Genomic DNA, 57,671 nt, shown 5'->3' with positions numbered 1-57,671 from the left:
CGGTTTTAATTGAAAGGAATATCCACCGTTTTTCACATTGGTTTTGGCTACAAGCGAATCATTGACAGATTTCCGTACCGATACTTCCGCATTTTCGACAGCGGAGAGATTTTTTCCTTCAAAAACTTTTCCGGATACACGAACCAGTCTGGTATCTAATACAGGCGTTTTTTCTTCTTCTGGTTTCGGTTCCTCTTTTACTTTTTCGATTTCCGCAACCAATTCTTTTGGAGCGCGGCTGATCGTCTGATAACTTCGACGGATGAAAACAGGCGTCATTACCCGGTCATATACACGTATTAACGCAACGGAGCCAGCACTAGCCTCATGGTTCGCGACCAAGTCGTCCTGAAATAAATTCAGAACCTGCTCATTATCAAGGATTCCTTCCGTACCCGGATCTTTAAATTCCACCTTGGACAAACCGTTGACATACATTTTTATCACCTTGGTTTCAAAATCTCTCGAATAAACGTAGTGAATGTATTGATTGGCGCGCACCGGTGCTTTTTCACCAATTGCAAAATCGTAGAAATTTAATTTCCCGTCGTAAATGTAACTGCCATAATCACTTTTCCGGTTTTTAAAGTCGAGCACGCGTTTCCAGCTGTCCAGCTCATTTAGTTTAAAATAAATTTCGACGGTAAAAGATTTATTCAAAAAACCGTTTGCTTCCTTATTATTAAATTGTAGTCCTGAATTTTTTTCAAATTGATATACCGTCCGGATGATCTCCGGGACGCCATTTTCTCCGCTTCCGGGGACTTTTTCTTTTACGAACTGTCCCGCTTGTCCTAAATGATGTAAAGCCGGGCCGCCTTTTTCAATGGGCAGCAAGCCATTATTGAAATCATAGGTCCACTGGCTTTGTGAAAAAACTGAAAAACAGGAGTGGCTCAGAAGAAGAACAAGAAGCCACTTTGCATTTTTTTTACTAATCATCTTCAAAAATATAAAAAAGACAGGTTGAAGCCGAAATGGTTCTTGTATTTTTGAAACATAATTACTCTTTACGGTGAAAAATATTTTAATAGGTCTCGTTTTTTCCATTCTATGGGCCTCTGCTTCTGTTGCGACAAAATTTGGTGTCCAGTCCGCATCTCCTTTGATATTAGCAAACGTTCGTTTTTTTATCGCAGGTATATTGCTGTTAGGTTTTTCTTACATTTTTAGCAAAGGTGAGGCTTATAAATTTCCGAACCGAAAGGAATTTTTGCAGCTTGGTTTGTTCGGATTTTTAAACACAACGCTGTATCTCGGTTTATATGTAATGGCCATGAAATATACAGCTGCCGGTATCGGCAGCCTGGCTGTTTCAATAAATCCCTTGATTATCGTTTTATTATCGGCCTGGTGGCTTAGCCGTCGTCCTCGGCTGGGTGAGTGGCTGGGGATTATTCTAGGCATGTTAGGCGTAGCCATTGCAACTTATCCGCTGCTGGACGGTGCAACTACCAAAATAGAAGGTATATTGATACTACTTGTAAGCATGATCGCCGTTTCGGCGGCTAGTGTATACTATGCTACGGTTGAATGGAAATTGCCGAATCTGCTGATCAACGGCTGGCAGGTTATGCTTGGCGGAATATTTCTGCTTCCGTTCACATTCATTTTCGGCAATTTTTCTGTAACAGCCTGGGATTTTCGATTTTGGGGATCTGTATTGTGGCTGAGTCTTGCAGTATCAATAGCCGGACTAATTTGCTGGTTTTACCTCTTACGAATCGATACGGTCCGGGCTTCGTTGTGGCTTTTCCTTTGTCCATTATTTGGCTTCTTTTTTGCCTGGTGGCTCATGGACGAGCCGGTAACCATTTACACAGTCGCCGGATCATTGTTTGTTATTGTCGGCTTGTACTTTGGACAAAAAGCGAAAATCACCGGAAGGGTAGCTATAAAAAAGTAGTCATTCTCAGGTTATTAGTTCTGAGAATGACTACTTTTTTTATGAAGTATCAATAATTAATCAGTTTCAATTTGCCCGCTGAGATATAGTCGAGCCTGACCTCCGATGTTAACGCGGTCTCCATCAAGATCACATTTCAGAAAACCGCCGCGTTTCGAAAGCTGTTTTGCTGTAAGATCAGTTTTTTCCAGTTTTTCAGACCAGTACGGAATCAGCGTTGTGTGTGCAGAACCTGTTACGGGATCCTCATCAACGCCCGACTGCGGGGCGAAAAAGCGAGATACAAAATCCACATCGTCGCCAGGTGCAGTGACGATAATGCCTCTTGCCGGGATAGTAGAAAGCACAATAATGTCAAAATCAAGGTCTCGAACTTCTGCTTCTGTATCTAAAACGACCATGTAATCTGTTTTTCCCTTATACACTTCCAGAATTACGGCATCACGTAGTCCTTCCATTAAGGCAGGAGGTGGAACCGCGATGTGGTACTGGTCGACCGGGAAATTTAATGTTAACCAGTTGTCCTTGCAAAGTACCGTCAGTTCACCACTCAGAGATTCAAATTTGATAAGATCTCCTTCATAACCCTGAATGTTAAAAATAACGTATGCAGAAGCGAGCGTAGCGTGCCCGCAAAGTTCTACTTCCAGAAAAGGCGTAAACCAACGAATGTGGTAACCATTTTCAGTAGGAACGTAAAATGCAGTTTCTGCGAGATTATTTTCCGAAGCAATATTTTGCAAGGTTTCGTCGGGTAGCCAGTTTTCTAAGGGAACAACCGCAGCCGGATTTCCAGAAAAAAGTTGATCGGTAAATGCGTCTATTTGATATATATTCAGTTTCATCTATTTTGGGCCAGGTGTTAATTTAATCCAAGGTATTAATTTTTTTTTCTATAAAACGTAGTCGTGAATGGAATTTTTCAAGAAATTTATTAAAATCTGATAAGGCTCGAATATGACAGACTTTGAAATGATTGCCTTAAAACTCCCGATCGGGTATACGTTTTAGAATATCTTCATAAGCCAGCCCACAATTAAACGAAGCTTTTCTCTCTAATTGTTCAACAACAAAATAAACTTTAACGTCTCCTGTTTTTCATTCGTAGATAAACGCCATTTGTCCAGCCAAAGCCCTCCTGAATATCGTATTCTCCGCCGCCGGCTTCCAGGTTAGTATCAGAAACGTTATATTTTTCCATCATTTTCCCCGTCCTTTTAAATTCTTTTTCATTGAGAGACAGCCATTCATCGCTCAATTCATTGGCTGTTTTGTGGAAATTATAATTCCTAAGGCCCTTATAAGTGATCCACTGTAAAGGTGCCCAGCCGTTTGGTGCATCCCACTGCTGTCCGGATTTGACGGCAGTAGTAAGCAGTCCGCCCGAGCGCATGAATTGCAACCTTATATATTTTCTGACATAATGAGACTGTTGTTTTCTGGCCAGTTTAAAAAACAAAGGAAAGGTTCCGGCCAGTGTAACAGCTTTTGTAAAATCTTTTTTTACAAAATTGTAGTCCATGTAATAGTTGCGACTTTCGTCCCAAAAATATTTTTCGACTGCCTCGCACCTCATGTTCGCTTTATTTTCATAAAGCTTAAAATTTTCATAATCTTCATTCAAAAGGTATGCTTCCGCCAGCGTTTTTTCCAGATGATGCATCAGGCAGTTCAGATCAATTGGGAGGATATCGGTTGTCTGGATCGATGAAAAATCATTTTCATCTTCAAACCACCGACTGCTAAAATCCCATCCCGATTCTGCGGCAGCGCGTAGATGGCGATAGACAGATTCCGGAGAAACCTGATGATGCTCTACAGCTTCCTCTGCCAATTCAATATCTTCCTTATAGGCTTCAGGGCGAGGTGTGGATTTGTCGTCCCAATAGCGATTCAATAAAAAGCCATTCGGCAATCGGACCACGCGCCGGTATGCGGTGTAATCCTCCTTTGAAGAATTTCCTTCATCCATCCAGTAATCATACTCCCGCTGCATCTGAGGAAGATACTTTTTTAAAATCTTCTTGCCGTCCATCTCGCTATATAGTCGCACCATCAGTGAAAAAAATGGCGGCTGAGAGCGGCTTAAATAATAAGTCCGATTTCCTGTTGGAACGTGGCCGAACTCATTGATCAGATATGAAAAATTGTTGACCATATTTTCGATCAGATCAACACGGCCGCATTCTTTAAGCCCAAGCATAGTAAAATAGCTATCCCAGTAATATATTTCCCGGAATCTTCCACCCGGGACAACGTACGGATGTGGCAAGGGAATCAGCGATCCGCCTCGTTCCTGACTCTCAGGCTGACGGGTAAGGTAGGGCCAAAGTTTCCTGATATGCTGTTCGGTTGTCAGGTCTTTATCGGGCGTGTACTCAACCTTTATTTCAGCAGGAATTTTGAAATGATCATGCACAAATTTTTCCAGATCAAATTCCGAATTATTTTTTTCGTGGTGATACTTTTCTATAATTAGGACCGGATCTTCCAAAGGGATACAATCCGCGAAGGTTTTCGAATCTTTGAAAATATGACTATTTTGAACGTCACTAAAAAAGTTGCCAAACAACTCTTCCGGAGATGTGAGAGATTGACCAAATGTAACTGATGAGGCAATGAATCCGAACAAATCTTATGGCGTTTTAAAGTTCACATTTTATTTTAATCAACGGATGACCGCATAGGATAAAGGTACCACTTTAGGGTCAAAATAATCGGATCGTATTCATTTCTAAACTTTTTATAATCAGTTTTTTACTTCGGTGAAGTTTAATTTTGGCAACCTCATCGCGCTTTCGATGATTTGAATTTCGATACTTAAAATTCCGGCTTCTGCCTTAAAATTAATCTTCTCAGCGTCGTCTGTCGGTTTATGGTAGTCATCGTGCCCTCCGGTGTGAAAAAATAAGACCGGAATTTGTTTGGCATAAAACGAACCATGATCTGAGCCTCCGCTGCCGGCCGCATCTGTGAAAAATTTAATATCACTTTTGACAGGTTTAAAAATTTCCGGCCATTGATCGCTCGTACCAAAGCCACCGATACCAACGCCGCGTTCAGGGTTATATCTCCCGATCATATCCATGTTACACATAAAGCTGATTTTGCTTAATGGCAAGGTAGGATTGTTTACAAAATGTTTCGATCCTAAAAGTCCTAACTCTTCCGCGCCGAATGCTATGAAGAGAAAATTGTAGGCTTCCTTTGTTTCGTTACCCGAAAAATAACGTGCCAGTTCAAGTAAACCCGCGACACCAGAGGCATTGTCATCTGCGCCATTGTGTATTTTTCCCTCAGGATGGTCATCTTTTGAACTCCCCTGATTTCCTAACCCTAAATGATCAAAATGCGCACCGACGACGATCGTGAATGCTGCTCCGTTATCAAGAAAGCCGATTATATTATGAGTTTTACGTAAACTATCCGGAACAACAACACGCCGGACTTTTGCAATAAACTCCTGCTTGAATCCATCCGTGCCCAAAGGCTTTAATTGATATTTTTTGAATTCTTTTTCGACATAAGATGCCGCTTTTGCATTTTCCTTACTTCCTGTTCCGCGGCCCTTCATTTTGTCGGAAGCAAGTTTGTATATGTGTTTTGATATAATTTCAGGCGAGGGAGAAATCGTTTGCGCCGGGACTTTGGTAATTAAAAATAAAAAGAGCGTTGAAAAAAGGTATTTCATTTGCATTGGAAATTGATTGATGATCTCGCAATAGTAAAATAGAGAGGGAGGCCCCGCAGAACCTCCCTGATTATTTGATAATAGAAAAGTTTCTACTTGATTTTTCTCAATTCCTCGTAAATAACATCCATAATGGCTGTACGAGTATTAAGCGTGGAGACCTTTGGATTATCTCTAGTTGGATAAACTCTGTTGGAAAGGAACACATAATTAAGGTTCACTGAGGGGTCAGCCCACACCATAATACCCGTGAAACCGGTATGTCCGAAACTAACCGGATGGGCATACTTTGGGGCGTTACCTGTGAATTTAAAAGAAGGCTTATCAAATCCTAATCCACGGCGACTTCCCATTTCCGGATACTGATAACGGGTGAATTCGAACAGGGCATCTTTGCTTAACAATTGTTTTCCTCCATAAAAACCCTTCTGCAAATACATCTGCCAAACTTTCATCACGTCATTAGCATCTCCGAAAAGTCCTGCATGACCACTTAATCCACCAAGCAAAGCTGCTGCTTCATCATGAACTTGTCCGTGAATTAAGGTTTGACGGAAGAAGGTATCACGCTCAGTAGGAACGATCTGATCCAGATTATAAAAACGTCTCGGGTTGAAAGTAAGCGAAGTCGCCCCCAGTTTTTTGTAAAAATTATTTTTAAGATAATCCTCAAATTCTACACCGGTCAGATTTTTTACGATTTGCGGATATAGAATGAAGGACAAATCGCTGTAAACATATCCTTCCTCAGGATTTAATGGTGAATCAGCAATTTCCTTATATAATTTCTTGCCATAATTTTTACGAAGAAAAAGACTGTCGCCCACTACCGAAGTCGGATATTTTGCTGACTGCCTGGTGCTAAAAAGTTTCTTTTTTAAAGTTCCATCCGGATTTTTAGCTTCTTTCCAGAACATGATATAAGATTTCAAACGCGCACTATGGGTCAGAACACGGCGCCAAGTTAAATCTGCTTTGTTTGATTTTTTGAAATCAGGCAGGTAATCCTTCATCGTAGCATCGAGGTCAAACTTCTTTTGATCGTACAAACTCATCAGGGCAAGTGTTGAAGCTGTAATTTTAGTGACGGACGCCAGGTCATACAAATCGGTCAGTTTCACCGTCGCAGCACCTTCATACGTATGTTTTCCATAAGCTTTTCTGAAAAATACTTTTCCATCTTTCGCAAGTTGTACAACACAGCCAGGCGTTGCTTTGGCCGTAATGGCCAGATTTGCAATGGAATCAATCTTGAAAGTGATCAATTTTGAATCCAACCCAAGCTCCTCAGGAATGGTATATTTCAAGCGTTCCAGCGCAGGCGTATCTATACCCAGTGCATACGGAAATTTCGCATTGACTGTTACGGGGAGTTTCCCTCTTGCAGGTATGGCTCCAAATATTAATTGCGCAGAAAGATCCTGTGTGAAAGGTGTTAGCTGATAAGCCATAACCAGTGCTTTTGCAGCTTCCGGTGTTGTGATTTTGTTTAAAACGTATGGATTTCCAAAAACAGAAACAACTGCCTTTTTCGTGGCCATCAGTTCCTGTAACATGGCACTCATTTGCTCCGTCAATCCATAATTAACCCGTGGCGAAATACTGCTTAAATGGAGGCCGACCAGTAATAGGTTATAGTCTTTAAGTTTTGCACGAACAGCTTCAATTTGTTGGGGAGTCGCTTTTGCGGGAACAACAAAGTGGTCTACCTTGGTATATAACCCAAGTGTGTTTTGGAAAGTGGTTATTGAATCAGCACCAAGTGATATGGATGCAATTTTTAATGTATCGAGTTCACGCAGCGGAAGTATGTTACCCTCATTTTTCAAAACGGTCAACGCTTTTTCAGTCAGCAGCCGGTTTGTTAATTCTGCGGATTTTGGGTTCAAATCTTCGTAAAGATTTGTCAGATCGACAGGTTTGTAATGATTCAGTCCAACCCAGGCCTTCGCTTCCAGTACTTTCTTGCAACGAAAGTCTATTTCAGCTTGCGAAATTTTTCCTTCCGCGATACTTTTTTTGATTTCGGCAACGGCTTTGGAAACGTCTTCGGTAAATTCCAGAATATCCATTCCAGCTTCCAGTCCCATCGCATCCGCCTTTCCATCAGCAAAATATTTTGTCACGCCCTTCATATTCATCGCATCCGAGTAAATCAGACCCTGATAGCCTAATTTGTGACGAAGGAGATCTGTAACAATCGGCTTAGATAATGTAGATGGTAAATTTGGTGTGTTATCTAGTGCAGGGATGCTCAAATGCGCGATCATCATCCCCGATAATCCATTGTTCATAAGCACTTTGAATGGATATAATTCCAAAGTATCCAGCCTGGTAATATTGTGATTGATCAGTGGAAGATCGTAATGAGAATCAACACCTGTATCTCCATGTCCCGGAAAATGTTTTGCGCTGGTTAACAAGCCGTTATCCTGCATCCCTTTCATGTAAGCGAGGGCCTTTTCAGCAACTTTATACTTGTTTTCTCCAAAGGAACGGAAGCTGATCACCGGATTGTTGGGGTTGTTATTGATATCTGCGACGGGAGCAAAATTGATATGCATCCCAAGCCGTTTGGCTTGCTGCGCCAATTGTTTCCCCATTTGATAAATCAAGTCATCATTTCCCTGAATGGCACCCAAAGTCATTTGATATGGATAACGAACCGTGCTGTCAATGCGCATCGCGAGACCGAATTCAGCGTCCATTGCCACTAATAAAGGTACTTTTGAAATTGACTGGTAATAATTTGTAAGTTTTGCCTGAGGCACAGGTCCGCCCTGAAAAAATACCACCCCGCCAATTTTATTCTCTCTGATCAGTTTTTCAATCGCGGCAGGATTGCTCGTTTTAGGATCAATTACGGCACGTTTTACATCTGAAACCGCTGCAACCATAATTAATTGAGAAATCCGTTCGTCGGGCGTCAATGTTGCGAAGACAGAGTCAACCCATTGTCGATTTTTGTTTAAAAATTGTGGAGGCGTAGTAGTTTGTGCCTGAACGGTGTGAATCGCAAACAGTAAAAATTGAAATACGAAGAAAATTATAGCTTTTTTCATGAATCGGAATAGAAATAGTATCAAGTTTCCAAAGTTTGGAAAAAAACGGACTTAAACAAAGCTTACTCATTTTAGATGTCGTTCTTACGCAGCTCTTCAGGCAAAAGCGAGACCCAGGAGGAGACCAGCAAGAATTATAATATAAGAGGGGATTTTTGTGAAGAAAAGTATAATCAGCGTACCTGCAACGGTTAATACAGGTTGCCAGCTGATAGCCATTGGTTCAAACATCGATGCGGCAGCAGCAATCGTGAGTCCGCAGCTTGTGGCATGAACTCCGTTAAGAGAAGCACGTATCCCGCGAAATTTTTTAAGTTGGTCCCAGATTGGGTAGGCAAAAAATATGAAGAATGTACCTGGCAGGAAAATTCCGGCTGTGGCAACAAAACCACCGATAATTTGGCCAGTGATACCAAATTCCTGCATGGATAAACTGCCCACATAGGTCGCGATAGAAAACACGGGGCCTGGAACCACTTGTGTCAGAGCCATCCCGGAAAGAAATTCCTGGTTTGTCAGATAGTGTTTAAATTCTACAAATTCGTTATAAAGAATTGGAATTAGAACTTGTCCTCCTCCAAAAACCAAACTTCCGTTACGATAAAAATTTTCAAACAAACGAACCGGTAATGATTTTGTGACTGTACCAATTCCAGCGGCTACAATTAAAACAGAAATCCAGAAAATAATTGGTCGCCAGGTAATCCGTATAGGCCCACGCTCCATTTTTTCATGTTTTCTGAAATTCAGCGAAGCTGCAACTCCACCGGAAATAATCAGCAGTGGCGTCATATAGGGTGAGGGAAATAAATAGGCAAGGATTGTAGAAAGGATCAAAAAAGACCAGCCTTGAAAATTATGAATTACTTTACGGGCAATTGCATAACCACCATGCATCAGAAATGCAACGGCCATTGGCCCTACGAATTTGGTAAAAGACAGGGATATTTGCTTTTGTTCAAGCATATGAATACCAATGGCCGCCAGCGTCATCAGTATCATGGCTGGTAAAGACCAAACCAGCAACGTCAGATAGGCGAGTGGCTGTCCGCCGATTTTCAGACCTATTGCGGTAACTGTTTGTGTTGAACTTGGTCCGGGCAGTACCTGGCAAAGTGCTTGTAATTCCAGTAATTCTTCTTCTGTGATATACCGTCTCATTTTGACAAGCCGCTCAATCATCATCATAAGATGAACCTGTGGACCTCCAAATGCTGTGAAAGACAGCAAAAGGATGTCCAGAAGATAAATGATGTATCGAAATCGCCGGATGGGATGGTTCAAGAGCGTGGGTGATTATTTTTTTAATCCCAATTCACGTAAACGCTCGTCCAGAAATTCTCCGGCAGTCATATTGACGTACATTTTTGGAAATTCACGGCTCACACAACTTTCCAGGCTCGTCAGATTCATGTCTGCGCGGGGATGCATAAAAAAGGGGATTGAAAAACGTGAAGTGCCCATTTTTTCACGCGGGGGATTTACAACCCGATGAATAGTAGATTTTAATTTATGGTTTGTAAGGCGGTCAAGCATATCGCCAACATTAACGACGATCTGGTCAGGAAGCGCTGTAATGGCAATCCACTTTCCATCACGACGCAAAACTTCCAGACCTTCCGCGCTTGCACCCATCAGCAGAGTAATCAGATTGATGTCGCCGTGGGCGGCAGCTCTTACAGCACCATCAGGTACTAAATCAGGATTTTCGATGGGGAAATAATGCAGTGCACGAAGGATACTGTCGCCACTTTTTACTTTATCTTCAAAATAATCTTCGGAAAGATCGAGGTAAACAGCAATGGCGCGAAGCAGCGTTTTGCCGGCATTTTCAAAAGTTTTATAAACTTCAACAGTATAGTGCTCAAATTCGGGAAGCTCTGTTGGAAATACGTTTTTCGCCATTTCACCGATCGGCTCCGGCTGGCCCACATGATAGAATTCCTTTAAATCTGCTACTTTGAAACCTTTCGCAGTTTCCTTGCCCTTTCCAATGTAACCGCGTTGTCCAAACAATTCCGGGAACTCGTACTTCTTTTTCTCTGGCTCAGGCAAAGAGAAAAAACGCTGTACGATGTCGTAGAGTTTTATTCTTAATGCATCGCTAAGTCCATGATTTTTAATTGCAACAAATCCTATATTGGTAAATGCAGCCCCAAGGTCTGCCACAAATTTTGCTTTTTTTTGCGCATCTCCTGAGGTAAAATCTGCCAGGTCAAGCGAGGGTACTTCATCTAATAATGCAGGTTCCATAATTCTTTTTTATGCAAAGTATAAAACAATCTGTTGTTCATGCAACTAATTTCAGCGAACATTCAACTGCTGTACGCAGTGAGCCATTAGTTTGTTAATTTTTATGTACTAAAAGCATCAAGATTTTTGGATGATTGATAGAGTTTTTTCTATCTTTAAATAGACGAAATTCGATTATTTGAGAGATAACTCTATATTTACGTCCTGATTTAACACCGATTTGAGGCTTGATAGTCAAATCCGGATTGAATATCAACGTATACTTCAAAAGCAAATGCTCTTTAATTCACTACATTTTTTACTGTTTTTTATTTTTGTAACAACCTTTTATTATACCCTTCCATACAGATTCCGGTGGGTGCTTTTGCTTGCAGCGAGTGCCTATTTTTATGCCTCATTTATTCCGGTTTATCTTATTATTCTGGGCGTTGTAATCGTCATAGATTATTTCGCGGGAATCTGGATTGAAAATGCCCAAGGTCGAAAGCGGCTTTTGATATTGATTCTGAGTCTTGTCGCCAACGTTGGATTTCTTGCTTTTTTCAAATATTTCGATTTCCTGAACAACAATATCACTTACGCGCTGCAACTTATCGGCCAGAAAAATGAAATGCCGCCTTTAAGAGAAATGTTTCCTGCACTTATACTGCCTATCGGACTGTCGTTTCATACATTTCAGTCCATGAGTTATACAATTGAAGTATACCGGGGAAATCAAAAAGCAGAATATAACTTCGGGATTTATTCGTTGTATGTACTTTTTTACCCGCAACTGGTAGCAGGTCCCATCGAAAGACCTCAAAATGTGTTATGGCAGTTTCGGGAAAAATTCGCTTATGACTGGGAAAATGTCAGGACCGGGCTCACGCTGATCGCCTGGGGAATGTTTAAAAAAGTGGTGATCGCAGACCGACTTGCACTCGTGACGGATCCAGCGTATGCCGATGTTCAAAGTCAAAGTCCGGCAACTTTGTTGATCGCAACATTTTTCTACTGTTTTCAGATCTACTGCGATTTCTCAGGTTACTCCGACATCGCAATCGGAACAGCGAGAGTAATGGGTTTTAAACTGATGACAAACTTCAACGCACCGTATTTCGCAGAATCCATATCAGAATTCTGGAAACGTTGGCATATCTCGCTCTCGACCTGGTTTCGTGATTACGTTTACATTCCGCTCGGCGGCAACAGAAGATCCAAAAGCAGAGTTTATTTTAACACGATGACTATCTTTCTGCTGAGCGGTTTGTGGCATGGGGCCGACTGGAAATTTATAATCTGGGGTTGTATTCACGGAGTCTATCTGATCCTCGCGCAGATTTTCAACACCCATGCAATTTTTCGTCCTGATCATGCCGGAAAGGGTGGGACCCTGCCGGTCCGGATATTTCATATCATCTGGACATTTTTGCTTGTTGCCCTGGCATGGATATTTTTTCGGGCAAACAGTGTTTCAGAGGCCTTTCAGATCATAGAAAAAATATTCACTTTCTCCGATTATCAAATCCCTGAACTTGCAATGAATAGCGGCGAATTTATTTTCTCGCTGGCTCTTTTGATTCTGCTGATGGTCAAGGATAAATATTTTGCCAGGTATGTTCCGGATACGAAAATGTTCTGGATTCTGTTTACGCTGACTTGCCTCTGCTGTTATCTGTTTGGGGTTTTTACAAGTAATCAATTTATCTATTTCCAATTTTAGGCTATGGGATATATGAATAGTTTAATTCGGTATTTCGCGCTGTTCGTGTCTGGAGTTATTTTCGTAGTCAGTTTGTCTCCGGTTTTACAAAGAAAAATCGCTGCGAAAGGCTGGATTCCTGATCAATATCGATTCGGGGATCTGTACAATACTTCGAATCTGAGAAAGTTCAAGGAGCTTGATTATAAACAAAATGCAACGCTTTTACCTTCTGATAAACCAACAGTAAAATCTCAGAATGTTGATTTGTACACGATTGGTGATAGTTTCACACCGATGGATACAAGCTTTTATGCAGGCCGTAAAAACTTTCACATCTGGCTGGGTGCTTATATCGATACGGTAAAACTCGACACGACAAAAAGGTCAATCTTGGTTATTGAGGTGATTGAGAGAACAATTCAGGAGCGTTTGCGCAGTGACTACAAAGCGTTATATTTTGACAAAGGATTTCAGATTGAGGGACAAATGAAGCCCAAAGCTCCTGAGGAAGCAGCACAGGAACCATCATTTTGGTGGGATAAATTTGGCGATCAGATCAATCAGCGAATCGAATTTTTATTATTTAATTATGACCCGTTCCTGAAATTAAAAGAAGTTAAATCCAATATTATGTTATCCTGGTTTGACCGGACACATTCCGGAGCCATCATTTCCAGAAATCATGAATTTTTGTTTTATAACATCGAAGCTGACAGGAAAATTGGTCTGTCTCCTTTTTACAATATTTCAACCGGATCGGTAGATACGATAGTAAATAATATGAACAATATTCGTGATTATTATAAAGGAGCTGGATTTGATGAGGTTTATTTTTGTTTCGTTCCAAACAAAGTAACGGTTTGCGAAAATGACCGTTTTCCATATAACAACCAAATTTCGAGGATAGAAAAACATCCTGAACTTCAAACGCCAATTCTTTCGATACAGGATACAATCCGAAGCCACCCGGAATGGTATCATCTGGGAGACGGGCACTGGACCGTAAAAGGGCAGCGTTACTGGCTGAAAACTGTTAACCAATTGGTAAGGGAGTGGGAAGATAAAAAAACGTCGAAAGATTTCTAGAAAAAACTGGAACCAGTTACCATAGTAACTGCCGCAAGTCTAAACCATTTAAAATTTTACTTGTCTTAAATGGTAGCGAATATGATAACGAAAAAATATCTGGATGATCTGGAATATCAAATCACAGGTGCCTGCATCGATGTACACAAACATCTTGGTCCAGGGCTTCTGGAAAGTGTATATCAAAAATGTCTCGCGCATGAGCTACGTTTAAGACAAATCCTTTTCTCGTCAGAACATACCATTGACGTAGTCTACAAAGGCTTTCATCTGGACACAGCTCTGCGTGTTGATTTTTTAATTGATAATTGTCTGGTAATGGAAATTAAAGCAGTAGATTCGATCCTGCCGATACATGAAGCACAATTGCTGACCTATATGAAATTACTAAAAACGCCTAAAGGACTTTTAATAAATTTCAACTGCACCAACATCATCCAAACTGGTAAAAAACCATACGTAAACGAATTCTATCGCAACCTGCTTTGAATATTTTAGCTTATCTACCACCTAAGACATTTAAGGAAAGCTAAGAAAAATTAAGAAAAAAACTTAGATGAAACCTTATATGTCTCAGGTGGTAGTCAAAATGTATGGTAACTTATTCTTTTAAACTTTTGATGTAAGCGATGGTTTGGGGCACTTGTTTCATAAATGATGGGCTTTCGTCTTCTATGAAGTAATGTTTAATTCCGGCTTTTTTGGCGGCTTTCAGCACACCCGGAATATCAATTTGTCCTGTTCCTAAGGCAACATCATTTTCAACCGGAGTTCCGCCGGATAAATCTCCTTTGACGCCTTTTCGTAAATCTTTTAGGTGCATTAACTTCCAGCGACTTCCATATTTATTAAGCAGTTTAACCGGGTCCTGGCCGGGAAAGGCAGTCCACAATACATCCATTTCGAAAGAAACATTTTCAGGATTAGTGTTTTTTACGATGTAATCGAAAAGAGTTCCGTCTTCATAAGGGACGAATTCATAACCATGATTATGGTAACAAAGTGTTATACCATTTTCTTTCAGAATCTTTCCTGCTTTGTTAAAATCTGCGACAGCTTTTTTTGCTGTTTCCAGGTTAAAATTTCCTTTTTCATGAGGAATCCAGGCCACCATCACAAAGTTTGCCCCAAGGATTTTCGCGTTGTCGATAGTCTCCTGAGGATTGCTCACCAGCGATTCATATCCAGCGCCAATGGATGGCATTTTTATATTTCTTTTATCCAGTTGCTTTCTCAATTCAGCCGTAGTCATACCCTTCTGCGGTCCGCCTTCAAGTTCTGTTATACCAAGAGTTTGAATTGAATCAAGTGTTGCTTCGATTCCTTTTGGGAAACTTGAACGGAAAGTGTACGCCTGAGCACCTATTGGTTTGGTATATAATGGTTTTCCCGACTGTGCGTAGCTGCTGCTTTGAAAGAGTACGAAGGCAATCAGGATATTAGAAAAATTTACGATTTTACTCATATGTTTAAAGTAAGTAGATTAAAATATGACATGTTTTTTGTGCCAGAATGAAAAGATGCTTTGGCAACAGAAATACTGTATGAAATTGACATTCCTGGTATCGAAACAATTTAATACCCGTCCGCCTTAATTTCCTTTTCTGTTATTTCACCATATTTTTTCACCTGTTCCTTTATTTCGGAAGCTTTACCAACCATTACAAATTGCAGGTTGTCTTTCGGGAAATATTGCTGGATAATACTTTTGGCCTGGGCTGTTGTCAAACCATCCACTTTTGCCTGAAAAGTATTGATAAAGTTTTCATCGAAATTGTAAATGAACATATCCGTCAATAACCCTGCAAGTGCTCCGGCAGATTCGTAATTTGGCGGAAAATCTCCTTTCACGTACGCTTTTGCCGAGGCCAGTACCTGGCCATCAATACCGGTTTTATGCAGGCTGTCGAGAACGCTCAGTGCCATATCAATCGCCGGAACAGTGGATGCATTTTTTGTAAATGTGCTGACTACAAATGTTCCTGCCATTTTATACCGGCTGAAACGGCTGCTTGCGCCATAAGTGAGTCCTGAATTGACACGAAGCGCATCGTTAAGCCAGGAAGTAAATCGTCCGCCCAAAACGGTGTTTACAACCAATACCGGAATATAATCGGGCGAGCTATATGGAATTCCTTTTCCTCCGATATAAAATGTGGTCTCTCGGGCATCGTCCTTATTCACCAGAAGTACACGGCTCTTTTCAAAATTCATGTCTGGTACGGCGCGTTTGATCATTCTCGCTTCTGCCGTTTTCCATCCGCCAAAAAGGGCGGTGATACGCTTCTTCATATCAGCCGTTTTAAAATCACCAACGACTGCAATGGCGCCTTTTCCTGTTGTATAATTGGTTTCGTAAAATTTCTTTACATCCTGGACAGAAGTTTTTTCAACTGTCGACTTTGTGCCGGTCGTTGGATTTGCGTAAGGATGTTTAGCAAAAACAAAACCATTGAAATAATTCCCAATCACGCTGCGAGGACTTTCCTTTACCTGAGATAATTCCAGTAATGTACGTTGTTTATGCTTGTCAAATTCTGTCGGATCAAAAACAGGATGCATGATTACCTCTTGTAATACATCGAACAATTTGTCCTGATCTTTTACTGCAAAAGACGAATAAACGCTGGCACCTTCCTTACCCGCAGCCGTCGATAAATTTGCCCCGACAAAATCTGTTATTTCTTCAATCTGAGACTTTGTATATTTTTTAGTACCAAACACCAAAGCATCAGCAGTCAGACTGGCAAGACCATATTGATCGCCATCATTGATGGACCCGGCATCAAAAACCGCAGAGAAATTAACCATCGGAACTTCATGTTGTTCCATGAGATAGACAGTAAGTCCATTTTTAAGTTGAAATTTCTCGTATTTCGGCACTTTAAAACTACCCTGCGCAGACGCGAAAAGGGATGTCAGTGCCAGAAGTAAGGACAGTATATTTTTCATGCTTAATTTTTAAATTCGTAGTGTATAAAAAGAAATTTCAGGCTTTCTTGTCTGGTAAGAGATATCCAACCGTCCTGTTCCTTTCCGTAAAATATTTTGCCGCAACCCTCTTGATATCCTCAATGGTCACTTTCTCGTATAATTTTGGCGCGTCATACATTTTTTTAAAATCGCCAAAGAAAACTTCATAAGTTCCCATACTGTTTGCCTTGCCGTTAATCGTTTCCATGCTCCGGTAAAATTCCATCAGCTTTTGGTTTTTTACTTTTTGCAGCTCATTTTCAGTAACGCCATTTTTAATCACATCGTCAATCTGTGCTAAAATCGATTTTTCCAGATCGCCTGCTGAGATACTATCGCCGGCAATCGCATACACATTGAATAATCCAGGATCGAAATTTTCACTCATAAATGTATAAACCTGCGAGGCGATCGTGGTATCCATGACCAGCGATTTTACCAAACGCGAAGAATTGCCCGACGTCAGCAAACTGCTGAAAAGGTCCAGTGCATAATAATCCTCGTGACCGGTCTGCGGTGTATGGTAAGACAACAGCACGTTTGGGGTCGTAATATCCTTATACGTCGTTACGCGACGCTCGCCATTTTGTTCTGGTTCAACAGTGCGGATTTTAGGAGGCAAACCTCTCGCGGCAATGGGTGCCATATACTGATCGGCCAACTTACGGACCTGATCGACTGTAATATCGCCGACCACTACCACCGTCGCATTGTTAGGTGAATAATAGGTTTTGAAATAATTTTCAAGATCGTTTTGCGTCCAGCTTTTGATATCTGATTCAAATCCAATAACCGGAAACATGTAGGGATGCTCCTGGAATGCGACTGATTGAACAAGTTCACCCAGTAACCGATAATTACTGTTTTCCAAACCCGTACTTCTTTCCGATAACACAACGCCGCGCTCGCTTTCCACCATTTTCGGATCGATTGTCAGGTCCGATATCCTGTCTGATTCCAGTTTGAAAATTGTCTCCAAAGCATCTTTCTGAAACCAGTCGGTATATACTGTCACGTTCTCGCTCGTGTAAGCATTGTTGGATCCACCGCTGGCTTCCATGACGCGGTCAAATTGTTTGGGCCCATAGTTTTTGGAGCCGTTGAACATCATGTGTTCAAAGAAATGAGATAAACCCGTTATCCCATGCACCTCATTTCTAGAACCAACTTTCCAAAACAAATACATATTGGCGTTTGGTATGGAATGGTCTTCCAAAACCAGGAATTTCATGCCGTTGGCAAGTGTGAATGTTTTTACATCCTCAGATTTGCTTTGGGCATTGGCCATACCGATACCAGCCATCATCGCTGCTCCGAGCAATAGTTTACGTAGCCTCATATATAAATTTCAAGATTTGTTTTTGTAATAATAATCAAAAAACGCAAACGGAAAACAGCGAATTGATGAATGGTAAAGTTTTACTGTATCTGACCTGAAGTTTGAAGAGTGACTTGCAAGTTACTCACAGTTAGTTTTTTATGTAGTTTAATACGTTAAATAAGTTGCAAAAAATAAACTTCAACAATATTGTTACTATCACTGTATTTTGACGTCATTACTGTTAATATACTGACCGACAACAAATAATACTTCCACTTACTCTTTAATTATTGCTTTATGAAAAAACTATTTTTACTTAAACTGCTTCCCTTCGTGGTGTGCATCCTCATGCATTCTCTGGCTATCGGTCAAAATAATGCGAATGTTAACTGTCCGAATCCTGCCGGTGGATGCGATACGATTGCGATCGAGCAAAAAATAAGTCCTTGGCGTGTTGGTGGATTTATTGGGCCTGCCGTAGCATTTTGCGGCAAATGGTCGAGTACCTTTAATTCGGATAAATACAGAGATAAATCTTTGTTTAACGGAATTGGTTTTCATGCAGGTTTGAATGCGGATTATTTCTTTAATGTAAAAGAGAAGAAACAATTGAAATTTGGCGTAGGTGCGGTTGCCGGTTTGCAAACGTTTTTTTTAAGAAACGACCTGGATGACTTCCTGGATCGGATCATTGCTGAATCAGGCTCCAATAAAGCAGTCATCAGAAAGGGTGCTTCAGAGGATCATTATCTGGCAGTCGGCCCCGTCCTGAGTTATGCATTTAGTAAAAAGCCTAGATCTCCTTTCATTGAAGCATCCGTCCGTGGCGGTCTTTTCAGAACAACGCCTGCGGCGATTTTCGTTTATGACGAGGCAACATCTAATAATATTTATTCTGTTACTGCAACGGATAAGCGCTACCATGCCGGACTTCTGGCAACTCTGGGTCTGTTTTTCCCAAGTAAAAAAGGGCTTTGGTCCTGGGGTGTGGAAGCAGCCGGATTTAGAACGAAAGTTAACTACATATTCCCTGGGGCGACGATTTACAGTTACCAGCGTAAGCATGGCGGTTTCACTGCCGGACTTGCTTTTCGTCGTAATTTTGTACGTGATATTCCAGTACCGAAGGAGCCGACACCGCCATTGATTTGCGAAGCACCTGATCTTGAATTGATGATTAATGGAAAATCAATCAAAGGGATGATTTTCAGTACACTTGATTCTACAAAAGCGGACAGTATCAATATCAGTTGGAAAAGTCGTACGATTTTGGATAGTACAAAAAGTGAAACTTTTACGGCGCGTCTGCATCAGCTAAATGGAGGAATGGATACTGTCATCGCGCAGGTTGTTTGCCAGAAAGAAACAAAAATGGCCTGGCCGGCAGCTTACGTAAATCCGGTTACAGGCCGTCCGGTTGAAGGGCAGTATTATGTTACCGTGCAAAGTCAGCAGATTTCTACCTGCGCATCTTGTATCAGCGAACCAAGTACAACAGGTTTTGCAGTTCAAAGTCCCGACACGGTTAAAATCAAAGTTCCAGGTTGCTTCAAACAGTGCTTCCTGGAAGTTTATGCCTACAAAAAGGTGAAAGTTAAACGCGTTAAGTATGGTAAATCGCCAACATCCTGCGTAGGCTGTATCTGTCCGGTTGACACGGTTTCAAAAACAATTTCGCAATACCATTTATTAGGAACTGTTAAAAGAGATGACTGCGATGCATCAAAACTTGATTTGAACAGCGAAATCTCAAACATCAAAATACCAAGCTGGGCGACTACAGTTTATACCTCGGTGGAAACTGTCGTAGCGGGTGATTGTGAGGGATTGGTACAAGGCAAAAATAAAATCAATTATTCAGCTCCGGTGAAGAAAGGGAAAGTAGGGATATTCAAAAGAGCATATCAAAAGAAGTAAGGTTTCGGGATTAATAAACAATAAAGGGTTTCGCATGATTTTGCGAAACCCTTTATTGTTTACTCTTCCTTAATCCATTTCACACGAACTACCCTACTTTTTATATCATGATTGGCAAAAAAATGCAGCCAGTGGAGTTGCCTGGAAGATAAATGATCGGTTGGGGATTTTATTTCGATAAAAGAATATTCGTTTTCGTCCCATACGAGTAAATCCGGGAATCCCCGGGTGTTTTCACGAAGATTGTATGCAATTTCCAGCATGACAGCATGAATTTGTTCAGGTGTTAAAAGCGAAACTAACCGAAGCACAGTTTCAAGCATATCCGGATACCAGCTGACCAGCACATTCGTTATCCCGAATTTTTCCTGAAATGTTTTTTCCACAATATCTGAAATGTCTTCCCTCGAATCAGCATCTTTCATTCTCGCCAAAAGCTGCTCCGATCTCTTGAAATAGAAATCTGGCAGGAAAAAATCTGATGGTACCCGTTGCAAAGGATTATGAATCGCCTTTACGTTTGTGTCGTAAATAATATCCCAGAACAAAAGTCCAAAAAGAGCCCGCCAGGGTTCGTTTTCACTAAAAACTGCTTCTGAACCAAGTTCTTTGTAATAATCAATTGCGCCTCGTTCAACTCTGAAACGATAAGAAATTGGAACGTCAATGCTGCTTGCGTCTTTCAAAGCTTGTGTTGTTCGTTTGACGGCACGCTTCTTCTTATTCACTATTTTTTCGTGAAAATCCTGCGAAAAATAACGTTCATCCGCATTCTGCGGACTCTCGGCAATTTCCTCACAAAGCGCCAGAGCTTCTTCAATTTCTCCAAGATTGTACAAAAGCCGGACACGTCTTTCGCGCGCCGGTGCATCGTTTGTCAATTGATAGATCGTCAGCGCTTGTGAAAGCATTTTTTTTCGTTCGAGCCAGGCGCTGACACGGAGGATAAAAAGATGGTAGGAGGGGAGTGCTTTCTTGCTCAGGTTTCCTGAAACACCTGTTTGCCAATTCATGAACCAATCAAAAATTTCTTCCGGAGGCACTGCATTTTTCAATACATCGAAGGTTTCTTTCATCAAAGAAATCATCAGCGTATCGTCGACATCTTTCCGCGTATCAAATTGAATTGCTAAATGCGCTTCATCAAAAGATTGGAAGCGGACATGTCCCAGATCGCGCACAACAAATTCCGTCATGTCGGCATACCGGTTGCCAAAAAACAGAAATTTCATCATCATCACTTCCGCCTCAAAACTAACCTTAACGATTAGCTCCGTTTCCTGGATGATTTCACAGATTATATTAAACTCGTATTCATGCAAAAGCCATCGGATCAGATCTGCCTTACGAATTGATTTCGATGGCATGATTTCCGGTTCCAGAATTTTTGTAAATGCCAGATGTTCCGGTTTTGTAAAAAGATCCATTACCTCCTCAAACCGGTCTTCGTGAAGTTCGCAGAGTGCCTGAATAAATTCCTTGTCATGCAACTCAGTTAGTGCCGCTGAAATATCTGTAATTTCCGAATATTTGAGATTGTTAACCCGGAAGAAAGACTTACTCCTGTTGCTGAACCGAATAAACAGACATTGGGCGTCTTCGGAAAGAGAACTGTAATTATTTAAAAATGCGAGCTCGTTCTCGTTTAATATGGATTCGTACATTTTCCGTACAAAGTCCAGTACATAACCAAAGTAATCGTGGTAATATTTTGGTGGAAGATCCTTTGGGAATTCGTTAATCTGCACAGTTGTCAATGAAGTATGTTAAGGCGGATTGCCATTAAACTTTATCCAAATATAACGAGACTACCAATCAAATATTTGTCTGGTCCGATCTTTTATATGGTGGATTCAAATTAATGATCATATTTGATAAGATACAGTAGCGGAAGGCATAGTTTTTATGGTTTTTATCTCATTTTATGGAAACATAAATAGTATAAATAGGATTTTGACAATACAAACATTGCCCAATTTCGATTAACGTAGTATTTTATATAGATTTGAATTACATTTGTTTCCAATGGAAAATAACTTTTATACCCCATGACAACATTAGATTCGTACAATTTTTCCGGCAAAAAAGCCTTGGTTCGTGTTGATTTTAACGTACCGCTTAATGACAAGTTTGAGATCACGGATGATACCCGTATCCGTGCGACCATACCTACCATCAACAAGATTCTTAGTGAAGGAGGATCTGTGATTTTGATGTCCCACCTGGGGCGTCCGAAAGATGGGCCAACGGAAAAATATTCTTTGAAACATTTGGTTAACCCTCTGTCGTTAATTTTAGGAAAAACTGTAAAGTTTGCTGACGATTGTATCGGGGCAAGCGCAACCGAGCTGGCGAAGGATTTGCAGCCAGGCGAAGTTCTGCTTTTAGAAAACCTTCGTTTTTACAAAGAAGAAGAAAAAGGAAATGAAGAATTTGCTGAGAAATTGTCTAAACTAGGAGATGTTTGGGTAATGGATGCCTTCGGAACAGCTCACCGGGCCCACGCTTCTACAGCGGTTATCGGTAAGTTTTTCACTGATAAAGTTTGTGGATATGTAATGCAGGCTGAACTGGATAACGCTGAGCGTTTGCTTGAACATTCCGAGCGTCCTTTCACAGCGATCATGGGTGGAGCGAAAATTTCTGATAAGATTTTGATCATCGAGCGTTTGTTGGATAAGGTTGATAATCTGATAATCGGTGGCGGAATGTCATATACATTTACAAAAGCATTAGGTGGAAATATAGGAAAATCACTACTTGAAGCAGATAAGATGGATTTAACACTCGAATTGCTTGAAAAAGCAAAACAGAAAGGTGTTAATATATTGTTGCCGATCGATACGGTTATTGCGGATAAATTCAGTAACGATGCAGAGCGTCAGACAGTACCAGCTGCTGAAATTCCGGCAGAATGGGAAGGTTTGGATATCGGTCCGGAAACAATAGAATTATTTAAAGGAATTATCGCGTCCTCCAAAACGGTACTTTGGAACGGCCCAATGGGTGTTTTTGAATTCCCTAATTTTGCAATCGGTACCAATGCAATCGCTGAGGCGGTAGTGGCTGCAACAGAAGAAAATGATGCTTTTTCGTTGATCGGTGGTGGTGATTCGGCTTCTGCTGTGAACAACGCAGGTTATGGAGATCGGGTTAGTTACGTTTCAACTGGTGGTGGTGCTTTGCTTGAATATATGGAAGGTAAAGTTTTACCTGGCGTTGCTGCTTTGGAAAAATAAAATATAATGGTTAATTGTTAAGGATTAATTGTTAATGATAAAAAAATTGAGAATCAGGTGCTTGTCGTCTGGTTCTCAATTTTTTTGTGTAGGATGTATGGTTTTAGTTTGCATGGAATCATCCGCAGTCTGAAAGCCGATAGCCAACTGCCGAAAGCTTAATAAAAAGAAATCCATCCCTCAAATGAAGAATGGATTGTCCGAATTATTAACCTAACTAATTTATAAATAAAGTCACAACCTGACCTGTATTTTTCTTCTCAACTTCCGCTTTTCACACGCGACTGGATATCATCAGAACCAGTATTACGTTGTCTTGTTTTCACGTTTTGGTTTCCGAACCGATAAGTGAATGTAATGCGTGCCTGACGACTTGGCCAGGTGCTTTTTACTCTCAAATCAATATCTTCAAACTTCGTTGTACCTCTGAATTTATTGGTCCAAAATGGATCCTGAACACTTAGCCGAATCGTCGCTTTTTTATCCATCAAAGATTTTTGTAACCCAAGACTAATGGCTCCCTGAGATTTCGACGACAGAAGTCCGTAAATAGCCGGGCTGTTATACCAACCTGAAAGTTCTGCTGTCCAGTTTTTAGGTAGCGTAAACGTGTTATTCACGAATGCGTTGTAAGTGAAAATTTTCATATCAAATGGCGCATTCCGGTAAAATGTTTGATAATGATTATAGGCCGCCGTTACGTTCGTCTGAATATTCCACCATTTTTTGACCGGGATCGGTGCGGATATTGTCAGACTTACGTAGTTCTGGTTATCAAGATTTTCTGAGGTTACATAAGTCTGGTTTTTTTCGGGAACCAGCATCGGGACTTCGTCAGCGATCATGTCTTTCACCCGGCTGTAGGCCAAGGTTGTATTCAAGAAACTTTTGTAAACATGAACCAACTGAAACGAATGTGTATACTGCGGACGAAGGTTCGGATTCCCTTTCTGGAAAGTGTACGGATCCAGGTAATATTCAAACGGGTTAAGCGATTGGTAATTAGGACGATCGATCCGGTAGCTGTATGACAAGTTTAAGACGTTGCTGCTGTCGAGATTTCTTGATACGAAAACACTTGGGAATATGTTCAGATAATTGCGGTCTCTGATACTGTTCAGCGTAACCGAATTCCCGATAGCATGCGTGTGTTCTGCACGCAGACCAAGTTGAAATTTCGTTTTTGAATTAAACTGTCCGTTATAGTTCGCATATCCTGCGTTGATATTTTCAGTATATTTAAACTGGTTGGTGCGCGACGGATCCAATTGCCATACATCTCCAAAAGTCTCAAAAATCATATTGTTGTCAGATTTTACATAACTCGATTTCAAGCCTGCCTCGAATTTTCCTTTGCCAATCGGCTGCATATAGTCGAGCTTGGCGACGCCGATATTTATCAAAGCGGGCATGTTGTTGCGGACGATATCCGTTTCTCCTGTTGGCGTTCCGTTCGGATTGAAATACCTGGTATCCAGAAAATTGTATCCCTTGCTATCGTATTGTACATAATCCACATCAAATGTCAGCTCTTTGCCTTTGTCGTTAAACTGATGTTTAAGGTTAACATTGGCGCTGATATTATTCATGTGATTGTTTGCGGTCATATCGGTATGATACGTTTGCTGAAGACTGAGGTCATCATTTAATATTTCAGCGTCGGTCGCACGGATTGGGTTTTTCCATGCATTATAAAATCCCGAAAACAATACGCCGATCGTCGTTTTATCCGTTGCGAAATAGTCCATTCCAACGCGGTAGTTATAATTTCTCGAACGCCAGTCACTTTTTGAGTCCATATTGAATGTCGTCGTTTTTCCTTCATAAGGAATGGCACGATAAATTACCTGTCTGTTAAAACCTTCTCCTTCAAAACCGCTGGCCGTTCCAAATAGACTTACTTTTCCCTTTCTGTTGTTTAATGCAAGCGACCCATTGCCGCGTCCGTAACCAGGTGAAGCGATACCGCCTCCGATTGAAAAATTACCGTTTGTTCCGAAATTTTTATTTTTCTTAAACTTGATATTAATGATTCCTGAATTTCCGGCAGCGTCATACTTTGCAGATGGATTGGTGATCAGTTCGATTTTTTCAATGTTGTCGCTGGGCGTATTTCTTAACAAATTCACCAATTCTGCTTGGGTCAGATAGGTTTGTTTGCCATCTATTTGCACAATGACACCATCTTTTCCGCGAAGTTGCAATCTGTCATTTTGTTGATCCACTGTTACACCAGGCGAACGTTCCAAAACTTCGAGCGCAGTGGCACCGGCGGACACAATGCTATTTTCAACGTTGATGATCGTTCTGTCGATTTCCTGTTCAATAAAGGGCTTTTTGGCTGTGACAGTGACTTCATTAAGTGCCTGCGATTCGGGTTGCAGCGTGAATGAGGGAAGGTTTACGGATTTGTCAGAAACGGAAAACTTTTTACTGTAAGATTTTTGATATCCGACCATCGATATCAAGGTTAAATATTCTCCTGAATCAACCTCATCGAAAAGAAATTTTCCATTTTCGTCAGCAGCAAGTCCCTTGGCCAGGGTTGAGTCTTTTGCTTTGAGCAGCAAAACATTTACAAAAGGAAAGGGCTGGGATTTTTCGTCCAGAATAGCACCAGACACTTTTCCTTTTGTTGCAGGGGTTTGAGCGAGCGCAAAGCTACCGCTCAGTAGCAAAGCTACCGTCAGATTAATAAAGAATTTCATGGCTAATAGATGTTATATTTTCAGCGATATCGATCTGGTCTTTCGGACAATTTTATCCTGATTCTCCATTCTGATGATCGACTACATTGCAAAGATAAGTACTTGGTATAACATAGAACCTTAGATTACATAAATGGTTGTTTTGTTATGTGAACGGAAACCAAGTGACCTGCTTACTTTTCATAGATACAAATAGAAGCAAGAATGTTGCACGAGTAAAGAAAAAAAGTTTAAGTGGTAAAAATGGTGGTATGAAATGGGCGGGGAAAGCTGTAAAATCTGAGCTGCAATAAAAAAGCAGGAAGCTTTCCTACCGGAAAATCTCCTGCTTTTTGCAATACCAACCACATATCTCAAATGATCAATTCTTAATCAACTCTCTGTTTGAACTGGAAGAGGTATTTAGTTTTAAAAGGTCTTCGCTTGTACTGTTTATGAGTGTTATTACATCGATCTCTAAAATAACAGCAATTTGGATTAGTCTTTCCAGCGTAATTCTGGTGTAAGCGAGTTCGATTTTGCTATATGCATTTTGAGAAATTCCAAGTTTCAAAGCCATAAATTCCTGGGTGTAATCTCTGTATTCTCTTACTTTCCTAATATTTGCTGCCACCGTTTTTATTTTCGTTTCCACCGCAACATCCATAAAGTATCAAAGGTTAATTAAACATCATCAAGTATTCTATTCATATACGGTTTTTAGATGCTGTTCAGATTTATTTTTTAATAATATTTAGAAATTATTATGTGATTTGTGTCAGGGAAAAAATGGGGCTTTGAAAATTTTTTAGTCTGGATAAGATTTCAGAGTTACGTATCGTGCTTTTAAGGTGTATACTCTGTATATGTGAATATTTTTCGAATTGTTGATGGAGGCGTAATCACATTATAAGGTCCTCCGTTTTTTAACACAATTGAAGTGCCGGTATATTCTGGAACTACAATGTGGGTAGTTCTTGATAGCCGCCCATTTGCCAGAAATGTTAAGATTGGGTCATATTAACTATTTCCATAATTTTTTAGTAAATAGTCTTTTCTTAGAATAATAAAAATGAAAAGAAATGATTAATCGTTTATATGACACTTCGTTAAGTTTACTAACTGACCTATACCAGCTGACCATGGCCTATGGTTATTGGAAATCCGGGAAAGCGGAACAGGAAGCAGTTTTTAATTTATATTTCAGAAAACATCCTTTTCACGGAGGTTTTACTATTGCCTGCGGATTGAGCAGTGTGATCGATTATTTGAATGAATACCGGATTGACGAAGAAGATCTTGATTATATTGGATCTCTGTTGGGAAGTGATGGGAAGCCACTTTTTGAAAAGGGGTTTCTGGATTATCTACGCGACATGGAATTCAAATGCAGTGTTGATGCCATTCCCGAAGGGACAGTTGTCTTTCCAAATGAGCCATTGTTGCGCATTCAGGGACCTGTTCTGCAATGTCAGTTATTGGAGACGCCTCTACTAAACCTAATCAATTTTCAATCACTGATTGCCACAAAAGCGGCCAGAATGCGGCTGGTGGCAAATGAAGATGCTCTTCTGGAATTTGGATTAAGGCGTGCACAAGGTCCGGATGGAGGAATGACAGCAAGTCGTGCTGCCTATATTGGTGGGTTTGATGCGACCTCTAATGTTCTTGCCGGTAAACTTTACGGAATTCCGGTGAAAGGTACGCATGCGCATAGTTGGGTGATGTCTTTTGAAAGTGAGCTTGAATCTTTTGAGACTTATGCCCTATGTATGCCAAATAACGTCACCTTATTGGTCGATACTTACGATTCGATTGAGGGCGTAAAAAATGCAATTACAGTTGGAAAACAGCTTCGGGAAAGGGGGTATGAGCTTGGAGGAATACGACTGGATTCTGGTGATTTGGCGTATTTGAGTATCGAAGCAAGAAAACTTCTTGACGATGCCGGCTTTGAAAAAACCAATATCGTTGCCAGTAACGATCTGGATGAGTATATTATGGATAGTTTAAAAATCCAGGGAGCGAAAATCAACGTCTGGGGAATTGGTACAAAACTGGTAACTGCATTTGATCAGCCTGCACTTGGAGGAGTTTTTAAACTGGCAGCGATCAAAAATGATTTGGGTGCGTGGGACTATAAATTGAAACTTTCCGAACAGGCCATTAAAGTTTCAACTCCGGGAATTCAGCAGGTTCGGCGTTTTAGAGACGCCAAAGGATTTATCTCGGATATGATTTTTAATATTGAAACGCCGCTTATGGGAAAATCTACGATGGTTGATCCTTATGATTTCACCAAAACGAGATCTTTTTCCGAAACAATCCAATTCGAAGATCTGCTGGTTCCAATTTTTGCCAAAGGTATTTTAATATATCACCTACCATCGATTCACGAGACGAAAAAGCGCGTGGAACAACAACTGGAACATTTTCATAGTGGGATTAAACGCTTTGTAAATCCACATACCTATCCCGTTGGTCTGGAAAAAGAATTATTTGATATGAAAACGGAATTGATCGTGAAGTTAAGAGCAGCGAAGTGATATTAAATTCAGAAAAATGAGTGATGAAATCCCACAACCCAATACTGAAATTTTAAAAGAATTGATCGTATACCGTATGCCTTTCGGGAAATATAAAAACTGGCTGATTACGGATCTGCCAGTTTCGTACCTCGAATGGTTTGAAAGGGAAGGGTTTCCGGCAGGAAAACTTGGTATGCTACTCAGCACGATGTATGAGATCCGGCTGAATGATCTGATGTTTTTGATTGATGGTTTGAAGAAAATGTATCGGCATTAGAGGTAGGGATTGACTGAAGAGAGGGTATATTCCAAGGCCTCATAGTCATGGATTCGGAATTTTGCTCGTAAAAGTTTATTTTCGAGATCGGCAGGTATACCCAGGGCTTCAGCGTTGGGATCCAAAACTCGTTTTTCAAAAGGTTTTCTTTTATGTTAGGAAGCTCGCTTAACCCAAGGCTTTAGCCTTGGGGGGAGGCTCCACAGATTCTCCGGCTTTAGCCGAAGTCCTCGTCAGAGTATCCCAAGCTATTCACGAAAATCCGAAATTCATCCGCAAAAGTCTGTTTTTGATGATGCAATTGTTGATTGTCAATATATTTTCTGACGATACCAACTTTATCATTACTTACCGAAGCTGCGAAGTATTTGTCTGCCCAATACAGCCTATCCTTGGTTAACCGTATTTTATTAGCCCAATTGGAGCTTTCCCCTTTTAGAAACTGCATTTGTTTTGAAATGCCAAGGTCAGAATTTAGCAACATCAAAACATGAATATGGTCATCGTGTCCATTGATCCTGTCAATGAAAATGCCCTTTTCTTTGGCGTTAGAGGTGATATGAGCACAAATGCTTTTCAAAACAGCAGGTTTTAAAATAGCCTCTCTGTTTTTTGTTCCCCAAACAGCATGAATCCAGATTTTGATGTAAGACATATCTGAGCAGTTTTGATGATGACTTCAATACCACTTAGACGGGATTGATCTCTCGAAGTTTCTCTTTCAAAAAGAAATATCTAATAGTCGAAATGGCTAAAGCCGTAGAGATGCGGCAACGCCTTCACCCCAAGGTTGAAACCTTGGGTTAGGGACAGTTTGCTATTGAGAAAAGAGAACTTTCTTCGGGTGAAAGCTGATTGATTCTCCAAGACAGATGCTCTGGGTTAGGTAAACCTAACAATATAAAAGAACATGCTTTGAACGCAACGCCTTCACTACCAGATAGATGTATCAATTAAGTGACCCTTGTCGATTTCGGCACAAATGTTCTTTTTATTAAAGAGTGCTGAATTGCGGCACCAAGCCTCAACTATTATTTCTAACGGTACTTTTTCAGCCAGGAAATACCTTAAAATTAAAAGAGACCAGACAAAAGGATCAATCCTTCTTTCCGGTCTCTTTACTCCAAGAGTTTGGGCTGGTCCAACACTAACCCAAGGCTTCAGCCTTGCGTGCAAGAGTCAGCTTACAAACTCTAACCGGGCTTTAGCCCGGCGATCCATTATTTCTTCTCAGGCATTAAAACCACCTTGATGAAGTTTTCATCATTAAAATACTTACCCGCAGCCGCCTTTGTACTGGCAACTGTGATGGATTTCAAGAGCTTATCCTCCTGAAGAATTTCTTCCAGATCATCATCCTGAAAAGTATTTTCGTCAATATAGTTAACCCAGAAGTTATTTGTTTTCAGAGCCACTTCCGTTTTACGTTTGGTTTCGGCCACAAACTTTTCGATATCTTTTTGATCTGCGCCGTTTTCTTTGATTTTCTTCATTTCGGCAATACTCCGTGAAACCAGTTTGTCAACATTTTCCGGCGCGCAGCCAAAACTTATTACGAAACTGTAGTGTCCCGATGGATATTTATCGACGTCCTCGGAAACTCTCACGCCATAAACTCCACTTTCTTCTTCCCGAAGCGCTTCGATCAACTTGATCTGTAACACTTCTTGCAAAGCTTCAATCTGGATATTGTTTTCAGGACTGTAATCATATTCGCCGCTCGTTACCAAAGTGACCTTGCTTTTAGGTTCAAGACCCTTGTAAATGGTTTTTTCAATACGTCCTTTTGGAGGGAAAATATTGGGGTGTTTGTAGGTATCATCCCGGTCCGTAGACGGTAATCCGCCAATATATTTTTCAAGTAGCGGTTTGATTGCATCAACTTTAAATGCTCCTACAAAGGTGAAAACAAAATCCGATGCATCAGCAAAACGATTTTTATAAATTTCCACCGCCCGATCCAGGCTGACTTTATCAATACTTTCAGGTGTCAATGGTCTGCGATCAGGATTGTTGCTGGTTAAAACCGCGTTTAACGAATCAGAATACACTTTATCAGGGGTCAATGTTTTACGCATATTTTCCAGATAGGATTTCTGATTACTCAACATTCCGCTTACGACTTCCTTATCCTTGCGAGGCTCGGTGAAATAAGCATACATAAGCTGCAAAGTTGTTTCCAGATCTTTAGGGCTGGTACTGCCTTCGACACCTTCCTTCAACTCTGTCACATAAGGGCCGCCGCTTACTGTCTTTCCAGCTAAAAACTTCTGAAGTTGCGTCTGGTTATATGGCCCAACGCCACCCGACTGAATCATATAACTCGTAAAAACGCCTGATTCTCTTTCGCCGGGAAACAATGAAAATCCACCTTTACCTGTTGCCTGAATTAATATTTCGTCGTTTTTAAAGTCAGTGGGTTTGAGTAAAACTTTTACACCATTGGATAATGTCAATTCCGTGATACCCAATTTTTCATTTGTTTTTTCAGCGGTGATTTTTCCAGCTTTCGGTTCCGTAGCAAGAAGAGGAGAGTCAAGCACGTCATCTACATAAGCAGTCACATTTTTACCTGTTTCTGCAAGCATTGTCCGGATTCTGGCTTCTGTTGGTAATGCATCTTTGGCTTTTTCGGGACCCATGATTACCACTGCCCTATTTTTATCTGTAATGTATTTTTTTGCCAGTCCGTTTACTTCTTCCAACTTTACACCGTCAATATGTTTTTGTAAAAAGGCATAGTATGCCTCAATGCCCATGTAAGGTTTTTGGTGTAAAAAGTGATCCACATACTCACCAACATGGTTTGCCGACTTGGTTTTGTCTTTTTCTTTAAATGCCTGCTCAATCGAATTCATAAAATCCTTCTTCGCGCGATCAAGTTCAGGAGCTGTGAAACCAAACTTTTGAACCCGCGCGTTTTCTTCAAGTAAAGCCGTTAGTGCAGTTTCAATTGAAGACGGATCTTTCGCAAGGGCAATTGAAGTATAGGCATCCAGATTTCCCAGGAAATCACCATAATTACTTGATCCAAAAAGAAATGGAGGGTTCGCCTTTTGTGTAAGCTCTTGCATACGCTGACCCATCATCGCATTGTATAAAGCCTGTGCTATATTATTACGAACGTCCTGTAACGATTTCTCTTTTGAATTTGGCTGTTTGTAAATCAGCTGAATTACGTTTTGCGGATATTCCGGATCGGTCACAATTGCAACATTCGTATTGCCATCCAGAGGAATGTTATATTCCACTCGTTTTTTAGGATTTGGGGTAACCGGAATTCCTCCAAATTTTTGGGCGATCATAGCCTCCACTTTTGCAACATCAAAATCTCCGACAGCAACAACTGCCATCAGATCCGGACGATACCAATCTTTATAAAATGATTTAATTGTCTCCGGTTTGAATGATTTTAGGACACTGTCTTTTCCAATCGGCAAACGTTCCGCATAACGGGAGTTGTTCAGGATCATTTTCAGATATTTGTCGCGCATACGTTGCTGAGCGCCACGACCCATCCTTGATTCTTCCAAAACAACACCTCTTTCCTTCTCAATTTCAGCCGGATCCAAAAGTGCTCCGTGTGCCCAGTCATCCAGAACCTGAATCCCTTTTTCCAGTAATCCTGCCGAATCCGTCGGGATCGGAAGCATGTATACGGTCTCGTCGAAACCTGTGTAAGCGTTCAAATCTGCGCCGAAGCGTACACCCGTTTTTTGTAGAAAATTAACAAGTTCATTTTTAGGGAAATTTGTCGTGCCGTTAAAATTCATGTGCTCCATGAAATGTGCCAATCCTTGCTGGGCATCTGTTTCTAACACAGAACCGGCTTTCACAATCAGTCTAAGCTCAGCACGATTTTTCGGCTCAGCATTTTTTTTGATATAATACGTAATGCCATTTTTAAGTTTTCCGGTCTTCACGGAGGGATCTAACGGAACTTTCTGTGTGCTTAAACCTTGTGCAGAAGCTGATATAGAAGTCATGGACAGCATACCAAATGTGCACAAAATCACGAGGGATTTTTTCATTTTACTTGTATCAAGTTGATAAAATGTATGAGGAACGAAAGATATCGTTATTACCTGCGATTGCAAAGTGCCGCTGGTAAAATATTTTATTCGCAAAAGTGCTCTGGAAAAGAGCAAGGATTGAGAATGAATAACGATGTAGCGAACAATGGCACCGCTCTCTACATTGTAAATTATTGTTGCTGGTTATACTTCTCAACCATTTTTTTCATAAAAGCTAAACTTCCCTTCGCCAGATCTTCTGAATTGTATTTCGAAGGTCTCCACAATGAAGTCGGGCCGATTAGTTCTTTAATTTCCGAAGAGAAATTTTCCAGAACCAGCGCGCCTGAATAGTTGATTTCGGTCAAACCTTTAAAAAGTTCATCCCAATGCACATTGCCCTCACCTAACATTCCCCGATCGCTTTCTGTCATGTGCACATGAAAAAGTTTCTGTCCTGCCTGAACAACCGGATCGTAAAAATTTGCTTCCTCAATATTCATGTGAAAGGTATCCAGGTGCAGACCTATATTTTCGGAGCTGGTTTTTTTAATCAGTGTCAGTGTTTCGCTGGCCGCTGTGCAAATATAACTTTCATACCGGTTAACTGGCTCAATTCCGATTTTTATCCCAAGCGTTTTTGCATAAGCAGCTACTTCAGTCCAAACCTGGCACATGATCACTTCCTCTTCCTTCGTTCTTGGCAGACCTGTAAAAACGCCAATTCCGGAATGCAAAACACCACCTAAAAATTTTACGTCAAGTTCAGCAGTTTTGTCCAGCGCGGCCTTTATAAGCGTCGTTGCTTCAAGGGGATGGAAAGGGATATGGCAGTTTTTAGGTAAATTAATGGAGCAAAGTGCTTCAATGTTATGGTCCTTCAAATGTTTTTTTACAGTCGGAGCATCGAAGTCCATGGAAACGGGAAGTAGAATCTCAAGTATATCAAATCCTGTTTCTGCGGTTTTTTTTATAGCGTAGAGCCCGGAATCCGGTGTCCAGACAGGTGGGATCCAGGATAAAATTGAAGCTCCGAATTTTGGATTTAACATAATATGTCAAGATTTGTTTTTTTGTTTTTGGAAATTACCGTACCCGGTAATTGTCATGGGCAATTTACTTTTTTAAAAGTTAGTCCTTTCTTGAAATTAAGTTTTGACCGATTTACAAATCTCATTTTTCCATCGGCCTCCTCCACGTCACCAAATCCCTCAATCAGGTCATTTCCTTTTTTAATCATGATAATTTCACGCACTGAATTTTGACCTTCGGAAGCAAAACTATAATCCGCAATTAGCGTGTCACCGATCATTTTACCTTTTATCATTCCTTTATTTCGGTCTTTCTCAAAAAGTTGATATTCAAGATTGCCGGTTACAATACTATTTGCGGTGTTGATATGAAGAAAAGCTGTATCTTTTTTTCCGGCGTAAGAATAACAATCGAAATTTTCAAAATCACTGACCAGTTTGTCGGGCGTAATAGTCTTTTTGTATGTGATTTCTTTGCCATTTGTTGCTTTCAAAACCATCAAACTGTCATTTACAGATACAATTTTTAAGGTGTCCGTGAATTTATCTGTATTCTCAGCGTTACGGTTTTTCCCGAAGAGAATCAGCCGGTCACCAAATTTCTCCCACTTTTCATAAACTTTGTCAGTCAGATTAATAGACGTCGCTGTTCCTTCATCTTTCAGTGTAAAACCGTTTTGATGTTGTGGATGACCTTCAATTGGTGTCGTCCAGCTACCAGAAATTGAGCCGGATTCTTTGTTGCATGAAATGAACAGGACGTTTAGGACAAGTAAACCTGAAAATATCTTTTTCATGAAAATTTGTTGATGCGTTGGTTTCGGAAAACTGTTTTGAGTTAACCTTTAACGTACCAAGTTATAATTCCATTTCGAAGAAGTGTTATTTATATTAAATTTTATTTTAAAAAATTTATATCTGTTGTTTAATCCAGATATGGCACGTTTTGAAATATAAATCGTTTTGCCCTCTGTGGAATTTTTGAATTCAGTTTTCCGGGACGACACGTTTGTCCCCCGTACTGTTTTTAATTGATCTTGAAATTAGGATAAGTCCGAACAGTATAAACGGAATACTTAATATCTGTCCCATATTGATCGGAAGTGTACTCTCAAATGTTTCCTGATCAATTTTTAAAAACTCATCGAAAAAACGGAAACAAAAAAGTGATACCAGGAAAATTCCAAGTAACAATCCATCGGGAATATTTCCTGACTTTCGTTTCCATATTGAAAACAGCAGGGTGAAAAGTAACAGACAAAATATTGATTCGTAAAGTTGTGCCGGATGTCTCGGAATCTTGTCTACGGAGGAAAATATAAATGCCCACGGAACTTCGGTCGGGATACCGATCATTTCCGAATTCATCAGGTTGCCAAATCGTATAAATGCGCCAGCAAGTGTAGCAATGATCGCCATTCGATCGAGAATGTGCAGGTAGTTTTCGTTGTATTTTTTAGCATAAAGATAGATCGAAAGAAAAATCCCTATTCCGCCTCCGTGGCTTGCCAAACCGGCCAATCCGGTAAATTCAAAATGAGGTGACAAACGAATGGGAAGGATTTCGATCGGATGATGGAAATAATATATCGGGTCGTAAAAAATGATATGCCCAAGCCTGGCCCCAACCAATGTTCCGATGATGACGTAGGTAGCCAGCTTGTCGAGTTGGATTAGAGTTTTGCCTTCTTTCTTGTATATGTAAAACATAACCTGATATCCGAGAAATACTCCGGCGGCCCAGCACAGCCCATACCATTTTGGGATTTCCAGACCAGGAAAAACATTAGATCTAACATTCCAAAATATAAACAATAACATTTATATAGAGCAATTTTGGCAAAACGCGATGATGAACGAAAAGATTGCAGCGTTACGCATGATGCGGTCAGCCATGAAAGACTTAGACTTCTGGCTATGGACTTCTATAATATCAAGTATCTCCTTTTCAAAGATTTGGTCTGTGTCGTTCTGCGCTTTATATTTTTCCCAGGCAGACTGAAAGTTATCTGATTTCATTATAAAAGACTTTGAAGGTTTCTTTAAGTTTAGATTTAATCCGACTCATTCGTGTGCTGATATTCGTCGGAGTAAGCTTTAATGTTTCAGCGATTTCTTTATTGTTATACCCTTCGAAATGAAGAATCATAATTCCTCTGTCAGTGACTTCGAGTTGATTGACCAGAAATAATAATTGTTGAATGTCATCACGCTCTTCACTGTGAAGCGTTGCATTATCGTTTAAGTGAAAGTCGGAGAGGGGTTCATTGGCGGCGTTTTTTCTTTCCCTTTTAACCTTTGCTATAATGGTATTCAGAGCAACTCTGTAAATCCATGTACTTAATTTAGAGTCACCTCTGAACGTTGGGAATGATTTCCAGAGCTCTAAAATGATATCCTGACGGGCATCTTTTACGTCTTCATCATCAACATAGTAGAATCTGCAAATGCTATTGATAATTCCCTGATGCTGCTGGATGACTTGCACAAAGTCGGATTTATTCATAGATCCCATCGCTGCTGATTTATTTACAAAAACATTAGTTGAAATTTTAAGCATGAATGTCACAAACATTATGAAAAAATTTTCTTTTATCTTAAAGCCAGTTCCATTCTCACAATTTGAGTTACTTCGACGCTAAGAAAACCAAACTCGTCAATCACCTTTCCATATATTTTATAAACACCTTTGTTTGAGAAATTGTATTTCGCTGCAACGTCCGGAAAATGTACGGTGTCAATAAATTGCCCTTCCTGATCCAGGAAAGTGCCGAATTGCATCCGTTCACCTTTTGAGGTTCTTGTATTTTTTACTGAAACGAGGTATCCATATTGAATGATATCCTGATTGATATATTGATGCAGATCCTTTGACATGACACTTCTTGCCATCGGATTCTTCACAAGGTCAAACGGACTGCAAAGTGGAAAGCCTAATAGTTCAATCTGATCATAAGCATCGTCGGTAGGAGAAGTCTCAAATAGGGGCAGATCAAAATCCTTTATTTCGATCTGAAACAATTGTTTTTGCGGCACTTTATTGGTCGCCTTATTCATACGAAAGTGTGCTTTCCACAAAAGTGTTTTCTTGTCAATTTTTGTAAAACGAAAAGCATTGATACGGATCAGGATCGTTAGCTGTTCGATGGAAATAGCAACGCGGTCAAGAAAATTATTTAACGAAGTGAAAGGTCCTTCTGCCTGCCGCGCGTCCAGAACTTTAACAATTGTTTTTTCTTCAATTTCATTTAAAGACTGCATACCCAGATAAATATCTTTTCCCTCGATCACCGCCTGCGCATAACTGTGATTCACACAGGGTGCCAGTACCGTTGCACCCATCATTCTCGCCTCATGTACATACAATTCCGGTGCGTAAAACCCTCCGCCATTATTCAAAACCGCAACCATAAATTCCAACGGATAGTACGCTTTCAGAAATAATGTCTGATAACTTTCCACTGCGTACGAAGCCGAATGTCCTTTTGCAAAAGCATATCCGGCGAAACTTGCAATCTGCGCCCAGATTTCCTCGGTGATTTTCGGATTATATTTTTTGTCTTTACAATTTTTAAAAAATTTCGATTTGACCTGTTCAAACTCATCCCGGCCGCGAAATTTTCCGCTCATACCTCTGCGTATGACATCGGCCTCGCCAAGCGTCAAACCTGCAAAATAGTGCGCAACTTTAATCACATCTTCCTGATAAACCATGATTCCGTAAGTTTCCGGCATCAGGTCGAGCAAAACCGGATGGGCATCTTTGGTCCGATCGTTGTCTTTATGCCGTAAAATATATTCGCGCATCATCCCACTTTTGGCAACGCCTGGCCGGATAATCGAACTTGCGGCTACAAGTCCCAGATAATTATCTACTTCGAGCTTTTTTAAAAGCATTCTCATCGCAGGCGACTCCACATAAAAGCAGCCGATGCATTGCGCCTGTTTGATCAGGTCATTGATTTTAGGGTCCTGTTTGAATTTCTTAACATCGTCAATATCAATTTCCGGGGCCTCAGGACGGTTATATTTAATGATTTCCAGCGTTTCCTTGATCTTCGCCAGCCCGCGCTGGCTGAGAATGTCATATTTATTCAGGCCAACATCTTCCGCGATGACCATATCAAATTGCGTCGTCGGGAAACCTTTTGGAGGCAGATCCGTTGCTGAAAAATAATTTATAGGTCGCTGAGAAATCAGGATTCCTCCGGCATGGATACTCAGGTGATTTGGCTGATTATTCTCCTGGAAATATCGGGCGTACTTAATGACAAGCGCAGAAAGCTGATCCAGCTTTTTCGGGTCATACTTTCCATCGCTAAGCGCGTCAATTTCGTAAGTTGGTAAGCCAAAAACTTTGCCTAACTCCCGCACCGCGGCACTATGCTGAAAAGTACTGTAAGTGCCCAGCAGTGCAGCTTGTCCTTTGGAGCCAAATTTCTTAAAAATATAATCGGTAATATCCTCCCGGTCTTTCCAGGAAAAGTCAAGGTCAAAATCAGGAGGATTTTTTCTATGAATGTTGATGAAGCGTTCAAAATAAAGATCAAGTTCGATCGGATCGACGTTGGTTATGCTCAACAAATAGGCGACAATGCTGTTTGCCCCACTTCCCCGGCCGACGTAATAATATCCTTTCTGTTTTGCATAACGCACGATATCATGGTTGACAAGAAAGAAAGGGATGAAATTCTGTTTCTGGATTAAGTCCAGCTCCATAGAAATCCGGTCAAAAATGGGATCAGTAACATCGGTCCCATAGCGATAGCCAAGTGCGTTGTATGTCAGGGAACGTAATTTATTGTAATCATCCGCTTCGCTTTCGCCGTAAACTTTCAGATTTTGATGCTGTCTGTCATCACCGAAAGTAAAATGGATATGACATTGGTCCATTAATTTTTCAGTGTTGTAAACGATCGAGTCAAAATTCTTATAGTGGTATTTAAGTGTGGCCGCGGGCAGAAATTGTTCCGTTTCGTCAGCTGTTCCAAAAGTTGAGATTTTACTCAAAAGTGTATTTTCATCAATCGATCTCAGCAGCCGGTGCGCACTGAAATCCTTTTTGTGCCGAAAACTTACCGGATGCAGGATGACAAATTTATCTTCCAGGTTTGCCAGATGGGAAAACCTGACGCGATTTAAATCTTTGATATTTATACCAATATATTCGTCAGCCGAAAATTCTGATTTATTCGTTTTAACCAATTGCTCAAAAGGATAAATAAAAGCCACATTTTCAAGTGGTGGAGCCTGATCCGGGAAGTCCAGCTTTTCATGCGAATGTTTGGACAAATACGCATTCAGGTTTTGGAACCCGGCGTTATTTTTTGCCAGACCGATAAATTGCTGCTGTATTCCATTTCTGAAATCAATTCCAACGATTGGTTTGACATCAAACTTCGCAGCAGTCCGGATAAAGTTCAGACAGCCGGAAGTGTTATTAATATCCGTCAGGGCAATCGAATTATAATTATTTAGCACACACAGTTTGAGCAATTCCTCTTCCGGAATCATTCCGTAGCGAAGGCTGAAATAGGAGTGACAGTTGAGTAACATGGTGTTTTGGGAAATTAAACTTTATACTTACTTTTAACGTTACTAACGGGAAGCGATATGATAATTAGTTTTTCTTCAAAAGACACTGAAAAAATATGGTTTGGGGAAAGGGTTGGTAAGCCGCCTCCTGAAATCCAATCAATAGGGAGAAGAAAACTTAGGATGTTAAACAACGCACAAAATTTAAACGATCTCCGCATCCCGCCTTCCAATCGCTTTGAAAAATTATCAGGCAATCTAAAAGATTTTTACAGTATCAGGATAAATGATCAATGGCGAATTATTTTTAAATGGCTGGGTGGCAATGCATCTGACGTAAGTATTCTGGATTATCATAAATAAAAACTTGTATGGAAAAATTAAATAACATTCACCCGGGTGAAATTCTAATGGAAGAATTTCTAAGTCCTATGGGAATCACTGCCTACAAACTGGCCAAAGACACGGCAATTCCTCAGACCCGGGTTAGTGAAATCATCCATGGACGCAGGAGAATTACGGCTGATACGGCGTTAAGGTTTAGTAAATATTTTGGTACGACGGCTAAGTTCTGGCTTGGTTTACAAGATGATTTCGATTTAGAAGAGGAGCAACATTTAATTTTCAGCGAGCTAGATAGTATAAAAACTTTGCAGATCAGTGAGATTTAGTGCTGTTGAAAACTAGGCATTCCTATGCGCCGGAATAATTGGCGGCTCGCCATTGAATGGATTTCCCATACTTGATATATTCGCGATGCCCAGGGTTGTTCCCCAACTGATGATCGAATTTCCTCGTTTATCAGTTCCATACCGGTTTCTCAAAGAATCCATCGCCTGATAGAGATTTATTTTTTCTTCTGAATCATCAAATATATTGATCTGGTAATTACCTCCTGCAAGATCACTGAACGTAACACCAACAAGCCTGACCATCATCCGTCGATTATACAGCTGATCAAACAGTTTTTCAACGTTTGGTATCAGCAGATGATCGGCAGAAGTGTATGGAATTTTTAGTTGTTTGGAAAATGTATTAAAATCGGAATAACGTATTTTGACAGACACACAAGAAGTTAACTTGTCGCCATTTCTGAGCTGATAAGCAAGGTTTTCAGCCATTGCCCTGATCATCTCCCTCATTCTTTTCACATCGCCGGTATCTTTTCCAAAGGTTCGTTCGTTGGAAATAGATTTACGCTCATGGAATGGAATAATTGGAGTCTCATCGATCCCATTGGCACGGTTCCACAGTACTACACCATTTTTCCCCAGCACTTTGCTCATCATTTCCATCGGCATTTCCTGAATTGTTTTTACATGTTTGATACCCAGGTTATAAAGTATCTGATTAGTCTTTTCACCTACCATCGGAATTTTTTTGACAAGCATGGGTGCCAGAAAGCTTTTCTCTGTCCCGAATTCAATTTTTCTCTCATTATCTGGTTTGGCAGTACCGGTGGCTACTTTTGAAACCAGTTTATTGGCAGAAAGCCCAAATGAAATTGGAAGTCCTGCCTCTTTTTTTATTCGCAATCGAAGTTCCTGGGCCATTTTATAGGATGATCCGTAAAACTTGTTCATGCCTGACAGATCCGCATAGAATTCATCAATACTGGCTTTCTCAAACATAGGCACGGTTTCACGGATAATTTCTGTAACAACTTTTGAATGTTCGGAATAAACGCCCCCTTCACCGCGGATTACGGTAGCTTCCGGACAAAGATTTCTGGCCATTTTCATTGGCATTCCTGAATGTACGCCGAAGGCCCGCGTTTCATAACTGCAAGCCGCGACCACACCACGATCCCCGATTCCACCTACCAGAATCGGTTTTCCTTCCAGCCGACTATCAATCTTCCGCTCAACGGAAACAAAAAATGTGTCAAGATCCATATGTAGGATAGTTCGCTCCATGACAATTTGGAATTTTTACTTATTAATGGATTATTTCCAAAATTATGGATTTAATCCTGAAATAACAATGGAAATATTCCAAAAAATTTATATATTTGAAAAGATTTATCGTTAATCACATGTTTATCAGACATATGCCCATCGAAGAAGAAAGCAGACGTTTCAAACAAATAAGGGAAGAATTAAATCTGACACAAGCCGCTTTCGCGGAGCAGCTTGGGATAAATGTCACGACGGCTGATATCGAAAGAGGCCGGACGAGAATACCGGGTCAGGTTGTGAAAGAGCTGTTAAAACTTCATCATATCAATCCGCTTTGGTTGTTTGGCGAAAGTTCGCAGAAATACCTGCGCATCGGTGAGCCCGTCATGAGCCCGAAAATTATCACAGTTGACAACAGCGGTAAGGAAAATATTATTTTGGTAAGCGCCAAGGCGGCGGCCGGTTATCCGCATAACATCGGCGATGCGAACTGGTTTGAAAGTTTACCCGCTTTCAGTATCCCGTTACCTGAATTTCGGAATGCTTCGTTCAGAGGTTTTCAGGTTGATGGCGATAGTATGACGCCGGTTTTACAATCGGACGAATGGATTGTTGGGAAAGCGGTGGAGGCTTGGGATACGATCAAAAATAACCGGATGTATGTCGTGGTCACTGCTGAAAGTATTCTCGTTAAAAAGATTCAGAAGGATGATAAATCCACAATTTTAAACCTGATTTCGATCAATCCGGAATACAATCCGATTCTCGTGGACAGAAGTGAAGTTCGGGAAATTTGGCAGGTCCATAGCAAGTTGACCTTTGATATGGATACCAATTCCAACACCGTCAGTTTATATAATCTGCATCAGGAAATGAAGGAATTGAAAGAAGAAGTGAGGAGACTTGTGAAGTAATATTCATAAACCTTTGCATAAAAAGACAGGGCCATGGAGAATTATCCAACGGCCCTGTCTTCTGTATTTATATTTTAAGATAACAACACTCTTTAAACTTCTTCCGCCATCAACTGTTTTTCATACAGCTCTTTATAAGCACCGTTTTTCGCCATCAGTTCTGTATGCGTACCTTGTTCAACGATTTTACCTTCATCAAGAACCACAATTTTATCAGCCAGTTTTGCAGAAGAAACCCGGTGAGAAATGATAATGGAAGTGCGTTCATCCATGATCCGTTTCAGGTTTGTGAGAATGATGTTCTCCGTGTTCGTATCAACCGCAGAAAGGCAATCGTCCAGAATCAGAATTTTTGGATCGCGTGCGATTGCGCGGGCAATGGAGAGTCTCTGTTTCTGGCCACCAGATAATGTTATACCTCTTTCGCCAAGTCGTGTATTAAAACCTTCCGGGAAATCCTGAATATTACGGAGGAGGTCAGCATCCTTCACTGCAAGCTCGATTCTGTCCTGAGACATATCAATACTGCCAAAACGAACATTATTCGCAATCGTATCAGAAAATAGAAATACATCCTGCGGCACATAACCTAACTGACGGCGATATTCATGAACGTTATAATCTTTCAGCGGAATGCCATCAACCAAAATTTCACCTTCTGTCGGATCGTAAAGGCGGCAAAGTAAGTGTGCCAGCGTACTTTTTCCTGAACCCGTCGTTCCTAAAATTGCTACACTTTCACCATGATTAATTTCCAGATTGAAACTATGGATCGCCTGAATGCCTGAGTCAGGATAATTAAAGCCGACGTTTTTGAAAGTAATGATACCATCAAGTTGTTTCTCAATTTTTTTATCAGAAACCAACGTATTTTTCACTTCCAGAAATTCATTAATCCGGTTTTGTGAGGATGCTGCGCGCTGAATCTGGCTTGTAGTCCAACCGAGAGCCATAACAGGCCATGTCAGCATATTGACATATAGTATGAACTCAGTAATATTTCCCGGCGTCAGATTTCCATTGATTATTTCCTTACCTCCCACGAAAATGACCAGAATGTTACTGATTCCGATCAGCAAAACGATTACCGGATAAAAGAAAGCATCTACTTTGGCAAGGCGAAGTGATTTATTCTTAAAGTCTTCTGCCTCAGTCTTAAAATTGGTAAAAGAATGTTTTTCCTGTACAAAAGATTTAATTACGCGAATACCCGAAAAAGCTTCCTGAACATACGTTGAAAGTGCCGAAAGTTGTTTCTGGATTTCTTGCGACCGTTTCATCATGATACTGTTCACGATGTAAATACTCACAGAAAGTAAAGGTAGCGGCAAAAGTACATACAACGTAAGTTTTGCATTAACCGTTACCATGTAGGAAATAACGAGAATGAAAAGCACGATCAGGTTAATTCCATACATCAAAGCAGGGCCGACATACATACGGACGTTACTGACATCCTCGGAAATCCGGGCCATCAAATCTCCCGTGTTATGCGTTCTGAAAAAGCTCGTCGGTAAAGTTTGGTAGTGATTATAAACATCATTTTTTAACTCATACTCAATATGGCGGGACATGACAATAATGGTCTGTCTGACCAGAAAAAGGAAAATTCCTTTCAGTAGTGCCATCGCCAGAATCATCAGACCGTAAAGCAAAATGGTAAAGGCAAAAGTGTCGTAAAGCTCCGATTGCAGGGCCGAACCGTCAAACAAATAATAGACGTCAAGGGTTTCGCCTACTAAATCGAGGGCATAACGAACCAGCTGCGCCGGAATAATTCCAAAAAGATTAGAAATTATAGTAAAAATTGTTCCTAAAATAAGATACCATTTATACTTCAAGAGGTACTTATTGAGGTACTTAAGTGCTTTCACGTGCTGCTCTGTTTGATTTGGTCTTTACGTTATTCCTCAGTGTTTTATTTGGCTGTTACCTATTTTACAACAATTCGGTTATATGTAAAGAAGAAATTACTTTAAATAAATATTTTTGGAGTCCGTCGTTGACCTGACTTTTCCCTGATTTATGCGTGTTTAAATACCAACAGCCAAATGTTTTAAAACGTTGCAAAATTAAAAAGGCTGAGTTTGATTTTTCTATTTCTAAACAAAATAGTCTATTTTTGCGGTCAATTTTAAATATAAACGCGGGGTATTGTAAAAATAAAAACCTTGCTTAACACGCAGATACGTTCTTTGATTTACTGTACCTTTTATCCAATTAGTGTTCCGGCTTATGCTGAATAGAAGATTATTACGAACAAAAGCTGTTCAAGCTCTTTATGCGCGCAAATTAACTGCTGATGCCAACAGATTACTCGCTCTGGATCAGATTGAAGAAGCTTTTGCCCCTGATTTAAATTCCATGGAATTTCAGGATAAGCAAAAATTGACAAACAACAAACATTCAGCGGGAGCGGCGTTGGACGAACTTATCAAAAACGGCGAACTTAATGAAAACGAAGCATTTAATTCTGATGTGGTAAGAGTTGCCAACAGCGCTTACAAAGCATATAAAAGCCAGACGTTGACCGATGGAGAGAAGATGGTTCGCCGGGTTTTAAATGAAACGGAATCGATTTACGTTGATTTTATCCGGGTTTTGTCCATGTTAATTGAACTTGCCTATCAGGCAAAACTGGATCGTGAACGAAAATATGATGATCCGGAAGCACCTTTTTCTAAAAACGGAGGACTGAATACCAACCGTGTGATCATGGTTCTTCAGGAAGACAAAACTTTGGAAGAAGAAATAATCAGAAACGGCATCAACTGGAGTAATGACATGAACATGATACGTAAAACCTATCGTGAGGCGTTACGCAAGGATGCGACGTATGAAGAATATTGTAATAAAACCGAACATACGCCGGAAGAAGATCAGCTGCTCGTTCAATATATTCTACGCCAGGTAATCCTGAAACACGAAGTTCCCCTGGAATTTCTTGAACAACGGGATCTTTATTGGGTGGACCATAGCGAATTAATTCGTGGTTTGGCGATCAAAACGCTAAAATCAGCTGATAGTGCAGAAACTTTCGCTTTATCACCTTTGACAAAAGACTGGGACGAAGACCGTTTTTTTGTCGAAGAATTGTACAAACTTGTGATTGAAGAAAGTGATCAGTATGACGGCTATCTCGACGAGCAGCTAAAGAACTGGGAGCTTGACCGTATCGCACTGGTGGATATGATTATTTTGAAAACTGCTTTGGCAGAATTGATCCATTTCCCTGGTATTCCGGTGAAGGTTACGATCAACGAATTTATTGAAATTGCAAAAAGGTACAGCACACCCAAAAGCGGCAAATTTATTAATGGGGTACTCGACGTACTTTCCGTTAAGTTAGCTGCACAGGGAATCATCAGAAAGAGTGGACGCGGGTTGATCGATAATAAATAGGCATAGAATTTTAGGTTGAAGGATAGAGGGGTAACCCGAAAATTTGTTTATTGTAAAAAATTTGACAGCTAACCACCAACAATAGCGGAATAACCGCTAAAACTATAAAGCCATGAGTAAATCCAGCCGTAGTTTAATAGCATTTTTGACAGGGTGCGTAACAGGAGCAGCTTTGGGTATCCTGTACGCTCCGGATAAAGGTAATGTTCTTCGCACACAGCTTACTTACCGTTTGTCTAAATACCGTGAAAAATTGCAAGCCGTAATCGAAGATCTGATTGACGGCAAAAACCAGCCTGACAGCTACGCAAGAGCTGAAGGTGAACGTGTAGTAAACGATGCACGCGAAAAAGCAGAGAAACTTCTTGAAGATGTTGATCGTCTGATGGCACAAATAAAAGGTCAGACAAACTGATTTTGACTTGACGTATGAAAAAACTTCGTGCATTCGCATTTCTTTCGGGAATTGCATTAATGCTTATAAATTGTTCAGGGTCTGAAAAGAAGAGTGAAGCAAAAACGGGAGATATTAAACTTCCCGTTTTTGCTTTGACAGACAGTTCGTCTTACGATTTTGGTACCATTCAGGAGGGAGAGGTAGTTGAGCATACATTTAATTTTAAAAATGACGGCCCATATCCTCTGATTCTGAACAATATCACCTCGTCATGTGGATGTACAACGCCGGAATGGCCGCGTGAGCCGATCGCTCCCAATGCGGCTTCAAGTATCAAAGTTCGATTTAATAGTAAGGGGAAATCGGGGCCACAGGTTAAAACGGTGACAGTTTATGCAAACACAGACCCGGCTTATTCGGAATTGCGTTTGAGAGGAATTGTTAATGCAGCACCAAAGCCAGAAGTAGCGAAGTGAAAATCTTCAAAGTTTCAGGTCGCAATCAGATCTTTTTTAATTTTCTAATAACCCTAATTCAATAATGACACTTTCAATTTTATTACAAGCAGCAGGTGGCTCACAGGCCATGATTTATCAGGTCGTGATGTGGGTTGGTATTATAGGGGTATTTTATTTCTTTATGATCCGTCCGCAGCAAAAAAAGCAAAAAGATCTTAAAAACCTTTTGAATGCAATCAAAAAGGGTGATCAGGTTGTGACAATCGGTGGGATCCATGCAAGAGTATATAACGTAGAGGAAACTTTGATCACCCTTGAACTTGATAAAGGCGTGAAATTAACGGTCGACAAGGCAGCAATTGCCCGTACGATTGCAGAATAATAAATAACATAAGATCGTTATCTATTCGGAAGGATAGTTTATGGTGGTGTCAGGGATGGCCTAAATAGTTAATATTCAGGTTTTTACATCAGGCCTGACACCGCTATTTTTGTTTATGTGTTAACTGTATATTTTAGATATACAATTATAATTACCAGCTGTGAGTAACATTCCATCAGGTCGGAATAAGATAAAAACATTTTTCGGGTGTCTTCTGGCAGCTACATTTTTCTGGTTGATGAATGTGCTGAACAAGGAAGATTATTCCATCAGACTCAGCTATCCGTTAACTGTTGAGTATGACGCTGCCGCATTCATTCCATTACAGCCACTACCAAAAAGAATTTCCGTTAACGTAACAGGAGATGGCTGGAATTTGCTTAGAAAATCCTGGTTGAATTTTAATGCCGCGCCAGTGGTATACAAGGTATTGAATCCGACCAAAGCGAGTTTCATCAACTCTACTTCACTAACAGACCAGATCACGGAGCTTTTTCCCGATGTAAAAGTCAATTATGTTGTTTCAGATACATTTGAGCTGAGTTTTGAACGGAAAATCAGAAAAATTATTCCGATCAGAATTGACAGTGCCGGAATCGATATGCGCGAAGGTTATGTGATTTCGAGTATCATCAATGTTTCGCCTTCACTTATTTCCATTGATGGTCCGGTTTCGCTGATCAGAGATTATCCTGATACAATCAGGATCGCCATTCCAACAAGAAAAATACAAAACAATATTGACGAAAGTTTACCGATACCATTGCCAAACACACCGTTGATCGAAGTCAGCCACCGTGATGTGTATGTGAGTTTTGAAGTCGCGCAAATACTTAATAATGATTAATTGTTAATGGTTAAGGATTAATGTTTCGCGTTTGAAATTTTTTGTACAGAACGGGCAGCTTATAAATATAGATTGATAATCACAGTTATAATCTGATTATTATCCTCATTAACAACTAACCCTTAATCATTAACCATTAAAATGCTTAATTGTTGGCGTTTGAAATTTTTGTACAAAACTGTCAGTTGATCCATATAGATTGATAATCACAGTTATAATCTGTCTATTATCCTGATCCTCATTAACAATTAACCCTTAACAATTAACCCTTAAAATGAAAGTTGGCGTTACAGGCGGAATTGGTTCAGGCAAAAGTATTGTTTGCAAATTGTTTTCTTGTTTGGGCATACCGGTTTATGATGCTGATACCCGCGCAAAATGGCTTACCAATTATGACCCGGTAATTCGCGAAGCTGTTATCCAATTACTTGGTAGTGAATCTTACACAGAAAATGGAGAATACAATCGTCCTTTTGTTTCTTCTCTGGTTTTCAAGAATCCTGATCTTCTAAAAAAACTCAATGAAATAATTCATCCGGCTGTTGGCAGAGATACCGACGAATGGATGAAAATGCATGCAAACGCGCCTTACGTCATTAAGGAAGCCGCAATTATGAATAAGGCTGGCAATAATAACAATCTGGACTGTGTGATTGTGGTGAAAGCGTCTGTTGATCTTCGCCTGAAACGGATTAAAAATCGTGATAAAAGCCGCTCGGAGGAAGAAATTCTGGCTATTATTGAAAGGCAGGTTTCAGACGAAGAACGTGATGTCATTGCAGATTTTACAATCGATAACAATGAAAATGCAGGGCTGATCCCTCAGGTTTTAGAATTGCATCAAATATTTTTAGAGCAAGCTGCGAAATAGGTTAGAAGTCTACATCCAGGCCAAGTGATTGTTTCAGCTGTAATAGATAAGGGTTTTTCTCTGCCAGATAGTTAAATTTTTCAGCAGGCGTATAAGGTAAACGCTGGACTTCATGTGGCGCGACGCGTGGATTAATTTCAAGTCTCGGCGCATTGAACCGGCTTTTCAAAAACCCAAGCAATTCATAACGCATTCCCTGGATCGCATCCATTTGCGGATCATTGTCCAGCGCAATCTGAATGGTAAAATCAACCAGTTCAATGGCCCGGTTCAGCGCAATTCCTTCTGTTGTTGAATCTTTTGTTTTTCTTCTGTTTTCAGCAAATTCATGCCAAACCTGCTGCAAGTTTTCTAGCGTTAAATCAAGTATGGCTACCTTTGGAATCTCCGGTTCGGGCTCATTTTTGACAGTAGCCTGTTCTGTTACATTCCCGTTCTGTTGACCCGGAGTGGGTGGGACAAGCTGCGTTGTGCTTCTCAGTTTTGAAACTGGCCTTGCCGTAACCGGTGCAATTTGAGGGGCAACATTTGGTGCAAATTGGCTGGCAACTTCCTTTACCGCATTTTCCTGAACCGGTATTTTTGCCTCATTTATTACTGGCTCTGGTTGGGGCTCAACTTTTTTTTTTGCCGTTTCATCAACGGCTGCAAGAGAATTAAGTTGAAGGATATTGGGCAGATTTGCGAGTTTCATAAGACATAACTCCACATGCAATCGCTGGTTTTTTGCCGCTTTATAATTTATATCACATTGACTGGCAACACTTAATGCAGAAAGTAAAAAGCTCATATCCGCATTTCTCGACTGGTCGACATATTTTCTTTCTGCCGACTCTGAAACCTGCAACAAGGAAACGGTAGCTGCATCTTTACAAACCAGGAGATTTCGGAAATGTTCGAGCAAGCCCACAATAAATAAATGTCCGTCGAATCCTTTCCTTAAAATTTCATCAAACAAAACCAATGAACGGGCCACACTGGCTGCTGTCAAAGCATCTGTGATTTTGAAATAATAATCGTAATCGAGAATATGCAGGTTTTCTAAAACGGCTGCATAAGTCAGATGATTATCCGTAGAAAAAGTAACATTTAAATCAAACATCGAAAGCGCATCCCGCAATCCTCCGTCGGCCTTCTGACCGATGAGTTCGAGTGCTTCTTTTTCTGTCTGAATGCCTTCTTTTTTTGCGATATCAGCCAGGTGATAGGCAATATCTTTTGGCTGAATACGGTTGAAATCAAAAATCTGGCAACGTGATAAAATCGTTGGCAGGATTTTATGTTTCTCAGTAGTCGCCAAAATGAAAATGGCATATCCAGGCGGTTCTTCCAGTGTTTTCAAAAAGGCATTAAAGGCAGCCTGAGAAAGCATGTGGACCTCATCAATAATATAGATTTTATATTTTCCGGTCTGAGGTGGATAGCGAACCTGGTCTATCAGGTTACGGATATCTTCGACAGAGTTATTGGAAGCAGCATCCAGTTCGTGGACGTTGAAAGAGGCATTATTCTGGAAACTGACACAGGATTCACATTCGCCGCAGGCTTCTACGTCGTCGCCAAGATTCTGACAATTAATGGTTTTTGCAAGAATACGGGCACAAGTCGTTTTCCCAACACCACGCGGACCGCAAAACAAGAAAGCCTGCGCCAGGTGATTGGTACGAATTGCGTTTTTAAGCGTAGTCGTGATATGTGATTGGCCAACTACCGAGTCGAAAGTGACTGGGCGATACTTTCTGGCCGAAACAACGAAATGATCCATGCGTGCAAGTTAGCTCCATGAGCCGGAATTTCAAATTACTTTTTCTCGACCAATGGATAAACACGGACATAATCAACTTCCATTTTTTGCGGGAAAATGCTGTCATCCACGCCTTTCTGCCCTCCCCAATCGCCGCCGACGGCCATATTTAAAATTAAATGAAAAGATTTATCGAAGGGCCATTGCTCCCAGGAATAGCCCGTTTCTTTATTAAACCTGAAATATTCTTTGCCGTCAATACCAACTGACACATAGTTGGGTGTCCATTCGCAGGTATATATATGAAACTGCTCAGACACATTTGTCAGCAAGGTGTCGCCACCTTTATTTGTTTTCAGGACGTGATTAAATGCCTTCGTGTGTATATTTCCATGAATATGATTCTGATCAAAACCGACGTGCTCCATGATATCAATTTCACCATTATCCGGCCAGCCTTTGTTGCCGTAATTTTTTTCAGAATTGAGCATCCAAATCGCAGGCCAGGTACCACGTCCTTTTGGAAGTTTAGCCCGGATCTCGAATTTCCCGTAGAGAAAATCTCCTTTTCCTTTTGTCACTAATCTTGCTGAACTATAATGCTGCTTACCCGATGTTTCTTTTCTGGCTTCGATAATTAGGTTACCATTTTCAACACGGGCATTTTCAGGTTTGTCAGTATAATTTTCCAGTTCATGATTTCCCCAGCCGTCTCCGCCCATATCATAACTCCATTTTTTAACATCAGGTTTTCCTGAATAATCAAATTCATCCTGCCAGATTGGGGAGGAGGCAAACTCATATTTTACCCGCGAAGATTCCGAGGGCGGAGTTTGGGATTGTGAACAATTAGCAAAACCGACCAGGCAGATCGAAGAGAGAAATAATTTTCCAGAAAGAGATTTTTGCATGGCTATAATTTGTTTTTAGTGCGTTTGTTTATTAGTATGGATAAATCCATCTTTTTAAAAACAGCATTGACTTCGTCCAGTTTCTTTTGAACTATTCGTTCTTCGGTAAGTTTCGGTATAGACTCGCTTTTCTTAGCTTCCATATCAGTCCTGGTTGGCACTCGGCTTTTTTGGTAATTTTGAAATATCTATACCTTTTAACAATTCGTTCATTTCTTTTAACTTTTTATTAACGATTTGCTCGCCGGTTAATTTGACAGTAATATTTCTTTTAATTTCCGCCATGCTTAACAGATTAAATAAAACATTGCAATGAGAATCAGAATAAATAGCTCCTGTGGAGCTTCCTGTTTATAGCAAGATAGTTTAAGATTTATTTTTCTTGCTCCATAGGAGCCGCCTAAGATTTCCAGGAAACTCCTATGGAGTTAGGGAAGTAACTGGAAATTAATATTTTTCTATAAACAGGATGCTCCGAAGGAGCGCGCTGAGGTCGTAAAACAAAATCTTACTAAGCAAATTTACCGATTTATTCAATTGCGATAAATTCAACAATGTATTCATCGCCGATAGCGGGGTTTCTATTCAGGAAAGCCCACATTCAATCATGCTCTCATTCACCAATTCAATCATTATTCTCCAATCGTGTGTATATTTCCCAAATTTAACGTTTATATATCAATTATTGATACCCTCTTCCTCAGCGTGTTTGTGCCGGACTGGCCAATTCTTATTATTTTTGCACGCCCCATAATAAAGATCGAATGAAGCAATTAAAACTGACCACAGAACTCAACGTTATACCCTCAGACTGGAAAATAAATCATCATACAAAAATATTAACCATCGGCTCCTGTTTTGCTGATGTCCTTGGCAATCAGCTGGCTGAGAATAAATTTCAGGTTCTGAATAATCCTTTTGGAACTGTTTTTAACCCTTTGTCTATTTCAAAACTCCTTGACTTATCACTGGATGGAAAACCGCCACATCCCGCACTTTACCACCAGAATGCAGATAAGATTTGGCTTCATCACGACTTCCATTCATCCTTATGGTCCGACAACCGGATCGATCTTGAAGGGAAACTTAAAGAAAAACAGCAGGAAGTAAATCAATTTCTGAGAGATGCAGATGTACTCGTTATTACGCTGGGCACTGCCTTCGCTCACCGCCACCGCGCAACTAATTTGCTGGTCGGGAATTGTCATAAATTGCCTTCTGATCATTTTTTGAAAGAACTCTTACATCTAGACCAGATCAATATCGGTTTGGAACATCTCATTTTTAAATTGCAATCGATAAAACGGGATCTTCGGATTATTTTGACTGTCAGTCCGGTGCGGCATACAAAAGACACGCTGGCACTAAATCAGGTGAGTAAATCAACTTTGCGATTGGTCTGCCACCGACTGTCTGAAAAATTCCGTCAGGTCGAATATTTCCCGTCTTACGAAATTATGGTGGATGAGCTTCGCGATTATCGCTATTACAAACCCGATCTTATTCATCCAAACAGCGTAGCAGAAGAATATATCTTTACTACTTTTGTAAACGCTTTTATGGACAAGCCGGCTTTGGATTTTATAAAGGACTGGGACGGCGTTCGAAAAATGATGAATCATTTTCCACATTATGGCTTCACGGCAAGTCAGCTTGCTTTGCTGCAAACACTTCAGAAGCGACTCAGCGAGTTGTCGAAGTCTGTGGATTTATCAGGAGAATTGGCACAAATAACCCGAAGGATCGATGAATTTCCCGTCATTTGATAAACTCATTGGTTAGAAATTGTGTTGTATTTAATTAAGTGAAATAAATAGAATCAGACGATTTCGGAGCGATCTGAAATCATATCCAGTACGTCTCGAAATTCTCGGGCGAAATAAAAACAATGGGCGAATTTACAATAAATAAAGAGAAAGTATTACAGGCGCTGAGCACAGTTCAGGAGCCGGATCTTAAACAGGATCTGGTAACGCTGAACATGATTCAGGATATTGAAATTGGTGTAAATCAGGTGAAGTTTACAGTAGTGCTAACGACACCAGCTTGTCCTTTGAAAGAGTTGATACGCAAAATGTGTACAGATGCAATTCATACGCAGTTGAGTCCTGATGTCGAGGTTATTGTCAATTTAACAGCAAATGTGACGAGTATCAGACCGCTTGGTGCAGCATTAATTCCTGGCGTAAAAAATGTAATTGCTATTTCTTCGGGAAAGGGTGGAGTAGGTAAATCAACGGTTACTGCCAACCTTGCGATGGCTTTGCATCGTTCAGGAGCCACTGTTGGGATTATTGACGCTGATATTTCTGGTCCATCCATTCCTTTGATGTTTGGTGCAGAAGATATGCAGCCAACGATTACGCCGAAAAATGGTAAAAACTATATCAATCCGATCCGTCAGTATGGAATCAAAATGATATCCATCGGATTTTTGACACCGGCGGATAGCGCGGTCGTTTGGCGCGGACCCATGGCAAGCCAGGCGCTGAAACAATTTTTTGGAGATACAGACTGGGGTGATCTTGATTATTTGCTCATTGACCTTCCCCCGGGAACGAGTGATATTCACCTGACTTTGGTTCAAACTGTTCCGGTCACTGGCGCAATCATCGTTACAACTCCACAAAAAGTGGCGTTAGCTGATGCTGTCAAAGGAATGTCGATGTTCAGGCAGCCACAGATCAATGTTCCAATTCTGGGTGTGATCGAAAATATGGCATGGTTTACACCGGAAGAACTTCCGGAAAGTAAATATCATATTTTTGGACAAGGTGGCGGACAATCCTTAGCTGACAAATTTGATGTACCTTTGTTAGGACAAATACCTTTGGTACAAGGTATTCGTGAAGCAGGGGATGAAGGCCGCCCGGCGGTTATGAATGTAAATCCGATTGTAAACGAGGCATTTCGCACGGCTGCAGAAGGATTGGCGCAACAGGTTGCTATCCGTAATGCAACCAAAGAAAAGACTCAAATGGTAGAGATCCAGTCCTGATCAGCAAAGATTTGGATTTGACTTTATCAATAAATTCTTGCATATTACCGAATAGACTTTTTAAATAATGGATTCAAGAGAAAAAACATTAGAATTAATTGAGCAGGCGCTGGAAACTGTCCGTCCGTATTTACACGCAGATGGCGGTGATGTGAAGTTGGTAGAATTAACAGACGATCTTACGGTAAGACTTGAATTAATGGGCTCATGCCAAAGCTGCCCGATGAGCGCCATGACTTTCCGTGCGGGTCTTGAAGAATCGATCCGAAAGGCGGTTCCGCATATCAACCGGGTGGTAGCATCTAACGTGCCATCATTGGCCTAGTCGGCTATGATTTGCCCAAAAATGATATTCAATTTGGCTGGAAGCAGCCAAATTGAAATAAATATTTCCTATGCACCATTGGTTGCAATTGATTCATTTTAAATACTCCCTATATTGCAGGTACGTTTTAAAATGCATTAATCAGCGATAATATGCGCATAGGAGTTTTTTTTGGAGGTCCCTCCCGCGAAAGGGAAATTTCATTTGCAGGTGGGAAAACCGCTTTTGAGTATCTGGATAAATCACTTTTTGAGCCGGTACCTATTTTCGTCGACAGCTTCGGTCGATTTATAAAACTTGAACATTCTTTGATGTATTCGAAGGAAATCAGAGATTTTTATCCTGCAAAAAAAAATCAGACTGACGGCTTCAGTACTTATATAGAGTCTTTTCCACATTTGGCAAAGGAGCCGGTTTCACCGGAGATCGGTTTGGTTTTATCGCCTGATCAATTCAAAGATCATTTTGAGTTTGCTTTTCTCGCCATGCACGGTCCGGATTGTGAGGATGGAGCGATCCAGGGTTTGCTGGAATGGTTTAAAATTCCTTACAGTGGTCCGGGATTGATGGGTTCTGCTGTTGGTATCGATAAAATCCTGCAAAATGATATGATCGCGTTGGTCAATAACCAGCAAAAGAAAAGTTGGACACTTCGTTATGACCAGTGGATTCCACGCGAATACTCCATACTGTTTACCGTTTTGAAAAAACACCTGGGCCTTCCGTTAGTTATCAAAGCACCGCATCAGGGCTCCTCCATAGGCGTCGCGATTGTAAAAGAAGATTCTTTGGAAGCGTTCGTGTCTGCAATTAACCAGTGTTTTTTTCAGGTTGAGCTGGAAAGCAAAACGTGGAAAGCACTTGATGCTGCCGGAAAACATGCGTACGTTCAGCGTATCGCCAACCTGGACGAAGGGATCGGATTTCCACTGGTTGTCAATGGAAATAAAACGGTTTATCACCCGGCTGCGCTTTTGGAATTACTCGATAATATGTTTGTTGTTCAGGATAATATCATCGTTTTGAGCAGTGCAAATGCAGAGGATCAGGTTTTGCTCGAAGAGTTTATTGAAGGTCAGGAATTTTCATGTGGCTGTATACAATTTGATAATGGCAAACCGCTTGCATTGCCTCCGAGTGAGGTGATCAAAATGGTTGACGTTTTCGATTTTAATGCTAAATATAAACCGGGAGCCAGCCGTAAAAGAATTCCTGTTGACGCTTCTCTTGAAAAAAATCAGGAAATTCAAAAGGTGATAGCCGAAGTTTTTCAGCAACTTGGTATCACCGTTTGCGTGCGTATTGACGGATTTTTGACGCCTGACGGAACCATCGTCCTGCACGATCCGAACACAATTCCGGGTATGTCACCAACTTCTTTCATTTTTAAACAAATGGCTGAAATCGGTTTGAGTGTAACACAGGCCCTAACTTATTTTATCCGTCAATCCATTCGTGAAAGAATTCGTTTAGGAAAGGATACCTGGAATCTGCGGCATTTGCTGGAAGCGTTGGACTCAAAAATTACCACTGCTAAAAATATAGTGAAACCGGTCAAAGGAATATTATTTGATGCTTCCGACGAACATTATGCGTTAGCCAGAAAGACTTATGGTCGCGTCAACGCGGAAGGTATTTACAAGCCGGTTCCAGTTCTGCATGGTACGGATGGTAAATATTATCAGTTGCCTAACCCCTTTATGTTCAAGGAATACATCGTTGATGTGGAAGGATTGATCACACAAGGCAGACATCCATTATTGACTGAAACAGCAGAAAAAGCAAAGTCGATAACTGATTTTTTTGCAGGTGAAATTGATGATGAGGTGCATGTTTTTAATGACAAAGAATCCATAGAATTAATCACGGACTGGACTGTTATTAAAATCGATTAAGAATATTTTTCCCATTTTTAAGGACAAAAAAGAGCTTAATGCAAGCTCTTTTTTAGTAAATTTCAATTTCTACACAATTCCTATGCTTTAAAGAAGCTGATGTTTAGGATTTTGTGAATCTCATATTGAATTTTTTGACCCAGATAATTTGACAAATCAATGGCAAATGGCGCAGAGAAAGTAAGATTAAGCCTACAAAAAGAAAACAAAGGTTGGAAAAAATGGGGCCCATATCTGTCTGAGCGTCAGTGGGGAACTGTACGCGAGGATTATAGCGGAAATGGTGATGCCTGGAATTACATAACCCACGAAATGGCTTTGTCCAAAACCTATCGCTGGGGAGAAGATGGTATCGGCGGCTTTTCCGATAATAAACAACACATCTGTCTTTCCTTCGCTTTTTGGAACCATAACGATAGATTTTTGAAGGAGCGGATCTTCGGATTAACAAACCGCGAGTCAAACCATGGCGAGGATGTGAAGGAAATGTACTATTATCTTGATAGTACACCGACGCATTCGTATACTAAAATGCTCTACAAATATCCTCATCAGCAATTTCCTTATGATAAACTTCGTCAGGAAAATGGCAAAAGAGGTAAAGAGGATCCGGAGTATGAAATTATGGACACGGGTGTGTTCGATAACAATGAATACTTTGACATTTTTATAGAGCACGCCAAGGCGGATGAGGAAGATATCATGATGAAAGTCACGATTCATAACCGCGGTCCTAAAGATGCGCCGATCACCGTGCTGCCAACGATTATGTTCAGAAATACCTGGTCGTGGGGATATGAGGCGTTTAACTACAAACCGATGATGAACGGAATTTCAAACCGTCTGATTGAGGTTACACATCGCAAACATGGGAAATATAATCTGTATCTGGACGGGGCCGACGAACTGCTGTTTTGTGAGAACGAATCGAATCTTAAAAAGCTTTATGGAACCGCCAATAATACGGCTTATCCAAAAGACGGAATCAATGATTATATCGTCAGCGGAGGAAAATCTACGACCGTAAATCCGAATAATATTGGAACAAAAGCTTCCGGGAAATTTACAAGAACCATCAAAGCTGGTGAGAGTATCACACTTCGGATGCGTTATGTAAATCACTCCATCTCCGAGCCTTTTGGTGGATTTGAAGATCTTTTCAGCAAAAGAATCCGGGAGGCAGACGAATTTTATGATGATATTCAAAAGGATGTTGCCGACGCTGATCTACGTTCTATTCAACGTCAGGCTTATGCAGGGATGTTGTGGAGTAAGCAGTTTTACTACTATAATGTATACGAGTGGCTGAAAGGTGATCCGGCGCAACCGGAACCGAATCAGGGACGAAAGTGGGGGAGGAATTCGGGTTGGAAACATTTGTATTCAGCCAACATTATTTCAATGCCGGATAAGTGGGAATATCCCT

General features: G+C 40.6%; 48 protein-coding genes (2 of these 48 only partly in view). 22 read left to right on the top strand and 26 right to left on the bottom strand.

The features are described from left to right. Window positions 1-942, bottom strand: partial view of an OmpA family protein gene (locus AC1XUO_RS01470; protein WP_483327985.1) — the 5' portion only. The gene continues 465 nt to the left of window position 1, outside the view; the window shows 942 of its 1,407 coding nt (coding positions 1-942); it begins with the start codon at window positions 940-942; the stop codon falls past the left edge of the window. A gap of 73 nt (window positions 943-1,015) precedes the next feature. On the opposite strand from AC1XUO_RS01470, the gene AC1XUO_RS01465 reads away from it, so the two are divergent. Further along, a complete protein-coding gene (locus AC1XUO_RS01465; protein ID WP_483327984.1) occupies window positions 1,016-1,906 on the top strand; it encodes a DMT family transporter in 891 nt (296 codons plus the stop codon). Between the two features lie 56 nt (window positions 1,907-1,962). Here AC1XUO_RS01465 and AC1XUO_RS01460 read toward each other — a convergent pair whose 3' ends face one another. From AC1XUO_RS01460 to AC1XUO_RS01435, 6 genes are all read right to left on the bottom strand, one after another. Further along, a complete protein-coding gene (locus tag AC1XUO_RS01460) occupies window positions 1,963-2,751 on the bottom strand; it encodes a PhzF family phenazine biosynthesis protein (protein ID WP_483327983.1) in 789 nt (262 codons plus the stop codon). Window positions 2,752-2,987: 236 nt separating this feature from the next. Next, on the bottom strand, window positions 2,988-4,538 hold the full coding sequence (gene treA, locus AC1XUO_RS01455; RefSeq protein WP_483327982.1) for an alpha,alpha-trehalase TreA: 1,551 nt from the start codon (window positions 4,536-4,538) through the stop codon (window positions 2,988-2,990). Window positions 4,539-4,655: 117 nt separating this feature from the next. Then, entirely contained in the window at window positions 4,656-5,597 is a 942-nt protein-coding gene (locus tag AC1XUO_RS01450) for a M20/M25/M40 family metallo-hydrolase (protein ID WP_483327981.1), read from the bottom strand. A gap of 92 nt (window positions 5,598-5,689) precedes the next feature. Continuing rightward, window positions 5,690-8,659, bottom strand: a complete 2,970-nt coding sequence (locus AC1XUO_RS01445; RefSeq protein WP_483327980.1) for a serine hydrolase domain-containing protein — start codon at window positions 8,657-8,659, stop codon at window positions 5,690-5,692. Between the two features lie 96 nt (window positions 8,660-8,755). Then, window positions 8,756-9,943 carry a chromate efflux transporter gene (chrA, locus tag AC1XUO_RS01440; protein ID WP_483327979.1) on the bottom strand — a complete coding sequence of 396 codons (1,188 nt, stop codon included), beginning with the start codon at window positions 9,941-9,943 and terminating at the stop codon, window positions 8,756-8,758. Window positions 9,944-9,955: 12 nt separating this feature from the next. Further along, window positions 9,956-10,912, bottom strand: a complete 957-nt coding sequence (locus AC1XUO_RS01435) for an isopenicillin N synthase family dioxygenase (protein ID WP_483327978.1) — start codon at window positions 10,910-10,912, stop codon at window positions 9,956-9,958. Window positions 10,913-11,186: 274 nt separating this feature from the next. Here AC1XUO_RS01435 and AC1XUO_RS01430 point away from each other — a divergent pair, with 274 nt between their 5' ends. The 3 genes from AC1XUO_RS01430 (at window position 11,187) to AC1XUO_RS01420 (ending at window position 14,171) form a co-directional block, all read left to right on the top strand. Further along, window positions 11,187-12,614 carry an MBOAT family O-acyltransferase gene (locus AC1XUO_RS01430; protein ID WP_483327977.1) on the top strand — a complete coding sequence of 476 codons (1,428 nt, stop codon included), beginning with the start codon at window positions 11,187-11,189 and terminating at the stop codon, window positions 12,612-12,614. Window positions 12,615-12,626: 12 nt separating this feature from the next. Beyond that, on the top strand, window positions 12,627-13,682 hold the full coding sequence (locus AC1XUO_RS01425) for a hypothetical protein (protein WP_483327976.1): 1,056 nt from the start codon (window positions 12,627-12,629) through the stop codon (window positions 13,680-13,682). A gap of 81 nt (window positions 13,683-13,763) precedes the next feature. Then, window positions 13,764-14,171: a GxxExxY protein gene (locus AC1XUO_RS01420; protein WP_483327975.1), complete on the top strand. Its 408-nt coding sequence runs from the start codon at window positions 13,764-13,766 to the stop codon at window positions 14,169-14,171. A 112-nt stretch (window positions 14,172-14,283) separates the two neighbouring features. On the opposite strand, the gene AC1XUO_RS01415 is transcribed toward AC1XUO_RS01420, so the two are convergent. The 3 genes from AC1XUO_RS01415 to AC1XUO_RS01405 form a co-directional block, all read right to left on the bottom strand. After that, complete coding sequence (locus AC1XUO_RS01415) at window positions 14,284-15,147, bottom strand: sugar phosphate isomerase/epimerase family protein (protein WP_483327974.1); 864 nt, start codon at window positions 15,145-15,147, stop codon at window positions 14,284-14,286. 110 nt (window positions 15,148-15,257) lie between these two features. Next, complete coding sequence (locus AC1XUO_RS01410; protein WP_483327973.1) at window positions 15,258-16,634, bottom strand: M16 family metallopeptidase; 1,377 nt, start codon at window positions 16,632-16,634, stop codon at window positions 15,258-15,260. A 37-nt stretch (window positions 16,635-16,671) separates the two neighbouring features. Continuing rightward, window positions 16,672-17,994, bottom strand: coding sequence for a M16 family metallopeptidase (locus tag AC1XUO_RS01405; protein WP_483327972.1), 1,323 nt, complete (start codon window positions 17,992-17,994; stop codon window positions 16,672-16,674). Window positions 17,995-18,273: 279 nt separating this feature from the next. Here AC1XUO_RS01405 and AC1XUO_RS01400 point away from each other — a divergent pair, with 279 nt between their 5' ends. Continuing rightward, complete coding sequence (locus tag AC1XUO_RS01400; RefSeq protein WP_483327971.1) at window positions 18,274-19,893, top strand: hypothetical protein; 1,620 nt, start codon at window positions 18,274-18,276, stop codon at window positions 19,891-19,893. A gap of 59 nt (window positions 19,894-19,952) precedes the next feature. Here the strand turns inward: AC1XUO_RS01400 and AC1XUO_RS01395 are convergent, their stop codons facing one another. Beyond that, entirely contained in the window at window positions 19,953-21,641 is a 1,689-nt protein-coding gene (locus AC1XUO_RS01395) for a VRR-NUC domain-containing protein (protein ID WP_483327970.1), read from the bottom strand. Window positions 21,642-21,941: 300 nt separating this feature from the next. Here AC1XUO_RS01395 and AC1XUO_RS01390 point away from each other — a divergent pair, with 300 nt between their 5' ends. Next, window positions 21,942-23,132: a phosphoglycerate kinase gene (locus tag AC1XUO_RS01390; RefSeq protein ID WP_483327969.1), complete on the top strand. Its 1,191-nt coding sequence runs from the start codon at window positions 21,942-21,944 to the stop codon at window positions 23,130-23,132. 260 nt (window positions 23,133-23,392) lie between these two features. Here the strand turns inward: AC1XUO_RS01390 and AC1XUO_RS01385 are convergent, their stop codons facing one another. Beyond that, window positions 23,393-25,840 (bottom strand): TonB-dependent receptor, encoded by a 2,448-nt coding sequence (locus AC1XUO_RS01385; RefSeq protein ID WP_483327968.1) that lies wholly within the window; start codon window positions 25,838-25,840, stop codon window positions 23,393-23,395. 361 nt (window positions 25,841-26,201) lie between these two features. Next, window positions 26,202-26,486, bottom strand: a complete 285-nt coding sequence (locus AC1XUO_RS01380; RefSeq protein ID WP_483327967.1) for a helix-turn-helix domain-containing protein — start codon at window positions 26,484-26,486, stop codon at window positions 26,202-26,204. A gap of 415 nt (window positions 26,487-26,901) precedes the next feature. On the opposite strand from AC1XUO_RS01380, the gene AC1XUO_RS01375 reads away from it, so the two are divergent. Both AC1XUO_RS01375 and AC1XUO_RS01370 read left to right on the top strand, forming a co-directional pair. Continuing rightward, window positions 26,902-28,365: a nicotinate phosphoribosyltransferase gene (locus AC1XUO_RS01375; protein ID WP_483327966.1), complete on the top strand. Its 1,464-nt coding sequence runs from the start codon at window positions 26,902-26,904 to the stop codon at window positions 28,363-28,365. A 16-nt stretch (window positions 28,366-28,381) separates the two neighbouring features. After that, on the top strand, window positions 28,382-28,624 hold the full coding sequence (locus AC1XUO_RS01370) for a DUF3820 family protein (protein WP_483327965.1): 243 nt from the start codon (window positions 28,382-28,384) through the stop codon (window positions 28,622-28,624). 217 nt (window positions 28,625-28,841) lie between these two features. Here the strand turns inward: AC1XUO_RS01370 and tnpA are convergent, their stop codons facing one another. From tnpA to AC1XUO_RS01330, 8 genes are all read right to left on the bottom strand, one after another. Continuing rightward, window positions 28,842-29,279, bottom strand: a complete 438-nt coding sequence (gene tnpA / locus AC1XUO_RS01365) for an IS200/IS605 family transposase (RefSeq protein WP_483327964.1) — start codon at window positions 29,277-29,279, stop codon at window positions 28,842-28,844. Between the two features lie 565 nt (window positions 29,280-29,844). Further along, window positions 29,845-32,655: a M16 family metallopeptidase gene (locus tag AC1XUO_RS01360; RefSeq protein WP_483327963.1), complete on the bottom strand. Its 2,811-nt coding sequence runs from the start codon at window positions 32,653-32,655 to the stop codon at window positions 29,845-29,847. A gap of 173 nt (window positions 32,656-32,828) precedes the next feature. After that, window positions 32,829-33,689 (bottom strand): sugar phosphate isomerase/epimerase family protein, encoded by an 861-nt coding sequence (locus AC1XUO_RS01355; RefSeq protein ID WP_483327962.1) that lies wholly within the window; start codon window positions 33,687-33,689, stop codon window positions 32,829-32,831. A gap of 53 nt (window positions 33,690-33,742) precedes the next feature. Next, entirely contained in the window at window positions 33,743-34,465 is a 723-nt protein-coding gene (locus AC1XUO_RS01350) for a lipocalin family protein (RefSeq protein ID WP_483327961.1), read from the bottom strand. 190 nt (window positions 34,466-34,655) lie between these two features. Continuing rightward, window positions 34,656-35,489 (bottom strand): prolipoprotein diacylglyceryl transferase, encoded by an 834-nt coding sequence (lgt, locus tag AC1XUO_RS01345; protein WP_483327960.1) that lies wholly within the window; start codon window positions 35,487-35,489, stop codon window positions 34,656-34,658. Further along, complete coding sequence (locus tag AC1XUO_RS01340) at window positions 35,490-35,687, bottom strand: hypothetical protein (RefSeq protein WP_483327959.1); 198 nt, start codon at window positions 35,685-35,687, stop codon at window positions 35,490-35,492. It abuts the gene before it with no gap. Further along, a complete protein-coding gene (locus AC1XUO_RS01335; protein ID WP_483327958.1) occupies window positions 35,674-36,243 on the bottom strand; it encodes an RNA polymerase sigma factor in 570 nt (189 codons plus the stop codon). Before AC1XUO_RS01335 ends, AC1XUO_RS01340 begins: the two co-directional genes overlap by 14 nt. A 17-nt stretch (window positions 36,244-36,260) precedes the next feature. Continuing rightward, on the bottom strand, window positions 36,261-39,224 hold the full coding sequence (locus tag AC1XUO_RS01330) for a DNA polymerase III subunit alpha (protein ID WP_483327957.1): 2,964 nt from the start codon (window positions 39,222-39,224) through the stop codon (window positions 36,261-36,263). A gap of 57 nt (window positions 39,225-39,281) precedes the next feature. Here AC1XUO_RS01330 and AC1XUO_RS01325 point away from each other — a divergent pair, with 57 nt between their 5' ends. After that, entirely contained in the window at window positions 39,282-39,566 is a 285-nt protein-coding gene (locus tag AC1XUO_RS01325; RefSeq protein ID WP_483327956.1) for a type II toxin-antitoxin system RelE/ParE family toxin, read from the top strand. A gap of 8 nt (window positions 39,567-39,574) precedes the next feature. Further along, window positions 39,575-39,874 carry a HigA family addiction module antitoxin gene (locus tag AC1XUO_RS01320; protein WP_483327955.1) on the top strand — a complete coding sequence of 100 codons (300 nt, stop codon included), beginning with the start codon at window positions 39,575-39,577 and terminating at the stop codon, window positions 39,872-39,874. A gap of 12 nt (window positions 39,875-39,886) precedes the next feature. On the opposite strand, the gene dinB is transcribed toward AC1XUO_RS01320, so the two are convergent. After that, complete coding sequence (gene dinB / locus AC1XUO_RS01315) at window positions 39,887-41,119, bottom strand: DNA polymerase IV (RefSeq protein WP_483327954.1); 1,233 nt, start codon at window positions 41,117-41,119, stop codon at window positions 39,887-39,889. A gap of 119 nt (window positions 41,120-41,238) precedes the next feature. On the opposite strand from dinB, the gene AC1XUO_RS01310 reads away from it, so the two are divergent. Beyond that, complete coding sequence (locus AC1XUO_RS01310; protein ID WP_483327953.1) at window positions 41,239-42,015, top strand: S24 family peptidase; 777 nt, start codon at window positions 41,239-41,241, stop codon at window positions 42,013-42,015. Between the two features lie 92 nt (window positions 42,016-42,107). Here AC1XUO_RS01310 and AC1XUO_RS01305 read toward each other — a convergent pair whose 3' ends face one another. Further along, window positions 42,108-43,889: an ABC transporter ATP-binding protein gene (locus tag AC1XUO_RS01305; protein ID WP_483327952.1), complete on the bottom strand. Its 1,782-nt coding sequence runs from the start codon at window positions 43,887-43,889 to the stop codon at window positions 42,108-42,110. 361 nt (window positions 43,890-44,250) lie between these two features. On the opposite strand from AC1XUO_RS01305, the gene nusB reads away from it, so the two are divergent. The 6 genes from nusB (at window position 44,251) to coaE (ending at window position 48,372) form a co-directional block, all read left to right on the top strand. Beyond that, window positions 44,251-45,417, top strand: a complete 1,167-nt coding sequence (nusB, locus tag AC1XUO_RS01300; RefSeq protein ID WP_483327951.1) for a transcription antitermination factor NusB — start codon at window positions 44,251-44,253, stop codon at window positions 45,415-45,417. 112 nt (window positions 45,418-45,529) lie between these two features. Continuing rightward, on the top strand, window positions 45,530-45,832 hold the full coding sequence (locus AC1XUO_RS01295; protein WP_235148988.1) for a YtxH domain-containing protein: 303 nt from the start codon (window positions 45,530-45,532) through the stop codon (window positions 45,830-45,832). Between the two features lie 14 nt (window positions 45,833-45,846). Further along, on the top strand, window positions 45,847-46,290 hold the full coding sequence (locus AC1XUO_RS01290; protein ID WP_483327950.1) for a DUF1573 domain-containing protein: 444 nt from the start codon (window positions 45,847-45,849) through the stop codon (window positions 46,288-46,290). Window positions 46,291-46,354: 64 nt separating this feature from the next. After that, window positions 46,355-46,654, top strand: coding sequence for a preprotein translocase subunit YajC (gene yajC / locus AC1XUO_RS01285; protein WP_483327949.1), 300 nt, complete (start codon window positions 46,355-46,357; stop codon window positions 46,652-46,654). 160 nt (window positions 46,655-46,814) lie between these two features. Further along, window positions 46,815-47,501: a YbbR-like domain-containing protein gene (locus AC1XUO_RS01280; protein ID WP_483327948.1), complete on the top strand. Its 687-nt coding sequence runs from the start codon at window positions 46,815-46,817 to the stop codon at window positions 47,499-47,501. 274 nt (window positions 47,502-47,775) lie between these two features. Further along, window positions 47,776-48,372, top strand: a complete 597-nt coding sequence (gene coaE / locus AC1XUO_RS01275; RefSeq protein ID WP_483327947.1) for a dephospho-CoA kinase — start codon at window positions 47,776-47,778, stop codon at window positions 48,370-48,372. Between the two features lies 1 nt (window position 48,373). Here coaE and AC1XUO_RS01270 read toward each other — a convergent pair whose 3' ends face one another. From AC1XUO_RS01270 to AC1XUO_RS01260, 3 genes are all read right to left on the bottom strand, one after another. Next, window positions 48,374-50,137, bottom strand: coding sequence for a DNA polymerase III subunit gamma/tau (locus AC1XUO_RS01270; RefSeq protein ID WP_483327946.1), 1,764 nt, complete (start codon window positions 50,135-50,137; stop codon window positions 48,374-48,376). Window positions 50,138-50,172: 35 nt separating this feature from the next. After that, window positions 50,173-51,027 (bottom strand): glycoside hydrolase family 16 protein, encoded by an 855-nt coding sequence (locus AC1XUO_RS01265; protein ID WP_483327945.1) that lies wholly within the window; start codon window positions 51,025-51,027, stop codon window positions 50,173-50,175. 144 nt (window positions 51,028-51,171) lie between these two features. Beyond that, a complete protein-coding gene (locus AC1XUO_RS01260; RefSeq protein WP_483327944.1) occupies window positions 51,172-51,312 on the bottom strand; it encodes a hypothetical protein in 141 nt (46 codons plus the stop codon). 479 nt (window positions 51,313-51,791) lie between these two features. Here AC1XUO_RS01260 and AC1XUO_RS01255 point away from each other — a divergent pair, with 479 nt between their 5' ends. From AC1XUO_RS01255 to AC1XUO_RS01235, 5 genes are all read left to right on the top strand, one after another. Beyond that, a complete protein-coding gene (locus AC1XUO_RS01255) occupies window positions 51,792-52,793 on the top strand; it encodes a GSCFA domain-containing protein (RefSeq protein ID WP_483327943.1) in 1,002 nt (333 codons plus the stop codon). A 122-nt stretch (window positions 52,794-52,915) separates the two neighbouring features. After that, a complete protein-coding gene (locus AC1XUO_RS01250) occupies window positions 52,916-54,025 on the top strand; it encodes an Mrp/NBP35 family ATP-binding protein (protein ID WP_483327942.1) in 1,110 nt (369 codons plus the stop codon). 67 nt (window positions 54,026-54,092) lie between these two features. Beyond that, window positions 54,093-54,350, top strand: a complete 258-nt coding sequence (locus AC1XUO_RS01245) for a NifU family protein (RefSeq protein ID WP_235148998.1) — start codon at window positions 54,093-54,095, stop codon at window positions 54,348-54,350. A 152-nt stretch (window positions 54,351-54,502) separates the two neighbouring features. Beyond that, window positions 54,503-56,245: a D-alanine--D-alanine ligase family protein gene (locus tag AC1XUO_RS01240; RefSeq protein WP_483327941.1), complete on the top strand. Its 1,743-nt coding sequence runs from the start codon at window positions 54,503-54,505 to the stop codon at window positions 56,243-56,245. Window positions 56,246-56,404: 159 nt separating this feature from the next. Next, window positions 56,405-57,671, top strand: the 5' end (the start) of a protein-coding gene (locus tag AC1XUO_RS01235) for an MGH1-like glycoside hydrolase domain-containing protein (RefSeq protein ID WP_483327940.1). The gene runs 1,424 nt beyond the window's last position; 1,267 of the gene's 2,691 nt are visible here — the first part of the coding sequence; it begins with the start codon at window positions 56,405-56,407; its stop codon lies off the right edge, out of view.

The organism is Dyadobacter sp. HNCC25DJ186 (assembly GCF_056895235.1).
The sequence above is the reverse complement of the archived record's forward strand: the minus strand, read 5'-3'. Positions and strand labels throughout refer to the sequence as shown.

What these genes read in the sequence shown, in the direction of transcription:
- AC1XUO_RS01460 (WP_483327983.1), bottom strand. Translation starts at nt 2,751, where the DNA reads ATGAAACTGAATATATATCAAATAGACGCATTTACCGATCAACTTTTT.
- AC1XUO_RS01450 (WP_483327981.1), bottom strand. Translation starts at nt 5,597, where the DNA reads ATGAAATACCTTTTTTCAACGCTCTTTTTATTTTTAATTACCAAAGTC.
- AC1XUO_RS01445 (WP_483327980.1), bottom strand. Translation starts at nt 8,659, where the DNA reads ATGAAAAAAGCTATAATTTTCTTCGTATTTCAATTTTTACTGTTTGCG.
- AC1XUO_RS01435 (WP_483327978.1), bottom strand. Translation starts at nt 10,912, where the DNA reads ATGGAACCTGCATTATTAGATGAAGTACCCTCGCTTGACCTGGCAGAT.
- AC1XUO_RS01430 (WP_483327977.1), top strand. Translation starts at nt 11,187, where the DNA reads ATGCTCTTTAATTCACTACATTTTTTACTGTTTTTTATTTTTGTAACA.
- AC1XUO_RS01425 (WP_483327976.1), top strand. Translation starts at nt 12,627, where the DNA reads ATGAATAGTTTAATTCGGTATTTCGCGCTGTTCGTGTCTGGAGTTATT.
- AC1XUO_RS01420 (WP_483327975.1), top strand. Translation starts at nt 13,764, where the DNA reads ATGATAACGAAAAAATATCTGGATGATCTGGAATATCAAATCACAGGT.
- AC1XUO_RS01415 (WP_483327974.1), bottom strand. Translation starts at nt 15,147, where the DNA reads ATGAGTAAAATCGTAAATTTTTCTAATATCCTGATTGCCTTCGTACTC.
- AC1XUO_RS01410 (WP_483327973.1), bottom strand. Translation starts at nt 16,634, where the DNA reads ATGAAAAATATACTGTCCTTACTTCTGGCACTGACATCCCTTTTCGCG.
- AC1XUO_RS01405 (WP_483327972.1), bottom strand. Translation starts at nt 17,994, where the DNA reads ATGAGGCTACGTAAACTATTGCTCGGAGCAGCGATGATGGCTGGTATC.
- AC1XUO_RS01400 (WP_483327971.1), top strand. Translation starts at nt 18,274, where the DNA reads ATGAAAAAACTATTTTTACTTAAACTGCTTCCCTTCGTGGTGTGCATC.
- AC1XUO_RS01390 (WP_483327969.1), top strand. Translation starts at nt 21,942, where the DNA reads ATGACAACATTAGATTCGTACAATTTTTCCGGCAAAAAAGCCTTGGTT.
- AC1XUO_RS01385 (WP_483327968.1), bottom strand. Translation starts at nt 25,840, where the DNA reads ATGAAATTCTTTATTAATCTGACGGTAGCTTTGCTACTGAGCGGTAGC.
- AC1XUO_RS01380 (WP_483327967.1), bottom strand. Translation starts at nt 26,486, where the DNA reads ATGGATGTTGCGGTGGAAACGAAAATAAAAACGGTGGCAGCAAATATT.
- AC1XUO_RS01375 (WP_483327966.1), top strand. Translation starts at nt 26,902, where the DNA reads ATGATTAATCGTTTATATGACACTTCGTTAAGTTTACTAACTGACCTA.
- AC1XUO_RS01370 (WP_483327965.1), top strand. Translation starts at nt 28,382, where the DNA reads ATGAGTGATGAAATCCCACAACCCAATACTGAAATTTTAAAAGAATTG.
- tnpA (WP_483327964.1), bottom strand. Translation starts at nt 29,279, where the DNA reads ATGTCTTACATCAAAATCTGGATTCATGCTGTTTGGGGAACAAAAAAC.
- AC1XUO_RS01360 (WP_483327963.1), bottom strand. Translation starts at nt 32,655, where the DNA reads ATGAAAAAATCCCTCGTGATTTTGTGCACATTTGGTATGCTGTCCATG.
- AC1XUO_RS01355 (WP_483327962.1), bottom strand. Translation starts at nt 33,689, where the DNA reads ATGTTAAATCCAAAATTCGGAGCTTCAATTTTATCCTGGATCCCACCT.
- AC1XUO_RS01350 (WP_483327961.1), bottom strand. Translation starts at nt 34,465, where the DNA reads ATGAAAAAGATATTTTCAGGTTTACTTGTCCTAAACGTCCTGTTCATT.
- lgt (WP_483327960.1), bottom strand. Translation starts at nt 35,489, where the DNA reads ATGTTATTGTTTATATTTTGGAATGTTAGATCTAATGTTTTTCCTGGT.
- AC1XUO_RS01340 (WP_483327959.1), bottom strand. Translation starts at nt 35,687, where the DNA reads ATGAAATCAGATAACTTTCAGTCTGCCTGGGAAAAATATAAAGCGCAG.
- AC1XUO_RS01335 (WP_483327958.1), bottom strand. Translation starts at nt 36,243, where the DNA reads ATGTTTGTGACATTCATGCTTAAAATTTCAACTAATGTTTTTGTAAAT.
- AC1XUO_RS01330 (WP_483327957.1), bottom strand. Translation starts at nt 39,224, where the DNA reads ATGTTACTCAACTGTCACTCCTATTTCAGCCTTCGCTACGGAATGATT.
- AC1XUO_RS01325 (WP_483327956.1), top strand. Translation starts at nt 39,282, where the DNA reads ATGATAATTAGTTTTTCTTCAAAAGACACTGAAAAAATATGGTTTGGG.
- AC1XUO_RS01320 (WP_483327955.1), top strand. Translation starts at nt 39,575, where the DNA reads ATGGAAAAATTAAATAACATTCACCCGGGTGAAATTCTAATGGAAGAA.
- dinB (WP_483327954.1), bottom strand. Translation starts at nt 41,119, where the DNA reads ATGGAGCGAACTATCCTACATATGGATCTTGACACATTTTTTGTTTCC.
- AC1XUO_RS01310 (WP_483327953.1), top strand. Translation starts at nt 41,239, where the DNA reads ATGTTTATCAGACATATGCCCATCGAAGAAGAAAGCAGACGTTTCAAA.
- nusB (WP_483327951.1), top strand. Translation starts at nt 44,251, where the DNA reads ATGCTGAATAGAAGATTATTACGAACAAAAGCTGTTCAAGCTCTTTAT.
- AC1XUO_RS01295 (WP_235148988.1), top strand. Translation starts at nt 45,530, where the DNA reads ATGAGTAAATCCAGCCGTAGTTTAATAGCATTTTTGACAGGGTGCGTA.
- AC1XUO_RS01290 (WP_483327950.1), top strand. Translation starts at nt 45,847, where the DNA reads ATGAAAAAACTTCGTGCATTCGCATTTCTTTCGGGAATTGCATTAATG.
- yajC (WP_483327949.1), top strand. Translation starts at nt 46,355, where the DNA reads ATGACACTTTCAATTTTATTACAAGCAGCAGGTGGCTCACAGGCCATG.
- coaE (WP_483327947.1), top strand. Translation starts at nt 47,776, where the DNA reads ATGAAAGTTGGCGTTACAGGCGGAATTGGTTCAGGCAAAAGTATTGTT.
- AC1XUO_RS01270 (WP_483327946.1), bottom strand. Translation starts at nt 50,137, where the DNA reads ATGGATCATTTCGTTGTTTCGGCCAGAAAGTATCGCCCAGTCACTTTC.
- AC1XUO_RS01265 (WP_483327945.1), bottom strand. Translation starts at nt 51,027, where the DNA reads ATGCAAAAATCTCTTTCTGGAAAATTATTTCTCTCTTCGATCTGCCTG.
- AC1XUO_RS01260 (WP_483327944.1), bottom strand. Translation starts at nt 51,312, where the DNA reads ATGGCGGAAATTAAAAGAAATATTACTGTCAAATTAACCGGCGAGCAA.
- AC1XUO_RS01255 (WP_483327943.1), top strand. Translation starts at nt 51,792, where the DNA reads ATGAAGCAATTAAAACTGACCACAGAACTCAACGTTATACCCTCAGAC.
- AC1XUO_RS01250 (WP_483327942.1), top strand. Translation starts at nt 52,916, where the DNA reads ATGGGCGAATTTACAATAAATAAAGAGAAAGTATTACAGGCGCTGAGC.
- AC1XUO_RS01245 (WP_235148998.1), top strand. Translation starts at nt 54,093, where the DNA reads ATGGATTCAAGAGAAAAAACATTAGAATTAATTGAGCAGGCGCTGGAA.
- AC1XUO_RS01240 (WP_483327941.1), top strand. Translation starts at nt 54,503, where the DNA reads ATGCGCATAGGAGTTTTTTTTGGAGGTCCCTCCCGCGAAAGGGAAATT.